We start from the raw sequence: 42,423 nt of genomic DNA, 5'->3' as shown, positions 1-42,423 counted from the left end.
GACTTGCATGTATTAGGCACGCCGCCAGCGTTCGTCCTGAGCCAGGATCAAACTCTCCAATAAAGTTTGTTTCTGGTTCAAAGCTGGCAAATCATTAATGATAGACTCATCAACGCTTTCGCTGTTCAGTTTTCAAAGAGCATTTTCACAACAACCTCTTAATAATATCACGCGACCACTGTGCTGTCAACACCTTTTTTTCAAAGCTATATATTCAGCATTCTCTCGATCACTCAACCATCTGACGCGAACAACCTCGTCATCGGCGAGCAAGAAATAATATATCACGTATACAAATTCAATGCAAGTAAAAAAATTAAAAGCCGCTTAAAAAAATTCAAGCGGCTTTCTATCAGCATCATTCATGATTCTTCTTTTCATTTAGTCACGAGCACGCATATGCGGGAAAAGCAGTACATCACGAATGGATGGCGAGTTCGTCAACAGCATAACCAGTCGGTCAATTCCGATCCCCAGACCCCCGGTAGGCGGCATGCCGTACTCCAGCGCTTCAATAAAATCCTCATCCATGTCATGCGCTTCGTCATTTCCAGCTTCTTTTTCGAGCAACTGCGCTTCAAAACGCTCGCGTTGATCGATCGGATCGTTCAGCTCTGTAAACGCATTGGCATGTTCGCGCGCCACAATAAACAACTCGAAACGATCCGTAAAACGCGGATCTTGCTCGTTTTTCTTAGCCAATGGCGAAATCGCCACCGGATGACCATACACGAAAGTTGGCTGAATCAGCGTATGCTCCAGTTTCTGCTCAAAGAATTCGTTTACGACATGGCCAAACGTATGGTGAGGTTCCACGGTAACTCCATGCTCCTTGGCCAATGCCCGCGCCTCATCATCACTCATCTCCTGCCAGAAATCCACACCCAGGTTTTCCTTGATGAGGTCAACCATGTGGACACGGCGCCATTGTGGCGTCAGGTCGATGGCATGTCCCTGATACTCGATTTTCATAGTACCCAGCACGTCCTGGGCGATATGGGCAATCATTTCTTCCGTCAGCTTCATGATGTCCTGGAAGTCAGCATACGCCTCGTACAGCTCAATCATGGTGAACTCGGGATTATGGCGCGTGGATATTCCCTCATTGCGATATACCCGCCCAATCTCATACACCTTCTCCAAGCCGCCTACGATCAGGCGTTTCAGATGCAGCTCGATTGCAATGCGCATATACAACTGCATGTCCAACGCATTGTGGTGCGTAATAAACGGACGAGCAGATGCACCGCCTGCGATGGCATGCAAAGTAGGTGTCTCTACTTCCAGATAACCAAGGTTGTCCAGATAACGACGCATCGAGGTAAGAATCCGACTACGCGTCATAAAAGTTTCGCGCACTTCCGGATTGACGATTAGATCGACGTACCGCTTTCGGTAACGGGTCTCGATATCTTTTAAACCGTGGTATTTCTCTGGCAGCGGACGCAGCGACTTGGTGAGATAAGTCAATTCCTTGGCCTTGACACTCAACTCGCCAGTCTTGGTCTTGAAGATCACCCCGGATACGCCTATCAAATCGCCAATATCACTGAGGTCAAAGACTTTTGCGGCCTCTTCCCCCACTGTATCCTGACGCACGTAGATCTGAATCTGTCCAGAGCGGTCCAGCACTTGAGCAAAACTAGCCTTTCCCATTTTGCGCTTGGCCATCAAGCGCCCTGCAATGGTGACGACTGGTTCTTCCGCTTCCAGCTCTTCTTTGGATTTATCGCCATAAGCCTTCACAATGTCCTCGGCATGATGGGTTTGTGCGAACTTTTTGCCAAACGGGTCAAATCCCCATTCGCGCAGTTGATTCATTTTGTCGTGACGCACTTGAAGCAGCTCATGAAGCCCTTCCTGTTGTTCCAGTTCACCTTGCTGCACGTCTTGCTCGTTTGCCATAACCTTTCACTCCTCTTAAAAGATGCCTGAATTAGTAAATTTGGGCAGACGGGTTAAATAGCGATACGGCGTACCTTTATAAAAAAGGTACGCCATGGAAGTCCTGCTTACAGGGAGATATCGAGAATTTCGTACTGAATCACGCCAGCCGGGACTTGCACATCCACTACAGCGCCCTTTGCCTTGCCCAAAAGTGCTTGCCCTACTGGAGACTCGTTGGAAATCTTGTTGTTCATCGGGTCAGATTCAGCAGATCCTACGATTGTATAATCCACAATATCGCCAAACTCCAGATCTTTCAATCTTACTTTGGAGCCTACGCTAACCACACCAGTGTCTACGTCCTCATTGGTGATGATTCGTGCGTTGCGAAGCATTTTCTCCAGTGTAAGAATACGTCCCTCGATAAAAGCCTGTTCGTTTTTCGCTTCCTCGTATTCAGAGTTCTCACTGATATCGCCAAAGCTGATCGCTTCTTTAATCCGTGCAGCCACTTCTTTGCGTTTAACCGTTTTCAAATCTTCAAGCTCTTGTTCTAGCTTTGCTAACCCTTCTGGTGTCAAGATCACTTCTTTTTCAGACATGACTCAATTCCCCCGTTTATAGATAATTCCATTCGTGCTGGGTTAAAGTACGAATGATTATATGTAGTTGTTTTATGCATTATACAGTCGAATGCTAACTCTCTTGAGGATTCATAGGTAAAGCTGCCAGGTTGAACTGGCAGCTCGGTTCCCGATATTACGGCATATTATAGGATATGAAGGAACCCTTGTCAATGTCTGGGTGTTAGTAGCGAATTGCCTCTTCTCGGGCTGATTCCAGGGGTTCCTCCGCATCATCCGCGTAGTTTTCCACCCATTCGACATAATCATTGATAATCCGACGGAGTTCCTCTTCCGTCTCCACTGCATTAATCAAATTCTTGGTATGCGTAGCGCCCCTCAAGCCTTTCAAATACCAGGCTGCGTGCTTGCGCATTTCCAACACGCCTACGCGCGGCCCCTTCAAGGCAATCAAACGTTCCGCATGCAACAGGCAAATGTCCATTTTTTCCCGTACAGAAGGCTCACCCGGCAATTCTCCCGTAGTCAGGTACTGAATCGTCCGGTACAGCATCCACGGATTGCCCAATGCTGCACGTCCGATCATGACCCCGTCGCAGCCGGTGGTATCAAGCATGCGACGCGCATCCTCGGGCGTGGCGACATCCCCGTTCCCGATCACCGGTATGGAGACAGCTTCCTTGACCTTGCCGATCCAGCTCCAGTCTGCATGTCCCTTGTACATTTGCACACGCGTGCGTCCGTGAATGGCAACCGCCTTGGCACCGGCTCTTTCTACAGCTCGCGCATTATCCAACACATACAGATGCTCTTCGTCCCAGCCCAGTCTCATCTTCACCGTGACAGGCTTTTCAACGGCATCGACGACAGCCGATACGACCTCATAAATCTTGTTCGGGTCCAGCAATAGACGCGCTCCCGCATCGCAGCTCGTAATTTTCGGCACAGGACACCCCATATTGATGTCGATAATGTCGGCATTGGTATGCTGATCGACATATTTCGCGGCCTGTACGAGGGTCTCCCTGTCGCCGCCAAAAATTTGCAAGCTGAGCGGTTTTTCCCGTTCATCCACGTATAACATGTCCATGGTCTTCTTGTTGCCGTGTACGATTCCTTTGTCACTCACCATTTCAGCGCAGACCAAGCCCGTGCCAAATTCTTTGGCAATCAAGCGAAAAGCCGGGTTGCAGACCCCTGCCATCGGCGCCAAAACCACGTTGTTTTTTAATTCGATGTTACCGATTTTCATCTATAAAACCTCCTATCTGCAAAATCACCCGCCGCATGCGAGCGGTTGCCTGGAGAGGGAATAGCCCATCCATTCCATCATGCATTATTTATATCACATAATTCTTCTACATCGATTTGTAAAGTACTGGCGATCTTCCGCAGAACTGGCTCCGTCGGGACTCGGGTTCCACGCTCCAACGACCCTACAAAGGAGAGCGACACTCCCAGCTTTTCCGCCAGTCCTTGCTGCGTATACCCTTTTAATTTTCGGAAGGACCGGATTCGGTTTCCCAGTCGATTGTTCCCCACTTTCGTACCCCCTTCTGATCCTCCGACAAATATGAAAGATAATGAGAAATCGTCTGATTGAAAATCGGCAGAGCCCCGCCCTTCCAGACGTCATTCAATGGTACGAGCACAAAAGCCCGTTTTGTCAGCTCTGGGTGGGGGATGCGCAAATGCTCCAGAGAAATGCTGCTCTCCCCGTAGAGCAACAGGTCAATATCAATCGTACGCGGGCCCCAGCGGATGGTGCGTACACGGCCCAGCTCCTGCTCCACGGAGAGTGCGGTGGTCAACAATTCCTCAGCAGACTGCTCTGTTTGCACGGCGATGACCATATTCAGGAAAGCGTCTTGATCCACATAACCGACCGGATCGGTCTCGTACACATCCGAAATCTGCAATACGCGAATCCCCGGGTGTGCATCCAACCGGGCAATCGCTTGTTGCAGATGGTCCGCACGATCTCCGAGATTGGACCCAAGCGCCAGGTAAGCGCGAACTGTCATCAGCGAAAATCCTCTCTTTTGCGCGTCATCTCGATGGCTACCGAATCATAATGCCCGTTAATCGGCGGGTTCGGCTTCGTAACCTTCACTTTTACTTCTGCCAGCGGAAACTGGCGCAGGAGCTTTTCCGCAATATTCGCAGTCAAAGCCTCTACCAGCTTGAATCGCTGCCCCTCCACAATCTGCTGAACGCTGGAAAAGATCTCCGCGTAATTGATCGTATCATTCAGGTCATCACTTGCCCCCGCCTTGGACAGATCTACCGAAAGCGCAAGATCGACATAAAAACGTTGTCCCAGCTCTGCCTCCGCTGCAAAAACACCGTGGTATCCGTAAAATGACATGCCGCTGAAGTAGATTTTATCCAACGTGTACGCCTCCCTTGACCATTGCATCCATCATCGTGGTCACACGCTTCATTTCTTTGACGTCATGAACCCGGACCATGTGGCATCCTTTTGCGACGCCCAGCGCCACCGTCGCTGCCGTTCCTTCCATTCGCTCGTCCACTGGAAGATCCAGGACATGTCCGATCATTGATTTTCGCGAGGTCGCCAACAAGACAGGAAAACCAAGTCCGACCAGATCGTCCAGCCTTCTCATCGTCTCCAGGTTTTGTTCCAGAGATTTGGCGAATCCGATGCCAGGGTCCAGGATGATCTGGTCATGGCGCACCCCTGCCTGGAGCGCAATCTGTACGGATTCACGCAAGTCTTTGACAAAATTGGCGAAGAAGTGCTGATAGTTCCGGTCTTCCCGATTGTGCATCAAAATAATCGGCACCTGGTGGCGTGCGGCTACCTCCGCCATGCGCTTGTCCCGTTTTGCTCCCCAGATGTCATTGATAATATGTGCGCCTGCTTGTACCGCCCGATCCGCCACTTCTGCTTTATAGGTGTCAATCGAGAGCGGCACCTGAAGCTCGGCTGACAGGGCGCGAATAATTGGCAGTACCCGATCCAACTCCTCTGCCGCATCTACTGGCTCCGATCCGGGACGCGTCGATTCGCCGCCTATGTCAATCAGATCGGCACCCGCCTCAACCATATGGCGGGCCTGCGCGACCGCCTGATCCAAATCTATATACCGTCCACCGTCCGAGAAGGAGTCCGGCGTGACATTCAAAATCCCCATCACCAGCGTACGCTCGCCCAAGGGCAGCACATGAGGACCGCATACCAGCCTGCGGCGTCGGTCCAGCTGTTCGCGCATAGCCAAGGCTTCCCGTATCTCCTCCGCTGCCGCATACATCCTGTGCTCCTCGTTGGACAAGCGTTGCAGCGCCAGCTCCAACTGAGAACGCGTAGCCAAAAGCAAGGCTTCCAGCTCATCTCCGGGATGACCCGAAAAAATGGCTTCTCCTCCGCATGCTTGCATGGTTTGACGCAAAAAATGAGCCTCTTCCCACGTGAGGCCCTCCAAATGGATCAGCATATTCTCACCATATTGAGCCAACTGCTCCGCTAGGGGAGAAACAATTCCGCGTTTGGACAGCTCTGATACACGTTCCCTGTGCTGGGCCTGGATCAGGAATGGATTGTACTTCATCTTTCTATTACTCCCTTTACCGTCTTGGCATGTTGATTAGTAGCATACCATAAGTCAGCCGTTGCCCGCTACAGACTCACGATAGGCGCGGTGCAGTTTGCTTGTGTGCTCCCCATAGCAAACCGGAACTTTATTTCCATCTATTTCACTGACAGGAACAATCTCCTGCACAGAATTGGTCAGAAATACTTCCTCGGCTCCCAACAATTCTTCCAAGCGGTATTTGCCTTGCTCCACAGGCATGCTGAGCTTATGCGCCAGCTCCAACACATGCTGCCTGGTGACACCGCCCAAAATTCCCGTATCAAGCGAAGGAGTGTAGAGAGAGCTGTTCTTTACCCAAAAGAGATTGCTGACGATTCCTTCTGCCACATACCCATCTGCAGTCAAAAACAACCCTTCCGCATCTGCGCGCGGTCCCAGCTCCTGCTTGGCCAAGGCGTTATTCAAATAGTTGTGGGATTTGAATCGCTGATGCCCTTCCGCGGTCTGTCGCGCGAGCGTTAGAGTCAGCAATTTTTTGGGTGCAGGGGGGATGGCCAAGGCCGCAACAGGCTTGACGAAGATAAACAAGGAAGGACGCTCGTAGCCCTCCGCTACCAATCCGACTCCCTCCTCCCCCGCCGTCACACTCAGGCGAACATAGGCATCAGAAAGTCCGTTGGCAGCTACGGTCTGCAAAACAGCCTGCGCGAGCTCGTCCGAGGTCCATGGCGCCGAAATCCGCAACGCCAAAAGCCCGGATTGCAGCCGGGCGTAGTGCTGGTCCCACAAAAACAGTTGGCGGTCGTACACGCGCATCGTCTCAAACAAGCCAATTCCGTATAAAAAACCGTGGTCCATTACGGAAACCACGGCTTCATGAGCAGGGCAGATAGATCCGTTTACATAGACATACATGTTCGTTCTCTCCCGATATGATCAATACATCCATCATATCATACATTCTACGGGGTGAGCGCTGTCTCCTCCGAGCGCTTGCGATGGATGAAGCGGGAGATGGCGATCGAACATTCGTACAAAAACAGCAGCGGCACGATAACGAGCACATCGGAAAGCAAATCCGGCGGCGTGATCGTAATGGATATCACACAGAGGATAAAATAGGCGGGCTTCCGCATTTTCGCCAGCCGATGCGGATTGACGATGCCCAGATGGCTGAGAAAAAGCACGATCACAGGCATTTCGAACAACAGGGCAAACGGCAGGCAGAGATGGAACATGAAAGTAAAGTAGTCATTGGCTGTAATCACCAGGTCAAAATTGCCGTTGGACAGACCCAGAACGAACTGATACGTCATCGGAAACAAAATGAAATACGCAAAGGAAAGGCCCAGCAAAAAAAGGATAAAGAGGGCGGGAATGTACATCAAGGCTACCTTTTTCTCCCGCTCCCGCAAGGCCGGTACGACGAATTTCCATATCTGGTAGGCAGCGACCGGGATCGTCACCGCAATCGCTCCTACCGCTGCCAATTTGACATAGATCGACAAAATATCGCCGGGCCCCAAAATCGCCAGTTTTTCACCAGAACGCCGCGCAAGCTCCTGATAGATGGCATCTACAAACAGGAAGCAAAGCACCAGGCTGCCGAGAAAAGTGGCCAGCACTATCATGATGCGGCGGCGCAAATCGGTCAGATGCTCCAAAAAAGGCATCTCCTGTCTAGTTGACACGTTTTGTTGTTTCCTCCCCGTTTTTCGCCAAATCCGCATCATCGTCTTTGGTCAAATCCCTGGCCGCTGTTTTAAACTCGGTCAAGGTACGGCCAAAGGCACGGCCAATCTCTGGAAGCTTGCTGGGTCCAAAAATGACCAGCGCAATGACCAGAATTAAGATGAGCCCAGGAATTCCGATACTCGACAACATCTTCTGCTACACTCCCTCCTAGAACCCGTTAATTGCGATCACGCTAGGCAAAGCTACTTGATTTCCGCCTTTGGGCCAGTGACTGGTCGGCTTGTCGTATGACTTGAGATTTTCTCCCGGATGCTGGACTGCAAGGAACAAGGTTTTCTCATCCGGCGTGAACCAAGGTCCCGTCATTTCCGAACCGACCGGGCCAGAAGCGAATTGAACGGCTACACCCTTATTCTCTCCCGCTGTCGGAATGAAAAATACACCATTGTTGCCAAAAGACTGATAGATTCCCGTATTGGTGGACGAAGAAGAGATGTCTGTCACGACCCACAGATTGCCGGCGCTGTCAAAGGCCATGTTGTCCGGTGCGGAGAAGCCGCTTTGCGGACCACCTGTTGCGAAGATTTCAAAGGTGAATTCTTCCCCGGCATGCTGATTGTCTTTTTCGAACAGACGCACGATTTGACCGTAAAAATTGCCGTGGCTGCTGTTGTTTGTCAGCGCGATAAACACGGAACCATCGATCGGGTGGACTTCCAGGTCCTCTGGACGATCCATCGGCGTAGCACCCACTGCCTTCGCTGCGTCGCGACAATTGATCAGAACATCTGCCTGGGAAGCAAACAAAGGCTTTCCGTCCTTGGCTGCCTTTTGCAATGCTTCATTGGTAGCCAGATCCAGCGAAATCCAGGTGCCTTTTCCAAAGTTGGCGACATACAGGGTGCCATCTTCCAGCAGTCTGGAGTTGGCCTTGCCAGCCTTGGGATCATACTTTCCTTTGGAGACGTATTTGTACACGTACTGGTCTCGCGCGTCATCCCCCATATAGACGACCAGCTGTCCTGTGGAGGCCAAGACCATTGCCGTATTTTCATGCGAGAAGCGACCGAGTGCCGTATGCTTTTTCGGAGTGGATTTGGGATCGAACGGATCGACTTCTACCACCCAGCCGTAATGTCTGGCATCCTCCAGCTTGCAATCTCCCACGACATCCATATAGTTTTCCTCGCAGGAGAGGATAGTGTTCCACAAGGTTACGCCGCCGGAGCAGTTGGCGAAGGTCCCGGTTACCTCCTTGGCGATGCCCGCTGCAGGTCCTGTCAGCACATGCTTGGTCAAGCCGCTGACACGTCTGCCGTATGTAGAATCAGAGACGAGCTTCCATTTGCCGTTCTGTTTTTTGATTTCAATGACCGAGCCACCCAAAGCGTACAGGTACTTCTGGATTTGCTCAGGCGTACGCTTGTTGTCTTCTGCATCAGCGCCGAGATAGTCGTAGCCGTTCACGTAGTATTCCAGCTCGCCCAAGTATTCATGGTTCACCCACAGCAAGCCATGCTCGGGGTTGCCGTCGATCGGCAGAAAACAAGTAAAGTCGTTGTTGAAGCCGAACGTATCGCCCGCAGGGTTGATTACATCGCCATAAGAAGCGACGACATCGTAGGTGTAGCCTTTTGGCAAGACAACATCATCCTTGGTCGTAGGTTGAATCGGCGAAAATTTCGGATTGAAATGGCTCGGTTTGGTCTCCAATCCAAACAAGTGATCCGCTGTTCTGCCGGAAAGTGGTCCCGCCGCCAAAGCTGGAATCCCTGTAGCCAGCGAAGCCAATGCTGCTGTTCCCGCTCCCAGGTAAGTCAAAAATTGCCGACGATTGACGTCCATTTTCATCGCTCCCTTTTTCTTGGTTCTGTATCTCATCCTAATTCGATGGTACAGAAGCGACATCAAAGGAGCGTTAATTCCCTATAAAGAAAGTGTAAATAATGGATTCAAGAAATGGGCGAATTTCATTGCCGTATGTTAGGCGGGAACCCACTCCGCGGAATGGGTATACACATAGAAATACATTGTGTTCAAGGATAGGGAGGTCGAAAGGAGGGTTTTATGTTGAAAAAAGAGCATAGCCACTCGTTGCGCTTTGTAAGAATTGTCGATACTCCAGGCCATCTTCACGATTATGATACAAACACGAGTGTCAGTGAGCGGCACCGTCACCGAATGCGGGGGAGAACGTCGCCTCCAGAAGGTGCGGAGAATCAGCATGTCCATTATTATGAAGGCACTACTTCGTATGATGATGGACATGTGCATTACTACAGCGGCTGGACGGGTCCGCCTATTCCCTTGCCGGACGGAAACCATTACCATGAGTTTTCGGGGCGAACCACGTATGATGACGGTCACACTCATTCCTACCGGGGTTATACCAGTGAGGCATTTCTGTAAAATCAGAGCTTCATGCAGCCAGGCTATTGATAGTTGTACTCAGTAGCCTGGCAAAACACTCGATGAACCTTTCACTCTCTCCGCAAATAAAAAACCGCCTGATCATCCAGACGGTCTGCTTCTTATATGATGCAATTCTTTATCCGATCATCCGATTGTGCTGGCTTTGCGCTCATAGGCGGTGAGGAAATTCTTCAATAGCTGCTTGCCATGCTGAGTGATGATCGATTCAGGGTGAAACTGGACCCCCTCGATCGGGTAATCGCGGTGGCGAACCGCCATAATTTCCCCTTCCGCCGTACGGGCGGTCACTTCCAGCTCATCTGGCAGCGATACCTCCTCCACGAGCAGCGAATGGTAGCGCGCTGCCGTAAACGGCGAAGGAATGCCTTGAAAAATGGTTTTGCCATCATGAAACACATCTGATGTTTTGCCATGCATAAGCCGCTTCGAGCGAACAACTTTTCCGCCGAATACCTGCCCAATGGATTGATGCCCCAGACAAACGCCCAAGATCGGGATTTTTCCGGCAAAATGGCGAATCGCTTCCATACTGATCCCCGCTTCGTTGGGAGTGCATGGTCCGGGAGAAATCATCAGGTAGTCAGGATTCAATCGCTCGATCTCTTCCAGCGTAATCTTGTCATTGCGATACACCTGAAGCTCCTCACCCAGCTCTCCTACGTACTGGACCAGGTTGTAGGTAAAAGAATCGTAATTATCAATCATCAAAATCATCGTACACTCGTCTCCTCTCGTCTCTTCTTGCTCTGCTCGCTCCACTCAAGTGCTTTCCACAATGCTTCTGCCTTTTTCAATGACTCCGCATACTCTGCCTCTGGCACAGAGTCGATCACAATTCCCGCTCCAGCCTGTACATGCGCCAAGCCGTCCTTGACTACCATGGTGCGGATCGCGATGTTCAGCTCGACATCTCCGTTGAACCCAAACCAACCGATCGAGCCTGTGTAGACGCCTCTTCGGACGGGCTCCAGCTCATCGATGATCTCCATCGTTCTGACCTTTGGCGCGCCTGTGATGGTTCCCCCGGGAAAAGCAGCCGCTACAGCATCGAACGCATCCCTACCGTCAGCCAACTCCCCCTGCACATGCGATACTATGTGCATGACATGAGAGTACTTTTCGACGACCATAAACTCGCTGACCTCCACGCTGCCATACCGGCATACACGTCCGATGTCGTTTCGCTCCAGATCGACCAGCATCACATGCTCGGCACGTTCCTTTTCGTTGTCGATCAGTTCACGCGCCAATTCCTGGTCTTCTGCGTCGTTTTGGCCGCGCGGTCGGGTCCCGGCGATCGGTCGGGTGTGTACCTCCCTGCCCTTTACCTTGATCAACAATTCAGGCGAGGCGCTCACCAACTGAAATTCCGGAAAGTTGAGGTACCCCATGTAAGGAGAGGGATTCAGCTTGCGCAACACGCTGTAGACTTCTGGGGCTGCCACCTGGATCGGTTTGCTTTGACGTACGGACAGATTGACCTGGAACACATCTCCCTGTGAGATGTAGGCTTGGACGCGTCTCACGGCTTCCTCGAACTCCGCCTGCTGCCAGGATACATCCGCAGGAGCAGATGCCTGTATCGGCAGCTTGCGCATGTTCTCCCAATCCGTACCGTCCTCTCCCACAGCCAGTTCAGTCAGCAGCTCGGCGCGCTGTCTTAGACGATGGACGGCTTCGTAATAGGACTCCTCGGTCATTTGATCGGATGCCAGATGGGTCAGACAGATGATTTCCCTGCGTTCATGATCAAAGGCTATCAAATCTTTCATAATCATAACATAGAGATCGGGGAGCTGTAAGTCATCTGCAGCAGACTGCAGCAAGGTTGGTTCAAAAAAACGGTTCATCTCGTAGCTCATATATCCGACCGCGCCTCCGGAAAAATCGGGCAACTCGGGGATGGCAGGGGTACGATATTGGCTCAATACTGCTCGCAAGGCCTCCAAGGGGTCAGTTGCCGCTACATCGGCCACCTGTCCATTCGGATCAATCAGAACGGTGCTTCCCTGCTTGCTTTTCAATGTCGCCACGGGCTGAAAAGCCAAGAAGCTGTACCTGCCTGCTCGTCCGCTTTCCAACAGAACGGCGTCTTGCAAAGACGGCTGCAGGGTTTGCAGCACATGCCACGGGTCCACCTGGCTGGGCCATGGAACACGTACCGCCAATGGGACGTATGGGTAGGATCGGGAATAGGTCAGACAATCAGCATAGATAGGAAAGATCATGGCTTTTCACGCTCCGCTTTAACGAGTCTTATGCCCGTAAATTATATCCTCTTCCCGTACAAAAAGAAATGACCACATCCAGGCTCGCAAAAAAGCCCGATGTGGCCGTATTCGAATTCGATTAATCTTCAAACTGGTAAAGCGGTGTGGAAAGATAGCGTTCCCCATTGCTAGGAATGACGACAATCACGTTTTTCCCTTTGCCAAGCTGTGCCGCTACTTTCAGTCCGGCGTAAATAGCTGCACCGGAAGAGATCCCTCCAAGAATCCCTTCCTGGCGAGCTACACGGCGAGCGGTCTCAAACGCATCTTCATTTTCAACGGCAATGATTTCGTTGTAGATGTCCGTATCCAGAATTTCTGGCACGAAGCCGGCACCGATTCCCTGGATCTTGTGCGGTCCTGGCTTTCCGCCCGACAAGACAGGGGATGCCGCTGGTTCTACAGCTACGATCTTGACGTCCGGATATTGCTCGCGCAGCACCTGACCGGCACCTGTAATCGTTCCGCCCGTCCCGATACCGGAAATGAATGCGTCTACGCCGCCGATCTGCGCAGCTTGTTCCAGCAGTTCCCGCCCTGTAGTCTCGCGGTGTATCGCAGGATTGGCAGGGTTGTTAAACTGTTGGGGAATGAAGTAATTGTCGTTCTCGCGCGCCAGCTCCTCCGCTTTGCGGATTGCGCCGCCCATGCCTTCACTGCCTGGTGTCAGCACCAGTTCCGCTCCGTAGGCACGCAGCAAATTGCGCCGCTCCATACTCATCGTCTCGGGCATGACCAAAATCGCGCGATAGCCTTTGGCGGCTGCGACCATCGCCAGGCCAATCCCGGTGTTTCCGCTCGTCGGTTCAATGATCGTCGCCCCTGGCTTTAGCTTTCCTTCTGCTTCTGCTGCTTCGATCATAGCGAGAGCGATACGATCTTTAACACTGCTTCCCGGGTTGAAAAATTCCAATTTCAGGTAGACGTTTGCCATATCTTCGGTGACGACTCGATTTAATTTTACCAATGGTGTATAACCGATCAGATCTGTGATGGAATTGGCCACACGCACGTGTCATTCCTCCCCTTTAATTGCCGAGTAAAATACTAGGTTTTATAGGTCTTATTATAGCAATCGCCGCCCAAATGGTCAATGCGGCATTTGCCCATTTGTCTCGACGCCTGCTGATTCCCGCAAGCGTTCCAATATCGCATCCAGCGATTCCACTTGGGCGAAGGCGATCTCTTCGCGCAATTCGCCTTTGACCTGATCGTACGTAAGCTGTTTTGCTTCCCTGCGCTCCACGACCTGGTAGATGACGTACTCCTCTTCTTGCTTGATGGGAGAGCTTACTGTTCCCTGCTTCAAATCAGCCAACAGCTTTTTCGCTTCGTCCGTCAGATCTGACTTTTCCAGAGTGACCCACCCCATGTTCCCGCCTGTTGCTGCGCTGGCGGCATCGATCGAGCGCTCCTTTGCCAAGGTCTGAAAGTTGGCGCCTTGTTTGAGCTCTGCCAGCACTCGATCTGCTTCCTCCCTGGACGCCACCGCGATCTGCCTGAGATGCACCTGCAAAGGCTGGACAAATCGCTCGGGATTATTATGATAGAAGGCCTGTATCTGTTCTTCCGAGACGGTTACCTCCTGGGTCGCCAGTTCACGCAGCAACAGTTGGTAGGTGATCTCCCTGGTAAGCGCCTCGACAGTGGTTCCGGCCTGCTTCTTCAATGCCTGCTCAAATTCCTCATCGGTCTGGCTTCCGTAGCTTTCGCGAATTTGTTCCAGTTCCTTTTTCAGCCTATCGGGATTGACCGATACGCCGAGGCGTTGTGCCTCCTGAAACACCACTTCCCGATTGATCATATCCTGCAGAACCTGCTGACCGTACTTTTCCTTCAAGGCAGCTACCCATTCGGCATCCGTGATCGTCTTCTCCCCGACGACAGCAGCCGTCTTCAGCTTTGAAGACTGGGCCCACGACCATGTCACCACCAATAAAAGCACCACTAGTGCACCGACGAATGTCCACAACCCTTTTCCATTGGTCATGTCATCCTCCCCTTCGGAGTGCCGCGCCTACATGTCCCTCTTGATGTCCTCCAACGCGGACTTGTCAAAATGATACCGTTCATTGCAAAAATGGCAGTGAACTTCTGCTTCTCCCTCTTCGGCAATTATGCTGTCCATCTCTTCTTTCCCCATGCTGATCAACGCTCTGACCACTTTTTGTTCGGAGCAGTCGCAGCGGAAGTGGATTTCAGTCCGGCTCAAGATTTTGGGCTCATCCAAAACTTTGCCCAGGATCTCTTCCGGTGACAGCCCTTCCCCGATCATGCGGGACACTTGCGGCAGTTGAGCCAGGCGCTCCTCAATTTGTGCCACAACATCGTCTGGTGTGGCTGGCAGCAATTGCAGAATAAAGCCTCCTGCCGCCAAAACGGAGCGGTCTTCAGGATTGACCAGCACTCCTACGCCCACAGCGGATGGCGTCTGCTCGGAGACCACGAAGTAGTAGGTAAAATCCTCGCCAATCTCGCCAGATACGATCGGAGAGCTTCCCTGGTACGGTTCCTTCAGTCCGAGGTCTTTCGTGACGTAGACGAAGCCGTCCGTTCCTACTGCCCGCTTCACATCCAGCTTGCCTTTCTCGTTTAAGTCAAAATGAACGTGTGGATTGGTCACATAGGCGACACCTTCTCCATGGGCGTTGGCTTCCGCGACGATTTGCCCGATCGGACCTCCCCCTTTTATTTTGACGGAGAGGCTTTCATTTCCTTTTAACATTGCCCCCATCATTAAAGTGGTTGTGAGTGTACGTCCCGCTGCTGCAGTCGCTGTATTCCACATGTCGTGGCGGCGGCGCATCTCTTCGACAATCCCTGTCGTACGTGCCGCAAACGCACGCACATGTCCTTTGAAACCGGTAGCTCGTATCATATAATCGCTCATTGCGATCCTCCTTGTCTCATATCAATATCCTTCTATCTGCTTTATGCATTAACCAGTTTACCACATCACTCCATTTGCTACGCCACCTTCGACACTTTCTTCACCTATGAACGATCTGTTTTTTCCATATAAAAAGTCCCCCGTGGTTAGCGAGGGACGTGCGTGTCCGGTTCTGCCTTAGCTTAAATAATCTTTTAAAACGAGCGCTGCTTTTTGCGTACGCAATCGGTCTATTGTCGTGGCTTCGATCTGGCGGATGCGCTCTCGGGTCAGGCCGAACATCTTGCCCACTTCTTCAAGCGTATACACCTGGTCGTCGTACAAGCCGTAACGCATGGCGATAATCTCCTGCGCCCGCGGATTGAGCCTCTCCAGTGCAGCCTGCATTTGTACACGCAGATCCACCTTTTCGATCCAATCGTCGAGGGAGGATTCACCGTCGTCGACAATTTCCGCGTAACTGAGCGTCTCTTCCTCCTGCTCAGCCAAATGCTGTGTCCCATCCAACTCATCATCGATGGACTCCAGCTTGAGCATCAGCGCATATTCGATCGCATCAACCTTCTCCAGCGGAATGTCCAGCATATGAGAAATTTCAAAACGATCCGGCATCCGATTGAGCAGATGAACCAAGCTAAGGACTTGCTTTTGATATTGTCGAATTTGTTCATGCATATGGACAGGGATGCGGATCAGATTTCCCTTGTCATTAATCGCGCGGGTAATTGCCTGGGAGATCCACCAGTGTGAGTAGTGGTAGAGGCGAACGCCCCGACTGACATCAAATTTCTCGATCGCTGTAAATAAGCCGATCGTGCCTTCCTGGATCAGATCGAGGAATGGCATGCCTCGGCGCAGATGACGCAGCGCTGTATTTACGACGTAGCGCAAATAGGCTCGCACCAGGGTCTCACGGGCTTCCAGGTCGCCTTTTTCTTGATAACGGATCAAACATGCTAACTCTTCTTCTTTGTCCAACATGGGTGTTGCAGCGACGCTTTCCAGAAACAACAAGGCAGATGTATCGGACCGAAGTGATTTTGGCACGACGATGCCCAACTGTGACTCAACCTCCCGCCAGCGCCGGGGGGTAGTATGGAAGGAAGACGTACTCACGTTCATATGCAACCCTCATTTCTCTGGATTGAGATACATGATGAAGGCAGGCTTGATTTTTTTCTCTTTATCTATAACGTAATTCGACAAAGGCAGGCTGATTCCTGCCTTTTAACAGAATATTAACAGAACTCGCGATATGAATAGTTGGTAGTGCTGCCATTTTCCACACAAAAAAGCTATCCTCTCCAATGCGGGATAGCTCGTGCAAATTGTCGGATATTGTCATGAATCTACTGATAAATATGGCAAGCGACAAAATGGTTTTTCTCTACTTCCTGCCATGTCGGTTTTTGCTGCGCGCACACTTCCTTGGCTACTGGACACCGCGTGCGGAAAACACAACCGCTGGGAGGATTGATCGGACTTGGTACGTCACCTTCGATAATCATCCGCTCGCGGCTTTTCTCCAGATCAGGGTCAGGTACCGGGATGGCCGACAGCAACGCCTGCGTGTATGGATGCAAAGGCTTGTCGTAAAGCTGCTCACTTTCCGTCATCTCTACCAGATTGCCCAGATACATGACGCCGATCCGATCACTGATGTGTTTGACCATCGCCAAGTCGTGCGCAATAAACAAGTAGGTGAGCTTTTGCTCCCGCTGCAGATTTTTCATCAGATTGACGACCTGCGCCTGGACCGATACGTCCAAGGCCGAAATCGGCTCATCCGCAATAATGAAGCGCGGATTGACTGCCAAGGCACGTGCAATCCCGATCCGCTGCCGTTGACCGCCACTGAACTCGTGGGGAAAACGGTGGGCATGCTCCTTTTGCAAACCGACCATTTCCAACAGCTCGATGACGCGCTCGGCTCTTTCCTTTCCTTTATATAGGCCGTTTAGCGCCATGCCCTCGGAGATGATTTCCGAGATATTCATTCGCGGGTTCAACGAGGCGTACGGGTCCTGAAAAATCATCTGCATATTGCGTGTGAGTTTGATTCGCTCCTGGCCGGACGCTTGATGGACGTTCAGCCCGTCGAAAATCACCTCGCCCGACGTCGGCTGATACAAGCCGATAATCGTCCGTCCCGTCGTAGACTTGCCGCAGCCGGACTCGCCCACCAGCCCCAGCGTCTCACCTTCATAGATCTCGAAAGAAACCTGGTCTGCCGCCTTGAGTGACATTCCTTTTCCCAAATGGAAGGTTTTCGTCAGGTTTTTTACTTGTACTAGTGGCTTTTTCTGCATGGGTCACTCCCCCAGTCGTCAATCCTGCCAGTAACGTCTCGAAATCGAATGCTCATGTTGCAATTTGTAGCCAGACAATTGAACAATCTCAATGGCACCGCGGGAATCAGGCGAATGGATCATCTCCCCATTGCCCATGTAGATCCCGACATGATGGACGCGTCCTTTTCCTTCTTCATAGGCAAAAAACAACAAGTCGCCCGGCAGCAGATCTTCCTTCTCTACCTTCTGGCCCGCTGTTGCCTGATCGGAGGCATCTCGCGGAATCTCAATTCCGACCGAGCGGTGCATGTTATAGGCAAAACCAGAGCAGTCATAGCCGTAGGAAGACATACCGCCCCATAAATAGGGAAGCCCGAGGAATTGTTTCCCATGAGCCACAATGGCCTCCCCGGCGTTTGCTGCCTGGATATCTTTGATCCGTTCCCCTGCGGTAACGATCTGGACATCCTCACGCCGCAAATAAGCATCTCCTAAAGGCGTCGCTACCTTCACCCAGTCCGTTTCCTCCTCCAGCAGCGGAAGTCGAGTCAGATACGCCAGCTCAATCCCCGCTTGCTGCTGTGAATCGTACAAGCGTGCATGCGGCGCCGCAACGAGTACGGCAGATTGCCCTGGTTGGATCGCATACGCGTCAGACCAAGCAGCCAGCTGCGCGGTCGGAACCCAGCCCGGATAACCTCTTTCGTCTTTCTTGCTGGATTGATCGGGTATCAGAATAGATGCCCAATCTCCTCGCTCTTCCAGAACTTCCACACGCGTCCCGAACAACGCCTGAGTCTGTATCGCATTGCGGTTGTAAAAGTCCAGTTTGTCTTCCACGGTCAGCGAGCCAAGCCAGCCGCGCAAATCGACAGGCGCTGTGAGGGCCGCTCGATCTGTATCGACTGGAGACTCCGGCTTCGTCCAAACCGTCGCTACACTGACAGCCACGATTGTTGATTTCATCCCTGCTCTCCTTCCTCCCACAGGCTCACGGAGCGAATTCCCAAGCCTGGCGCTTGCGGCATGGTCATTTTGCGTCCCTCATAGGTCACGCCGCCCTCGACGCCATCCCGCAACAGCATCAGCGGCGCATCAAAATCATAGCGCGTAATATTTCTTTTGCTGGCTGCAAAATGGGCAGCTGCCGAGACGGACAGGCGCGATTCCACCATGCTGCCAACCATGCAAGGAATCCCGTGCTCCTCTGCCATTTGGTTGATCAGCTGCGCTTTGAAAATGCCTCCGGCCTTCATCAGCTTGATGTTGATCATATCGGCTGCCCGGTTGCGCAATACCTCCAATGCTTGAGCCGGGGAAAAGACACTCTCATCCGCCATGATTGGAGTATCGACAGCATCTGTTACCCGTTTCAAGCCCTCAAGATCATGAGCCTTTACGGGTTGCTCGACCAGTTCGATACCCAGCCCCATGTCCTCCATCTTGCGGATCGAAACAATCGCTTCTTTGACATTCCAGCCCTGGTTAGCGTCGAGGCGAATCTTCACTTGATTGCCGACCGTTTTTCGAATCTGTTGAATGCGGACAATATCTTCCTCGATGTCGTCCTTCCCGACCTTGATTTTCAGGACATGAAAACCATCCTTCAGATAGGCAGCGGCATCTTCTCCCATTTCTTCCGGGCTGTTGACACTGACGGTATAATTCGTCTCCAACTCATCCCGGTACCCTCCGAGAAGCTGGTAGAGAGGCAGATTGGCCCGCTGGGCAAGCAGATCGTACAAGGCGATGTCTACTGCGGCTTTCGCGCTGCTGTTGCCTACCATCGATTGGTGCAGGGTATGAAAAACATGCTCATGCGCCAGCAGATTCAGACCGACCAGTTGTGGTTTGATCGTTTGCAGAATCGCAGCTTCAATGCTTTGTATGCTGTCTCCCGTAATGACGACGGTAGCGGATGCTTCTCCCCACCCTACCATGCCGTTGTCGCAGGTGATTTTCACCAAAACGGAATAGAGATGATCAACGGTACGCAACGCTGTCTTAAAGGGCTTTTTCAAGGGAACCGCGATGCGTCTTGCTTCGATATTTTGGATAATCATGATTTCCTCCATGTGTCTAAGTTGGCTGTCCCGTAAATGATAGCATTATTGAAAAAGTTCGTAAAAAGGGAGAGCCATTCGCCAAATGGGAATGACGTCTCCCAGCCAACTTGCGTTACTTCACTACTGCTTTTCTCAAATCCGTGTAGCTGAGGGAGGAGCTTTGAATACCGCTGACCTTTTCGCTTTGCAGCAAGGACGTATTGTAGAAGAAGAGTGGAGCGATCGGAGCCTCATCCATCAGCATCTTCTCCGCGTCATGCAGCATTTGGAAACGCTTGGCATCATCGGCTTCTTGATACGTCGCAGCAATCAGCTTGTCGTACTCTGCGTTTTTCCAGCCAGTGCGGTTATTTGGACTCTCCGAGCGGAAGTTATCCAGGAAGTTGATCGGATCACCGAAGTCAGGCAACCAGGAAGAACGCGCGATCTGGTACTGCAGCTGCTTGGTCATGTCGGTCAGCACTTGGCCTTCTACCTTTTGCAGCTTGATGTCGACGCCGAGGTTTTGCTTGAACATCTCTTGTACAGCCAATGCTGTTTTTTCCGGGTTTGTACCGCTGCGATACGTAAGCGTGATTTCTGGCAATGTGGTGTAGCCTTTTTCCTTCATGCCTTGCTCCAGCAGTTTTTTCGCTTCGGCTGGATCAAATTTGACCAGATCGCCGCCTACTTCACGGAATTCTCCAGTGGAGTTGGCATCAGGCATGCCATACGATACGAAGGCGGTTCCCGGTCTTTGCTTGCGCATCAGCACCATATCCACCAAGGTTTGACGGTCAATCGCCATGCTGAACGCCTTGCGGATATTGGCGTTGTCGAACGGCTCTTTGGTTACGTTGAAACGGTAAAACTCCGTTCCTGCACCATCGCGAACATATACTTTCCCTTCACTGAAAAGCTGATCTGCCAGGTCAGCAGGTACTGATGTAGTTCTGTGCAGCTCTTCGTTTTGGTACATCTGGTATTCCGTATTCGTATCATCGATCATCTTCCAGACAGCGCCTGCCAATGTCACATTTGCTGCATCCCAGTAGTTCTCGTTCTTCATGATTTTTACTTCGCTGTCATGTGCCCACTCTGTCAGCTTGAAAGGTCCGTTGCCCACGAAGGTAGCGGCTTCGTTTGCCCAGTTCGGGTCTTTTTCTACAGTCGCTTTATGAACCGGGAAGAATGCCGGGTTGGAGAGCATCAGCAAAGTCCAGGAAGCAGGCTGAGCCAGTTTGAATTCCAGTGTTTTGTCGTCGACCGCCTTTATTTGCACGTCATCGGCAGTACCTTTCCCGGTGTTGTACGCTTCTGCGCCCTCAATGATGTAGGCAAGCGGCGCAGCCTGGGAAGCGGTTTGTGGATCAAGCATGCGTTTCCAGGCGAATACAAAATCTTCGGCTTTGACAGGTTCGCCATTTGTCCATTTATTGTCGCGAAGGGTAAACGTGTACGTTTTTCCATCGTCCGATATCTTCCATTCAGTCGCTGCAGCAGGCTGCGGCTTTTGGTTCTCATCCAGTCGGGTCAACCCTTCCATCAGGTTGTTCAGGATGTTGTAGGATGGCTCATCGAAGCCCACCGGCGGATCCAGGGAAGTCGGTTCCTTGATGTTGTTGAGCAGCAGCAGCTTGGCAGCTTGCTCGGTCGGTGTTGGCGCCGGCTCATTGGAATTTGCCGCTGGCGGCTGGGCATTGTTTGCAGGCGGTTCGCCCGATGAACAGCCCGCGACGAGCATGGACACAGAAAGCGTGGCCGAAAACAAAAGTTTTGACCATTTTTTCACGAAAATTCCCCCTTGGATTTTTTATGTGGTAATCGGATGACGTCAAAGTCGACGTCCCCTGATCCCATCGAATGGAATGGACAAAGCTGCTTACGTGCCAGTAGGCGATTGCTGTGCGGTGATCAGCTTCTTGGCCCGCGGGTCCTGCAGCCAACAGGAGACGACATGCTTGCTGCCCAGCTGTGTTTCCTCGGGCTGGTGCGCGCGGCATACCTCCAGGGCATACTCACAGCGCGCTGCGAAGGCACATCCTGCGGGTGGTGCAAAAAGGTCCGGCGGCGTGCCCGGAATCGGGCTGAGCGGAATGTTGCGATCCGCATCCAGACGCGGCATGGAAGAGAGCAGTCCTTTTGTATACGGATGCTGCGGATTGTAGAAAATCTCGCGCACAGGTCCTGACTCGACTACCTTGCCGGCATACATTACGTTCACCCGATCCGCAATCTTGGCGACCACTCCCAGATCGTGTGTGATCATGATGATCGAGACCCCCGTCTTGCGCTGGATGGTCTGAAACAGCTCGATAATCTGCGCTTGAATGGTGACGTCCAATGCAGTTGTCGGCTCATCCGCGATCAGGATGGCCGGCTTGCAGACCAGCGCGATCGCAATCATGATCCGCTGCCTCATCCCTCCGCTGAACTGATGCAGGTACTGCTTCAGACGGCTTTCCGGATTGGCGATGCCGACCAATTGCAGGATTTCAGTCGCCTGCCTTTTGGCTTCGCTTCTGGGGACCTTCTGATGGCGAATGATCCCTTCCATGATCTGCTCCCCGATCGATATGGTGGGATTGAGCGAGGTCATGGCATCCTGGAAGATCATCGAGATCTGCGAACCGCGCATCTCCCGCATTTCTTTTTCCGGCAGCTGCGCCAGGTCTTTTCCCTGGAACAGCATCTTGCCTCCGACAATTTTGCCGATATGTTCGGGGATCAGGCGCATGATGCTTTTGGCAGTCACGCTCTTGCCGCAGCCCGATTCGCCCACTATCGCGATCGTCTCCCCCTTGTGCAGGGTAAAGCTGACGCCTCGAACGGCTTGAATGGTTCCCCCGTGCGTTTTGAACGCGACTTGAAGTCCGTCTACTTCCAGCAATTTTTCCACAGTCGCTACCTCCTTGTCTTCGGATCAAATGCGTCACGCAATCCGTCGCCAAGCACGTTGAACGCAAGCATTGTCAAAGAGATGAAGAATGCAGGGAAGAAGAGACGCCACCAGTGACCCGACAAGATCGTCGGAAGACCGTCATTGGCCATCGTGCCCCAGCTCGCCATCGGCGCCTGAATGCCCAGTCCGAGAAAGCTGAGAAAAGCCTCCGCAAAAATAGCAGAAGGGACAGACAGCGTGACGTAGACGATAATGATCCCGATGGTATTGGGCAAAAGATGTTTGCGGACGATGTAGAACGGCTTGGCTCCCATGGTTTTGGCCGCCAGCACATACTCCGAGTTCTTCATCTGCAGCACCTGTCCGCGCACCGTACGCGCCATCCCGATCCACCCTGTCGCACTCAAGGCGACGATAATCGTCACTAATCCGGACCCCATCACAACCATGAGCAGGATGACGACCAAAAGATAGGGCAGACCGTACAAAATATCGACGAAGCGCATCATGATATTGTCGACACGCCCGCCCAGATAACCGGCGATTCCGCCGTAAAGGACACCAATGAAAAAGTCGATCAGCGCCGCCATCAGCCCGACGAACAGGGAGATGCGCGCACCATGCCATACCCGTGTGAATACGTCCCGGCCAAAATCATCGGTGCCAAACCAATTTTCCGCAGAAGGCGGCTGGTTCTTCGTAATCATGGACTGCTTCGCGTAGTCATGCGGCGAAATGATGGGACCGGCAATCGCCATGACGCCAAGAATGATAATAATGACCAATCCTGCCAGTGCCAGCTTGTTGCCGCGCAGCCGCAGCCAAGCCTCCTGCCAGTAGGTGAGCTGGGGTCGCACAATCGCTTCCGCACTCAGGTTGTCTTTGCGCATGGGGGTAAACAATTCGTCAGAAACGATCATCCTTCCCTCTCCTTTCCATGGAACTTAATACGCGGATCGATAATGCTGTACAGAACATCTACTATGAACATCATGAAGATCAGCAGGGTGCTGTAAAAGACAGTTGTCCCCATGATGACGGAATAGTCGCGGTTGTTGATGCCCGCCACAAAGTATTTGCCCATTCCCGGAATCGCAAAAATTTTCTCGATGACAAAGCTTCCGGTCAAAATATTGGCAATCAATGCCCCCAAGAGAGTAACGACTGGCAATATGGCATTGCGCAGCGCGTGCTTGAACACGATCGTGGCGGGCGACAGGCCTTTGGCGCGAGCCGTCTCGATGTATTCCGCCGTCAGCACCTCAAGCATGTTGGTGCGGGTCAAGCGCGCGATAATCGCGATCGGGCTGAAAGCCAATGCCAGCGCAGGCAAGACCACATGCTGCCATGTTCCCCAGGTGGCCGTGGGAAACAGCCTCCATTCTACAGCCAGGTATTTGATCAACAGGGAGGCCAACACGAAGCTGGGGACCGAGATCCCGATCACCGCAATCACCATCGCGACGTAGTCAATCAGGCGATTATGCCGCAGCGCCGCTACCACGCCGAGCGCGATCCCGGTCACTATCGCAAAGAGGATCGCGACAAGTCCCAATTGAAAGGAGACGGGAAACCCGCGAGCGATGATTTTGTTGACCGTATCCGAGCTGTTGGCGATGGAAGGGCCCAAATCGAATTTGACCAGATTTTGCAGGTATAGCCCGTACTGCACAATCAGCGGCTTATCCAGATTGTAGAAGGCATTCAGGTTGGCAGCTACAGCGTCCGGCAGGCCCTTGCCTTCCTTCTCAAAAGGATTGCCGGGCGCTGCATGCATGAGGAAAAAGGTAAGCGTGATGATCAGCCACAGCGTTACGATCATGGAGACAAATCGGCGCAAGATAAAAGATAACAAGGACGCTCCTCCTTCTGAGATGTAGATTGTAAGCAGGTGAATATAACAAAAAACCCAGCAAATGCGATGAATCAGGGCATTTGCTGGGTTTTACTTACGTGTATGCCGTGCATACGGATAAATAAAGCAGCGGTCAGGATTATTCGGTTGGGTTGAGCTGCTTTTCACGAAAGGCAATCGCCTGTTTGTATTTCTTATGGGCGTCTTTAAAAGCAGCAATCAAGGTTTTTTGTGACGAGCCAAAGTAGCGATAGCGAATCTCGTCTCCTACTTTGTCCAAATCCAGGATCGAATGACCTACAAAAAGAGAGCGGGTAAAATCAGAAGTGAGCTGGATCGTAGAGGAACAGGAAGCTTCTACGATCTTGTGATTGCTGGTGTCTACAACCAAGCCGATAAAGAACGCGCTAAACTGCTGCGTAATCGGATTGTTGGACGAAGATTGGGCATCCCCTACGATGTAAACGGTATCTTTATCAAACACCAAAAGGTCAACCTCGCTTTAACCGGGCCTCGGGCTCATCCATGCGAGACGTTCGGAACGCTACTTCCTCACAATCGCGGATGACAAGGCGCTTTCCTTTATATTAGCAGAAATATCTCAATTTTGTAAACAAAGATACTAACGTTTTACTTCTTCCACACTCACGACAGGAAAGGCATGCCCAGGCAGCATGGAGAGGAAGGGACGTTCATCGACGTAAGCGACCACGATATGCGAGGGTCCAACCATCGTTTTGGGTGCCAGTTGCAAAACCTCTCCCTGCTTGGTGGTCACAAGGATGCGCAGACGTCCTCCGTCTTGATTCCGCGCACCGGGTGTGATTCGTTCCAAAACAAGTGCCGAGCCGTTATAGCGCAGATGCAACTCCCAATCCTGCCTCCAAGAACGAAAATCGATGTAGTGCCTGACAAAGGGAATCGGATCTGTCGTGACACTGTTGGTGGCAGGAATGAAAGAAGCAGCCTCCATTAAATATCCGCCGTTCTCCCGCACGCGTTCCGCAAAGCGAATCAACGCTTCTTCCTCGATCAAATCGATGACCCCTTCCGTTTTGAGCACAGGGTCTACCGCAAAGCTGGCATGGTGATTGGCAAGCTCCAACAGGGTCTTAACCTCTTGTTTCTTTTGCATAGCCAAGTCCGTATCCACCACAAATAAACCGATCAAGAGAAAGAAGAGCAATGTAGAAATCGACAAGAGATTGATGCCCATAACCTTCTCCCCTCCTCAAAAACAGTCATAGATCGTAATCCATGACGTTGATCGTCCCCTGCCTGCTCACGGCCAGGGTTCGCGATGAGGTCGGCAGAAGGGTGGTAAAACGCGGATACGGAATTTCCAGGCGCAGCAAAAATTCATCCTCGTGACTCCACATGACAGGGTCAGCCGACTGGGTACGGAAAATGCTGACTGCTACATCCTGCTCTGGCAGGGAGAACTGTTTTTCTCTAAGCTCTCTGGAGATGACGCTCTTCACCTGCTGCTGGACCACGGCATCATTGACACCGCCGTGGTTGCTTACGTATTTGGCTGCAGCGGCGCTAATCTCCAATAGTTCATTATGAGCCTGAATCACCGTGTGCACCTGCAACAAACCCAATGGGACCAACAGCAGCACCATAACATTGAGGATGACCGCAATCAGCTGTCCCATCAGCCTGTACCAAACCGGGTGACTTGCGTAAGCAGCTTGCCAAAAAACTGTGTGCCAGAAGACATCAGATTATCAGGTCCGGTCAATAACAGGTGAACCGTCAAAGGCAGGACCAAAACCATTAGCGCCAGGATGGCGATCATTTTACTCATCACTTACCACTCCGGATCAAAGTATTCGGAAGGGCGGCTTCCCGCAAACGAAAACAAAACTTCTCCCTGTACGAAGCGATGCATCCACTGTGAAAGGCGGGATGGGTGAATACGCAGGACAAGTGTCACCTCTTCCTGCCTTTCCTTGCGGGCCCGCTCACCGGGAGTGCGGGGACGGCTTCCGTCAAATACGTCACCCGACACATCCCAGCCAAGCTCCTCCATTTTCTGTACATAATACGCGGCCAAATCAGGCTCCAAATAACCGATATCCTGCATGTCATCCAGGACATCTGCATAAATGGCTCGGGCGATGGAGCGTTCCATAGCATACATGTGATACGCTCCAATCCCGGAGAAAATGAGCAGGAGAACAGCGAAGGAGATCAGGAATACTTTTGCTTTAACCATCGCTTCAGGAATTCGTTCCTTTCCTTAACATTAATGAAAGATGATTGTCGCCGCACGATACACCCTCTCCTCTTGAGTCTGACGAAATTGAGCTTCCGGTTCAGCCATCCATAGAGAGGAACACAAACTGCCGACCATGATTACAATGACGAGAAAAACATGGACGTGCAGCATCAGTTGGAGGTATACGGCGAGCCGTTTTGCATCCGGAATTGTATGTTTTCATTGCTGGTGTCGTAATTGAGAGAAGTAACGGAACGATTGATGCGATCAGCGGAGTCATTTGCCGCCGGGCTTAATTCATTGCCGTAGCTGCTGACACCAATTCCCAATACCATGACGCAGGCCAGAAAGATAAAAAACATTTTAGACATGTAGATACTCTCCTTTTGCTTTTTGGTAATGAAATGCTTGTTCCTTAGGGGATTGCTTGGTCAATCCAGGAAACGGCGCGATCACGCAATCCTCCGTCTCCGACAACAGAACTGTTTACCTCCGACATGCTGGATACGATAATGCCCAGCGTAATCACGAGACACATCAAAATCGAAAAAAGCTTTGTCATGAATCGCCCCCTCCTTACGTCAGATATTTGTCCAAAATTTCGGTCAACAGCTTGTACCAAGGAAACATAGCCACAAGCAGCCCGATGTAGAATGCGGGATACACGATCACACTATACCCGATGCCCAATGATTTGATTTTCTTGCGGTGGCGGAACATCCGGCGATGATCAACCGCCCATTCCAAGCGCTGCATCGTTAAACCGAGCTGCGCGTCGCTGAGTTGTTCGATCGTGCGCATGCCGGAGACCAGGATGACCGCATCATCCACACCCAGCTTTCTTTTGAAATTTTCCAATGCCTCTACCGGATCTTTGTTCCACTCCGAGATCGTTGGAATGTATTCCTTAAGAAGCCTCGTCGGGCGAGCAGCCTTGACCATTGCACTGTAGACCGGAACCTGATTTTCAAGCAGCGTCACATAGCGATTGATAAATCGGGCAATGTCCGTGCTTAATATTTCCTCTCTGCGCCCTGCCCACATTTTCAAGCCAAAATACGGCAAAAGAAAACTACCGGCCGCTGCCAAACACATGGAAAGGACGGGAAAAGAATCTACTCGGCCTACCCATACCCACATCACTGTCAGTACACAGACAGCACTGCCTGAGATTACTTGTGCAAACACCCACTCCGGTTTTCCCCATCCAAATGGTCTTCCAGCACGCGACAGCAATTTCTCCCAATGCTCCTCATCCTGGGAATGAACAGCTTTCTCCCATTTGCCCCACCATGCGGAAGAGATGAACAGCTTTGGCTTCTGTGCATGAACCAGGTACTTCCCGATCGAAAATGCCATGATAAAAATAAAGAGGGAACCGAGTGCAACAAAGATGTATAACGTTACCAAAGGCATTAACGAAACCTCCTTCCCCAGATAAAGGCTAGCAGAATGGAAAGCAGCCAGACTGTCACTGCGATTGCAAGTATCGCCTGACCATCAGGTGTAAAGAAATAGAGACGGTAGGAGTCCTGCAGCAAACTCTGGTTGTACGGAATCAGCAGGATGCAGATAACGATGACGATCAACAAACTAATCCAGATTGAATGAATCTCGCTGTCCCGCTCCTCTTTTTCGTCCTGTTGGATGAACATTTCGTTGGTCAATCGATTTAATGGGGACTGAATTTCCTCGGTCTCGCCTTCCAAGCCGCTGGCGATATACATCGCAAAGTCATATGCCCATGGATGGTGAAGCCGATCCGCAAATGCCTCCACTGCTTTCACAGGGTCTCCACCATCAGCCAAAGCGTTGTTTAGCAGAAGTAAATCGGGCAATAATTCCTTGGGACACTCTTCAATCATTTCCCGAAAGGTCAGGATTATATTTTTTCGACTGTTATAGTAGCGGGCAAAAAGATCGACAAATTGGCAAAAAGAATTGATTTTCTTGTTCATCAGTACGGTATAACGGGCATAGAGCAGCAGCGTGGGAAGAAGTAAAAACAACAAAAACAGCGATAGGGAAACGATCAGATTGCCCAATACAATTCCTGCGGCAAAGCCTCCCACTCCACCGGTTAAAGAATAAAGCAGGCAAGCCTCCGGGGTCCCCCCTACTACCTTGCACCAGCGATCGTATCCTTCGTAAAGCATACGTCCGGCCTCGTAATTCAACAACTTTTCACGCCAGACTGCCACCGTTCGAGGAAACAGCATTTTCGGAGTGGACCAGCTTATGTGCAGATACAAGCCCAGAAAGTAGAAACCGCAGAGCAGGCTCAGAAACATCGGCAAGAGCAGGAGGTACTTCATAGCTGCCTTCCCAGATCAGTCAGACGTAGCTCCCTTAGTACATCCAGATCCGCTTTGCCTACGTAGCACATGTACTCCGTCAAATGGGAATCAAGCTTTTTCCCTGTCCATTCATACTCGCCAGTCGCCGTATGACGAACGACCAAAGGGACGGAATCGACACGATGAAACATATCATTCCATTGTGTCACGTGGATCGCGTCTATGAATCGATGGCCGTTGTTTCGGTAGGTAAGCGAGTTGACAAAATTCACCGCTCTGCTAATTCTCTCCTGTGTCAGTTCTATGCTGCGCCCGCCATACTGATAGACCAGATCCGTCAAATCTTGCAGCGCCTTGTGAGGAAACCGCTCATGCATTGCCCCGATCGTAGCGTCGGTACCTCTGACGCCGGCATTGATAAAGTGATAGGCTTCAATTGGCTCCCTAATCTCACCAATCAGAATCGTGTTTGCTGTCGAGCGGTACATATCTTTGAAGCAGTGGGCCAAATCAATGCCAATCTCCTCGACATTTTGCAATTCAATTACTTCGCCCGGCCACACATCTCCAAAACGCATCTCATGTTCACTCTCAAATATCGTGATGTATTCCGTTAAAGGATCTTTTAGCTTCAACATGCACAACATCAGCGTGGTTTTACCTGCAGCCATAGGCCCGATTACCAATACGTTGGCTCTTCCGTATACCTGCTGCTCGATCAGCATTTGCACCTTTTGATCAAACGTGGGAAACGCTTGTGTTCTCAGATTGTCCAAGGAAAAGGACGGTGTTGTAAAACGCCGGACAAGAATAGTCGGCACTCTCGAATAGGGGAAGGTAAACATCGTCAGCCTGGCTTTTAATGAATCCAGATATCCGCTCAACCGCGGCTTTTTTTCATTAAAGGATAGCCCAGCCGTATTTGTCAGCTTTTGCTGAAGAGTCTCTACTTCCCTCCATCCTGGCTTGTAGGAAAGGAATTTCTTGACACCTTGTTCCATATACGCCACATTACGGTTTGCTGATATGCGCACCTCCTCCACCCAAGGAGACAAATGCAGGACCGCGTCCAGGATTCCCCAGCCATAGGTAGCAAAGGTAAGCCCTTCATAACCATTGACGTGGGGCAAAATTTCCTCCGTCACCGGCCGCTTGACGATCTCCTCAAAATAGTGCTGCAAGCGAAGGATGATATGATTATGACTATCTCTGTCCCCTTGTTCAGCCAGGGCAAGAATGCGCTGCATCTCCAGTTTTTCTTCTTTGGTGTTTCCAAAATGGTTTAAATAATCTCGCGCTGCCTGCTTAATCTCCTCTACATTCTCAAAAGAGACGGCAATTGGGGGGTGATTCAATATCTTCATCGCGTCAACACCACGCTGTTCGCCAAATGTTCTGATTTAATGATTTCCTCCAAGCTGTTTTTATAGATCTTGGGCGGAAACATCTCCTCGACCAGTACGCTGCAGCTGCGCTGCGATTGCATTAATCTGCTCTCCGAAATGCGCGGGACGACGCCGTAAACGGCTACGTCTTCCCCGATTCGATAAGGGTGGCCTTTATCCAAATGACTAAGCAGCACCTCGCAGGTGATCCCCCGGCTCTTCCACGTATGTATCCACTCTTTCGCACTCTCGATGCTAAATGGATCTGCCCTGACAAACAAAAGGATGCGGTTAGCCAAATGCATCATTCGGTGCAACGTCTCGGACTCCGGAAAACAATAGCCCCAGTCCACATATACGTAGTCGAATTGTCTGCGCAAAACTTCTATCATGTTGGACAGTTCCGCACTTTTCCATTTGTTGGCCGCATGGGCGTAATACAGATTCCCCGTATGCTCGCTTTGTTTGCAAATCCGTGCCCAGTTGCGTTTGCCAGCCGTTTTTACATCCAAAAAATCAGGGCGAAAGAGCGCTAATTGATGTTGCTGCAGCTTGAAAAAGCGGGTCAAATCCGGTTTGGCGTCATTCATATCAAGGACTAGAATCTTTTTGTCCGGATTTTGCTTTGCCAGGAGGACCGGAAAATTAATACAAAAGGTAGTAATGCCGGATGCGCCGTAACTCATCATGGCAGTAACCTGACCATCGCCGTTTATGCTGGGTGTTTCTGTATCCGCTTCTGAAAATCCAAGAAGAAGGCTAATCTGTTCGCGGATTTCCCATTGGGAAAGTTTCGCCGACAACAAATACACACCTTGCAGCGGCATTTCTTCCACAACCTGTTGGATCTTTTTCTCATCCCGATAGAGCGGGATGACAATGAGCTGTGTCTGCACAGGCAATTTCTCTCGGACAGCGGGAAGCCACTCCCAAACAGGATCGGTGAACATTTCTGAGAACAGGATGACGGAATCTGGCTGATAGAGATGGACGAGGCGAAAATACTCTTCTGCAGACTCAGCTACCAATGCCTCTATGTTTTCCGGCAGATACGTTTTTGCCAACGACTTCATCACATAACAGACGAGTATTTTCATGAGGTTGACTCCTCCGAAACCATGATGTGACCCACTTGCAGCACCCCGTATGCCATCGCCTCTGTTATTTTCATGTACTGCTGATCGGTCAAATTAAAACCGACATAGGCCGGTAAAGCAGTAGGCTGTACACGATAGTCCCGATATCTTTTCTCCGCATTCAGCATGGGCTGTTCCCGAGTACCACCATGAAAAATTGAATCCATTTGGTCAGGTGACGGCAACAGATTGGGCTTCAACGTATAAATTTCAATCCCATTGCTGTCTCGAACACTAACCAGTTGACTCTCAAACAATAAATCTGCCGTATCATTGCTTTTATGAAAATGGCGAGGGGGAGGATAGTCTTCCAACTCATGGATGGACTTGTACTTTACCCAGATTTTCACGAAATCTCCCTTTCGCAGTTCCGTCAACGGCTGGATATTCATCAGCGGAAATTCATACCTGCCCTCTCCGATCTCCGGCAGCAGCTGCTGTTCTGTCAATTTTGTGCGCAAGAGCTGTTCTCCTGGATACATGGTCTGAACGCTTCTTTTTCCCACCGCCTGCTCGATCTCACGAATGGAATCAGGAAGGATTTCATCCACTGATTCCTGAACCAGCACGACATCATCTCTCGTAATGGGTTCAAATGGAGAGATTTCTTTGCCCTGTGCCACCTTGACCACTGGCGCGAAAAGCTTTTTGGCTGCCAGGGCATCAATGTATTGGGTAGCGGCGTAGAATGAAGCTCCTGCGAGCAAAAATGAGACCACACAAATGAGTACAACAGTTTGTTTTTTCATAGCATCCTTCCTTTACATGCGTTCACCAGTGGATGAAAATACGTTTCTTCCTCCGGATAGCGTTCCAGCAGAAGGCTGCCTTTCGCTTGAGCCAATGAGATTTTCTCTCCGTCGAATTGTGGCAAGACCGCATGTATAGTCGCAGAATTAGCTTCTGTATTCCACAAAGAGAGAGTGCCTTCTACTTTTTTCTTCATGCCTGATCGTGAAAGACAATCATTCCATTTATTCGCGACCCACTTCATTTTGGGACCTGTAAGATTCCACCAAATCGGAGCGGATTCCATGAGAAACAAGCGAGTGAGCCGTGCAAAGTCGGTGTCAAAGATGACCCAAATTTCGTCTGCAAAGTCCAGTATTCGAGTTGCTTCTGCTTCCCGCCAGCTAGATGACAGGTCTATCACAACCACTGAGCTTTCTTTGTTTATTCGTAACAACCAATCAGCGATGTCTATTTGAGGTGTTGGATGGTGAAGATATGGAGGCTTGATCTGGATGCGAAGATAGTTATCTTGCATGAGGAGCACAGATGTGGATGAATGATTTGTACTTGTTTTTGCTCGTCGTTCAAAGTCGAGTGAAAAATAATAATAGGAAGCGGAACCAGGCATCTCGCAAAGCGTAACCGGTATACCCTGGCTTGCCAGCGAATAGGCGACATTGCCAGCCACAAAGCTGGCTCCTGCCTGCTCATACAGACTTGTCACCGCAATGCACTTACGGCTGATTGATTGATGCTGTTCTTCGGCCTGCGGTGCGGCCAGTTTGATTTTCAACTGATTCCATTGTCGTTCTTCCTCACGGGTTTGGGTGTATTCTTGCTGTTCCAATTCGCGAAACCGAGAGACGAAACGACTCATTTGATCAAACATATCAGCCTACCTGCGTATCTTTAGATTTGCTTTTGCTCGAGATGTACTTTTTAAACTTCTCCACCATTTCGCGAAGTGTCAGCGTTTTGCGGTGATAATAGTAAATCTTTCTTAGACGCTCACGTTCTTGCGATGTCAGCTCGGGCTTCAATTGACTTGCCTTTTCTACCAGCAATGCCAATTCCACGTTGTTGGGTCTTCCTCTTCGCGGTGGGTTGGCGAATAATTGCTGCTGCTTTTTTTGAAAAGCATTGGGGTATTCCACGAGCCACATATCAACCAATGTTTCAATGTCTTCCAAAGAACGTATTCCCAGCTTCATCAGGTATTTAAAATAGTTGGGCAATGCCCGCTCATTCCGATATCCACTCTGCCAGCGAGCGATAAAGCCAGTAGGAAGCGTCAGCAGCTTGGTTACATCACGAATCAGATCCGCACGATTTTGGGACTGATACTCCACAATCGCCTCTTTTACTAAATTGAACAGAATCTCATGAAAATTGGCATCCTTCGAGTCGCAGCCATACTGGATCATGTACCACTCGTCTACCGCTTTATCAAAATCTCTGCGGCAATTCGTCAGATTCAACTGATCAAGGTGTTCGTAAAACTTTTCCAGATTAAAACGACGTACAAAGGCTTCCTGGTAGTTGCCAAAGACGAAAGCAATAAACGATTCCTTTAAACGATCCAACGATACTAAACAATTTGTCTCTTCATAGCAGAGGTTAACCAAATCGACAGCATTCTTTGCCAACACGGCAAATCACCTCCATTTTTTTACAATTAAAACATTAATAGACATTTTGCAACATCTTTCGGCACTCGTCAAATAAATTCTTAGTGAAATTTGAGAGGGTCGTCTCACACGCATCCGTGCAAGACGACTCCCGAGAGTTACTCTACTCTGAAATAGAGTTCCTCTCCTGTAGCGAGCAAAAGGGCTATTCTCCCCGCTCGCTCAATGACGGTCGGAGCATTCTCCATCACTACAGCCCCGTCATTCAGTACTACTCTGCTTCCAAATCTGTTGACCGTGTCGATCTGGAAGGCTACCAGCGGGATTCTTTCCACCGAAAGATACCTGCCTGGCTTGTGCTTCTGGTAGCGAACCCGCCTGCCCAAAAGCTGCTCCACATCTGTGGAGCAAACATCGTGGTGAGCCTCTACTGTTGCCATGCGCAACGCCTCCTTCTCTCACCTGTAGAGTACGGCCGTTTCATCTGCTTATAAGCCAATGAAACTACCATCAAGGTAAAAAAAGACAGAAGGTGTACGCAAGTTTTTTTAGTAATCTTTCCAAAGAACTGGATCGTTAAGGATCGGATACATTTCGGTAACCATGTCAAACGGGGAAAAATAGAGCGTATCAACAAGAATTTTGAGCCTGTGCTTCTTTAAAATGGAGTAGGCTCTTTCTGTTTTCCCAAATATTTTGGGCAATGCATAGATGTCGCTTTCCCCCATGAGTTCATAAAACATGTAATCGAAGCAAACTTTTGCCCGCTCCTCGCCTTTCACACTCTGAAAGTAAAGCGGTGGAAAATGGCGGCGTATGCCAGCGAGCACTTCTTTGTATACCCAGAGAACCCTCTCCTCCTCGGAAAGCTTAGGGAGATACGGGTAGGCGTAATCCACCAGGTAGTACACATCATTTGGCTTCGCTTCGATCGGCGGTTCAATGTATTCCCGTACCAAATGCAGTTTGAGATCCTTTACGTCTTTGAGGCTCAATTCACGACGAGCTTGCTCCGGTGTCCAGTTTTTCACCTTTTCGATGGCATACCGTAGGACCAGCTGGACTTTTTGCTTGCGATACTGCGCATCTTCAAACTCGTACGGGGAAAAACGCTTCTGCTCACCCGAGAGGATGCGTTTGTACCGTTCCACGATTTTAGATGGCACTGTTCCCTCACTCCTATACCCGCTTTTGATAGATGAGTCTAAATTATCATGTCAGGTTAGGACAAAAATAATAGGCAAACAGCCGTCCAAAAAAGTTAGATTTCTGATTGAGATACCCTTTCTAGCAGTAATTGAAACCTATTCCAGAAAATAGGTATATTTTTCTTCATCCCTACACTCACATGATAGATACCCTGACTGTAAAGGTGGGCACGTTCTCCCCTCTGATGGACAATACTGGTCCGATCATCACTCCAATTGTCCCATTTTGGCGTGTTCAGACCCCACAAGAGCTCCGCCTCTTCCCTGGCACCGCGTATGATGTCCGCCTCATAACGCCTCGCCTCTTGGGTTGTCGCAAAAAGACGCTTTTGTACCTCTCCCTGTTCATCGACGTACTCCCATTTCCCCGCAGCACGAGCTCCTTTTGAGATCGCATCAGCTGTTTGCTGCATATGCATTTCCCAGTAATCAACCTGTTCTTGCAGCAGCAGAATCGACAGTAGACATCCCAAACAGAGGAAGAAGAAGAGCGCTGTCACCATCGTAGCCCCGCGCTCATCCGCAAAATGCTTCCTCCAGTTTCTAGCGGGCCTGCTCATTTCCTTTCCTCCGCATTCTCAATCATCATGAAATAGCTTTCCGTAACCTGATAGCGGGTTCCGGTAGCCAGAAGTGTAAAAGTAAGTGTTGCTTCAGTCTGCACGTGATTTCCCTTGCTCCAGCTCCCCTCCCGCAAGAGAAGACGAATTTTGCTGTCTGTGGAGCCTATTGCCTGGCGGAGCTCTGCCTTTCCACGTTCTTCTGCATAATAAGCAGCCAAACCGTAGTTGGGCTGGACCGCCGCAATTCTGCCTGCCTCATATGCAGCAGCCAGCGCCTTTTGTTTGTTGTACATGATGCTGAATTGATCAAAAGCAAAGACAATCAGCAGCCATACCAAGGGGAAGACAAGAATGAACTCGATCAATTGGCTTCCCCGCTCATCTTTCCAGAGGGATCTGATCCCCTCCCTGAAGCCCTTCTTCATATCCGCATCTCCATACTGGGCCAAATGGATTGCAGCGCGTACGCAGCAAATAGCCAAACAGCATAGGAAAAAGAGGCGGCAGATTTTTGCACAGCAGGCATCCATAGCTGACGGTGCGCAGCCCATCCGACGAGCATGAGATTCAGATTGGCATGCAATCTCATCCAACTTCGCGGGACCAGGACAATACTAGCCAAACACAAAAGTATCGACAGGAGAAACAAGGAATAAACCTCTGACCAGCTGCTCCATGCCCCAACTGCCATCAAAAGCTTCTGGTCCCCCATCCCCATTCCTTTGAGCCCCACAGGGACAAGCGTCAGCAAAAATCCGCCCGCAATGCCTGTAAAAGCAAGCCATCCTGTCCCACCTGCGAATTGGAAAAGAAGCCCCGTCACCATCATGGGCATTGTGAGCAGATTGGGAATCTTCCGGTTGCGCCAGTCTAACCAGGCCGCCACTGCGAGTAAAGCAAAGACTATCCATTCCCTCATTTGCTGAGCTTGTCCGCGATTTCTTCCAGCCTCGCCTCTTCTGCCTGGCCCAGGGTCACCAGAGCCGGAATCACGACCATCAGGATCACGGCCACGATGACCACCATTTCCACGATCGTGACCCCATCCTCCTCATGCCAAAAACGCGTCAAATACTGTGAAACCATAGACATTGCAATCACTCCTTTTTTCGATCTACCTTCACTCTGCCAAAAGACAGTGATTGCCTGCAAAAATATTTACATCTGCTGGCTGATTCCCATCATTATCGGCCCCATTACCAGAAAAAGCAGAGGAAGCCCCATCAACACAATGACAAACGGAAGAAGACGGATATTGAGCCGATTCATATGTGCGGAGGCTTCATCCTCCTGAAGTCTAAGCTGTTCCTCCACCTGAACAGCCAGCATGTTGGAGATGCTGACTCCTTTTCGGATGGCTTCATTCATTTCCATCGCTATCGTAGTCAATGCATCTACCTCCCAGCGATAAGCCATTGCCTCGAGCGCCTTTCTCCAGTTGCCAAAACGTTTTTCCTCCATCTCCAAGCGAGCCATTTCATGGCCCAAAAGCGCGTCAAAGCGTTTGGCTGTCTGTTTTACTGCAGCTTGCAACGGCATTCCAGCCTCAACCAAGGATTGAACAATGCTGAAAAAAACCGGCACTTGAGCCTGTATTTTCGCCTTGGCCCGTTTGTCCCCTGATTCCAGCAACAGCGTAGGGAATATATAAAGCAGCATGCTGATCAGAAGCGGCATTCCCACGTCCATCCCGAGAGATTGGCCCGTATATACCGCGACGAGCAGACGAAGAAGGGAAGAGGCGATCAGAACCATTGCCACTCCCCTGAACAAAACAATATCCACCAGACTTATAGGCCAGCGCAAACGCAGCAATATCTGCTCGGTCTTTTTTCGATCTACTCCTGTCCATTCGCATGCGCGTTGCATCCATTGCTCGTTTTTTTCCAATATCCTTGCAAGACGGAATCTGCTTTTTTCTCGTTCGAAAGTCTGGTCTAAAAAAGACTGTTGCTCCTGATCAATCCTGTCCACCAAGGAATCGGCTTGGCTGCCGACTCTGACTCGTTCCAGACAAGCGGGCAAACCAAAACAAAATACCGCCGCTGCCGCCAAAATGCAAAGGATCAGCATACTATCCCCCTCCGTGGACGCTTTTTTGGGCAACAAATCGAATCGCTTCTCCCCCGATCAAGATGCTGGACAAGCAGGCAAGCATCAGGAAACGTCCCTCAACCGTAGCGGTCAACGGATCAAAGTGATGGGGGTTGTTCATATATAACGCAGTTATGAAAACGAAAGGCATCAGACTGAGCAGATTGACTTGAGCGACGATCTGCGCGAGTGCTGCCTTTTGCCTGCGCAATGATTGCCGGCGGCGCAAGATAGTAGCTGCCGCCAAGTCTAGCGTTTTTGCCATGTCTCCGCCCATCTCGCGTTGAATGTGTATGATCGTAGCCAAGTATTTTGCATCTACAGATCCTGTTCGCTCGTAGAAGGCTTGCATCACTTGCTCCAATGGCACCTTTGCCCGCAGATGCTCCACGATTCTGCTGTACTCCTCGATTACAACCTCATCCATATAGGGGCTTTCAGCCACTTGTTCAAACGCATGCAGGGAAGACGGAGTAGTGCGAAGAGAGCTTGCCATCAGCCTGATAGCCTTTACATTCCCGGCTTCAAATCGATCTTTTCGCTTGGCTCCCCACAGCATAACCAGTCGTTCGGTGAACAGGATTCCTGCCAAAAGCATGGGCAAGCCCAGCAACCAGGATTGCAAAAGCTGGCTGCTGAGCAGATAGCAAAGCAGTCCCAGGAAAAATGAAACCGTGATGTAGCGTGCAACACTCCAGTCCGATTGAGATCGTCGCAGCCGGTCCTCCAATCTGTGCCAGATAGTTCTACGCTCGCGTTGCAAATAATTGACCATTTCATGCTTGTCCGATCTTCCCCGGATAAAAGCATTTCGTGGAGCCAGAAGGAAAAACAGACCCAGTCCCGTCCCTAGCGATATAGGCAATCCCATGTCCATCCTACTCTTTCCTCCCTCTTACACTTGAATGGGGGTCGAAAAAAACACCTTGTCGATCTCTTCTCGGGACAGCCCTTTTTCCTGCCAGCGCTTGACCAAACGCTCCGGTCGATAGCCCGTCCATTTGTAATGGCCCGTCACCTTGCCATTGCGCACACCCGTAGGCTCAAACACGTAAATATCCTGCAGGTAGACACGGTCAGGCTGAACCTGCTTGACATGGCAAGCTCGCCGAATCCGCTCCTCGTGGGATTGCCCTGTCCCCACCACTTCTGTAATGGCGACTACCTTTCTGCTGCCATCCTCCTCAAAGCGTTTTACTTGCACAATCAAATCAAGTGCCGAGCCAATCATCAGGTTGCGTTCGGTTGTACTGTAGGCCTCGTCCGCTTTTCCAAACAAGATCGGCAACGTCGAATCCACGAGGGATCGCGGGGAATTGGCATGTGCCGTACTCCAACTGCCGGGGTGATCAGTATTCATCGCCCATAGCATATCTACGATTTCCCCTCCCCTTGTCTCGCCGACGATGATCACATCAGGTCGTTTTCGCAAAGACAAACGGACGCAGTCTTTGATGGAGAAGCCGCCCTTTCCCTCATAGTTGGCTGGTTTGGCTAAAAATCGGCGCACGAAAGGATGCTGCAGCTTCATCTCCAGCACGTCTTCAATCGTAATAATACTCAGATAAGGAAGGACGTATTGTGAGATCAGATTGAGCATATGCGTCTTGCCCGACCCTGTGCCGCCGCTTACGATACCCGAAGCACGGGAAAGACCCACGGCCCATTTTAAAAATTGCAGCATGGGTTCACAGATGGAGCCATAACGAAGATAATCCGTTTCTGACAGCAAATCGCGGTGTTTGCGGATTGTCAGCATATGCCCGTCCGGAGAGATGGATTTATGGGTAGCAGCTACGCGTGAGCCATCAGGCAATTGAGCATGCAGTTCTGCTTTGGTCTCGTTAAATTCTCTTCCTACTGTCGCCGCAATTTGTTCCAGAAGGCGCAGCATCTCCTCCTCATCCCGAAACACAGGGATATTGGGGGTTTCCAAACGGCCGGTGCTCTTTCTTTCCACGACCAGATAATCGTGCCGATGAAACAAGATCTCCGTTATATCCGGATCCTCCAACATCGCATCCAAAGGACCCCAGCCGGTCAGAGAGTGGAGCAAGCGTTTCACCTCGATCTCCAACTGTGCTGAAGAAAGCGGCGCATGCGCCTCCAGCAGGACTTTGATGTCTCGAGACAGCTCCGTTAGGTAGCCAGGATTTTGCTTCTCCTCCCAAAGACGTTTTCCGTGCTTCTCCACAATTTGCGTGCGCACCGCAGCCTCAATCTCGTTACTTACCCCTTTTTCGTTCAATCCAGGAGTCGTGGAGCTTTGTATTTTTTCATGCAGGGTCTGTGGTACCCGGATGGCTTCGCGCCCATTTTGCAACAAATCCTGTACATTGCGTTCCGGTGTTGGCATGGACAGCATTTTTTTTCGATCAAACACGGTGAGAATTCCCCCTTATCCCCATAGCCAACGGAGCAAAGCTGGCCGTTCTTTGGCTTTATTTTTTGACGGACCTTCGGCATTCTCGCTTTCCTCAGGCAGCAAAGCTTTGCCCAATGTCTCTATAGCGTCTTTGGCGGCGGTCCTTCCCTGCTGCAACATCATCGGGGCACCCGTATTAATGGACTTTTTCACTTCTACATCGTCCGGAATGGGGTAGATTTTTTTGCTGGGATGCAGTTGGAAATATGCACGTATTTCGTCCAAAGTGAACATCTCTTTGCGCTGAAGCCGATTCATACAAACTTGAATCCGTTCTTCCGGATACTCTGCTTCCCTCAGCAATTTTAATAAGCGTTGAATATTTTCAATGGAATCAACAACAGGATTGCCCACCATGACTACTTGTTCAGCAAAAAAAAGTGCCTGTATCGTAGCATCTGTCGTATCGGGAGCCGTATCGATGATGATCACGTCATACGTGCTTTGCTTAAGGGCCTCCAGAATCAGGTACAAGTGGTAATTACGAATTTCAAAGCTGTGCCGGATATCACGCGGCGAAGTAAGGACCTGCAAGCCAGATTCCACGTGAGTGACCGTAAATTTTTCAATATTTGCAGGAGAGAGGCTGACACCTGCCGCGTATTCCTGCCATTCCTCTACCCCGATCTCCAACGGGTCTCTGCCCTGACGCTTGACCCTTTCATGCAATTGGGCATCAATTTCTTGGACCCAGGTAAACAGATTCGGGGTTCGGGGAAGGTTTAAGGTAGTAGCAAAGGTTCCAAGATCAAGATTTAAATCTACCGCAAGTACCCGAAGTTTTTTCTCCCCTTTTTTTTGCTGGGAAAAATAGATCGCCAGCTCACGCGACAAAAAGGTTTTCCCGACACCACCTTTGGGACCGTATACCGTAATCAAGTGTTTGGGCCGTGTTTCCCCTGCAGAATAGGCTTGTTCTGGACGAGTTTCTGCTACCAGCTGCTGTTCTAGCGGAATTGGAGTGGCCGGGGAAAAGTTCGATTGTGAGGATAGAGGCTGGTGAGCCTCTCCTGGCTTCGTCATTCCCATGCTCTGGGGAATCATGGCCAACGCTTCTATTTGCCCGGGCTGCACCGGTCTGGTAACGACCCAGATTCCAAGATTGCGGAAAAAAGGCTCCCACATCAAATCTTGCGGTGAGCATACCGCAATGAAAGCGAGATGTGGAAATGCCAAACGAAATTGCTGACTAATAACGCCACGTTCTGCTTCTCGAATCTCCCCCAATAAAACCAAATCCGGACGAATGGTTTGCAACATCTGCCAGGCCTGGTCAATGCGCGACGCTTGGCCGCACACCTCCACCCATTGGCTGTCGACCAGTTGCTGCATGAGCATACTGCTTGATGCTGTGTCCTCATCCACCAAGAGCAGGCGCCTTTTCATTCACGTTCCTCCTTTTGTGACTCCCATCGTTTCTTGGTTTTCATCAAATTATTCGCAAAGGCTGTGTCCCCGATCCCCGACTGTTGTCCATCGCCCCCTGCCGCCAGGCCCAAGCGGATTTTTCCATAGTGGAGAGCGTGTGTAAGAAGCACCGCTTCTTGACGCGTCAACGCCAAGGTTACCGCAACCAGACTGGGGCGGGTCCCCTCCATCTCCCGCTGGACAGCAAGAATCGGCATATTCTGCAACAGCAATCCGGAATGGGCTCCTGCCTCATTTTCAAATGAAGCATATACGTGTACTCGCTCTCCCTTTGCGAGATGCGGGGTGACTCCCGCTATGTTGTTCACGGGTATGCTCATTCCTGTCATGGAAGAATCTAACGTTCTTTCCTGTTGGGGGAGATGGTTTTTTTCAACGTCACTATCGAGCAATGGGCGTCCTCCTGCTACCTGACGTGAAAAAGGCAAGCCCAGATACTCGGGCAATTGCTCCCAAGGAATCAGACCTGGGATAGCAAGCCTTGATTCCTGAAAAGGGGAACCCAGGGTCAAGGTAACTGCCTCTACGTCCTCCATATCGAGCTGCTGCCCACTTTCCTTCATTACTTGGTCCCGCAACTGGACATACGTAAATGTTTGTGGCTTCAAAAAGTGATAGGCCCCAAACCCTAAAGATACGCTTAGCAATAAAAGCGCCAATAATCGCAAGGGATGTATGGACAAGGCATCGTTTCCTCCTCTCTAACACATTTCTGTTAGCGTACAGGGAGCAGAAGGGACAAAAAAAGAGCAGTCGAGTAAGGTTCTCGACTGCTCTTCTGTGTTTTCGATGTTGCATTTCCTAGTTTAGTCTACAGGGAAAGTTTTAAAAAAAGAACCGCGCATTATTCGTTGCACGGTTCTTCGTATTCCGTTATTCCTTCAAAACTGAATC

At 50.7% G+C, this 42,423-nt stretch carries 50 protein-coding genes and 1 rRNA gene; 1 reads left to right on the top strand and 50 read right to left on the bottom strand.

All coding sequences use genetic code 11. The features are described from left to right. From EDM58_RS09685 to EDM58_RS09630, 12 genes are all read right to left on the bottom strand, one after another. Nucleotides 1-63, bottom strand: a 16S ribosomal RNA gene (locus EDM58_RS09685); the annotation flags it as partial. 318 nt (nt 64-381) lie between these two features. Next, nucleotides 382-1,905 (bottom strand): lysine--tRNA ligase, encoded by a 1,524-nt coding sequence (lysS, locus tag EDM58_RS09680; protein ID WP_122913167.1) that lies wholly within the window; start codon nt 1,903-1,905, stop codon nt 382-384. A 107-nt stretch (nt 1,906-2,012) separates the two neighbouring features. Then, on the bottom strand, nt 2,013-2,489 hold the full coding sequence (gene greA, locus EDM58_RS09675; RefSeq protein WP_023558794.1) for a transcription elongation factor GreA: 477 nt from the start codon (nt 2,487-2,489) through the stop codon (nt 2,013-2,015). A 205-nt stretch (nt 2,490-2,694) separates the two neighbouring features. Then, on the bottom strand, nt 2,695-3,723 hold the full coding sequence (gene dusB / locus EDM58_RS09670) for a tRNA dihydrouridine synthase DusB (RefSeq protein ID WP_122913166.1): 1,029 nt from the start codon (nt 3,721-3,723) through the stop codon (nt 2,695-2,697). A 77-nt stretch (nt 3,724-3,800) separates the two neighbouring features. Continuing rightward, nucleotides 3,801-4,013 carry a helix-turn-helix domain-containing protein gene (locus EDM58_RS09665; protein ID WP_031306174.1) on the bottom strand — a complete coding sequence of 71 codons (213 nt, stop codon included), beginning with the start codon at nt 4,011-4,013 and terminating at the stop codon, nt 3,801-3,803. Next, nucleotides 3,965-4,495 carry a 2-amino-4-hydroxy-6-hydroxymethyldihydropteridine diphosphokinase gene (folK, locus tag EDM58_RS09660; RefSeq protein WP_122913165.1) on the bottom strand — a complete coding sequence of 177 codons (531 nt, stop codon included), beginning with the start codon at nt 4,493-4,495 and terminating at the stop codon, nt 3,965-3,967. The genes EDM58_RS09665 and folK overlap by 49 nt, the downstream gene beginning before the upstream one ends. After that, nucleotides 4,495-4,863: a dihydroneopterin aldolase gene (gene folB / locus EDM58_RS09655; RefSeq protein WP_122913164.1), complete on the bottom strand. Its 369-nt coding sequence runs from the start codon at nt 4,861-4,863 to the stop codon at nt 4,495-4,497. The genes folK and folB overlap by 1 nt, the downstream gene beginning before the upstream one ends. Then, nucleotides 4,856-6,043: a dihydropteroate synthase gene (gene folP / locus EDM58_RS09650; RefSeq protein WP_122913163.1), complete on the bottom strand. Its 1,188-nt coding sequence runs from the start codon at nt 6,041-6,043 to the stop codon at nt 4,856-4,858. The genes folB and folP overlap by 8 nt, the downstream gene beginning before the upstream one ends. 54 nt (nt 6,044-6,097) lie before the next feature. Continuing rightward, the gene (gene pabC, locus EDM58_RS09645) at nt 6,098-6,943 is read right to left on the bottom strand and encodes an aminodeoxychorismate lyase (RefSeq protein ID WP_122913162.1); all 846 of its coding nucleotides are present in this window, start codon (nt 6,941-6,943) and stop codon (nt 6,098-6,100) included. A gap of 47 nt (nt 6,944-6,990) precedes the next feature. Next, the gene (tatC, locus tag EDM58_RS09640) at nt 6,991-7,701 is read right to left on the bottom strand and encodes a twin-arginine translocase subunit TatC (protein WP_246000643.1); all 711 of its coding nucleotides are present in this window, start codon (nt 7,699-7,701) and stop codon (nt 6,991-6,993) included. A 7-nt stretch (nt 7,702-7,708) separates the two neighbouring features. Next, nucleotides 7,709-7,912 (bottom strand): twin-arginine translocase TatA/TatE family subunit, encoded by a 204-nt coding sequence (locus tag EDM58_RS09635; protein WP_023558807.1) that lies wholly within the window; start codon nt 7,910-7,912, stop codon nt 7,709-7,711. Nucleotides 7,913-7,930: 18 nt separating this feature from the next. After that, nucleotides 7,931-9,568 carry a PhoX family protein gene (locus EDM58_RS09630; protein ID WP_122913161.1) on the bottom strand — a complete coding sequence of 546 codons (1,638 nt, stop codon included), beginning with the start codon at nt 9,566-9,568 and terminating at the stop codon, nt 7,931-7,933. Between the two features lie 222 nt (nt 9,569-9,790). Between EDM58_RS09630 and EDM58_RS09625 the strand changes: the two genes are divergently transcribed. Next, nucleotides 9,791-10,132 (top strand): YmaF family protein, encoded by a 342-nt coding sequence (locus EDM58_RS09625; protein WP_122913160.1) that lies wholly within the window; start codon nt 9,791-9,793, stop codon nt 10,130-10,132. A 147-nt stretch (nt 10,133-10,279) separates the two neighbouring features. On the opposite strand, the gene pabA is transcribed toward EDM58_RS09625, so the two are convergent. The 38 genes from pabA to EDM58_RS09445 form a co-directional block, all read right to left on the bottom strand. Further along, nucleotides 10,280-10,870, bottom strand: a complete 591-nt coding sequence (pabA, locus tag EDM58_RS09620) for an aminodeoxychorismate/anthranilate synthase component II (RefSeq protein WP_122913159.1) — start codon at nt 10,868-10,870, stop codon at nt 10,280-10,282. After that, nucleotides 10,867-12,381, bottom strand: coding sequence for an anthranilate synthase component I family protein (locus EDM58_RS09615; RefSeq protein ID WP_122913170.1), 1,515 nt, complete (start codon nt 12,379-12,381; stop codon nt 10,867-10,869). Before EDM58_RS09615 ends, pabA begins: the two co-directional genes overlap by 4 nt. A 124-nt stretch (nt 12,382-12,505) precedes the next feature. Continuing rightward, entirely contained in the window at nt 12,506-13,438 is a 933-nt protein-coding gene (cysK, locus tag EDM58_RS09610) for a cysteine synthase A (protein WP_122913158.1), read from the bottom strand. 78 nt (nt 13,439-13,516) lie between these two features. Next, a complete protein-coding gene (locus EDM58_RS09605; protein ID WP_122913157.1) occupies nt 13,517-14,416 on the bottom strand; it encodes a peptidyl-prolyl cis-trans isomerase in 900 nt (299 codons plus the stop codon). A 27-nt stretch (nt 14,417-14,443) separates the two neighbouring features. Continuing rightward, nucleotides 14,444-15,316: an Hsp33 family molecular chaperone HslO gene (hslO, locus tag EDM58_RS09600; RefSeq protein ID WP_122913156.1), complete on the bottom strand. Its 873-nt coding sequence runs from the start codon at nt 15,314-15,316 to the stop codon at nt 14,444-14,446. A 177-nt stretch (nt 15,317-15,493) separates the two neighbouring features. Continuing rightward, nucleotides 15,494-16,438 carry a sigma-70 family RNA polymerase sigma factor gene (locus tag EDM58_RS09595; RefSeq protein ID WP_122913155.1) on the bottom strand — a complete coding sequence of 315 codons (945 nt, stop codon included), beginning with the start codon at nt 16,436-16,438 and terminating at the stop codon, nt 15,494-15,496. 227 nt (nt 16,439-16,665) lie between these two features. Further along, a complete protein-coding gene (locus tag EDM58_RS09590; RefSeq protein ID WP_122913154.1) occupies nt 16,666-17,625 on the bottom strand; it encodes an ABC transporter ATP-binding protein in 960 nt (319 codons plus the stop codon). 18 nt (nt 17,626-17,643) lie between these two features. Then, nucleotides 17,644-18,573 (bottom strand): C40 family peptidase, encoded by a 930-nt coding sequence (locus EDM58_RS09585; RefSeq protein WP_122913153.1) that lies wholly within the window; start codon nt 18,571-18,573, stop codon nt 17,644-17,646. After that, nucleotides 18,570-19,670 (bottom strand): mandelate racemase/muconate lactonizing enzyme family protein, encoded by a 1,101-nt coding sequence (locus EDM58_RS09580; protein ID WP_122913152.1) that lies wholly within the window; start codon nt 19,668-19,670, stop codon nt 18,570-18,572. Before EDM58_RS09580 ends, EDM58_RS09585 begins: the two co-directional genes overlap by 4 nt. A 115-nt stretch (nt 19,671-19,785) precedes the next feature. Then, nucleotides 19,786-21,444, bottom strand: coding sequence for a peptide ABC transporter substrate-binding protein (locus EDM58_RS09575; protein ID WP_122913151.1), 1,659 nt, complete (start codon nt 21,442-21,444; stop codon nt 19,786-19,788). 90 nt (nt 21,445-21,534) lie between these two features. Then, entirely contained in the window at nt 21,535-22,551 is a 1,017-nt protein-coding gene (locus EDM58_RS09570) for an ABC transporter ATP-binding protein (RefSeq protein ID WP_122913150.1), read from the bottom strand. 5 nt (nt 22,552-22,556) lie between these two features. Continuing rightward, nucleotides 22,557-23,444: an ABC transporter permease gene (locus EDM58_RS09565; RefSeq protein ID WP_425455611.1), complete on the bottom strand. Its 888-nt coding sequence runs from the start codon at nt 23,442-23,444 to the stop codon at nt 22,557-22,559. A 26-nt stretch (nt 23,445-23,470) separates the two neighbouring features. Next, nucleotides 23,471-24,409 (bottom strand): ABC transporter permease, encoded by a 939-nt coding sequence (locus EDM58_RS09560; RefSeq protein ID WP_122913148.1) that lies wholly within the window; start codon nt 24,407-24,409, stop codon nt 23,471-23,473. A 139-nt stretch (nt 24,410-24,548) separates the two neighbouring features. After that, nucleotides 24,549-24,893, bottom strand: a complete 345-nt coding sequence (locus EDM58_RS09555) for a DUF3870 domain-containing protein (RefSeq protein ID WP_023558834.1) — start codon at nt 24,891-24,893, stop codon at nt 24,549-24,551. Nucleotides 24,894-25,031: 138 nt separating this feature from the next. Continuing rightward, nucleotides 25,032-25,625: a hypothetical protein gene (locus EDM58_RS09550; RefSeq protein WP_246000636.1), complete on the bottom strand. Its 594-nt coding sequence runs from the start codon at nt 25,623-25,625 to the stop codon at nt 25,032-25,034. A 25-nt stretch (nt 25,626-25,650) separates the two neighbouring features. Then, complete coding sequence (locus tag EDM58_RS09545) at nt 25,651-26,067, bottom strand: hypothetical protein (protein ID WP_122913147.1); 417 nt, start codon at nt 26,065-26,067, stop codon at nt 25,651-25,653. Then, nucleotides 26,067-26,219 (bottom strand): hypothetical protein, encoded by a 153-nt coding sequence (locus EDM58_RS25660; RefSeq protein ID WP_023558839.1) that lies wholly within the window; start codon nt 26,217-26,219, stop codon nt 26,067-26,069. Before EDM58_RS25660 ends, EDM58_RS09545 begins: the two co-directional genes overlap by 1 nt. 3 nt (nt 26,220-26,222) lie before the next feature. Beyond that, nucleotides 26,223-26,630 (bottom strand): hypothetical protein, encoded by a 408-nt coding sequence (locus tag EDM58_RS09540; protein WP_122913146.1) that lies wholly within the window; start codon nt 26,628-26,630, stop codon nt 26,223-26,225. A 173-nt stretch (nt 26,631-26,803) separates the two neighbouring features. Next, nucleotides 26,804-27,004 (bottom strand): hypothetical protein, encoded by a 201-nt coding sequence (locus tag EDM58_RS09535; RefSeq protein ID WP_023558845.1) that lies wholly within the window; start codon nt 27,002-27,004, stop codon nt 26,804-26,806. Nucleotides 27,005-27,048: 44 nt separating this feature from the next. Beyond that, nucleotides 27,049-27,195 (bottom strand): hypothetical protein, encoded by a 147-nt coding sequence (locus tag EDM58_RS25655; RefSeq protein ID WP_183187467.1) that lies wholly within the window; start codon nt 27,193-27,195, stop codon nt 27,049-27,051. A gap of 14 nt (nt 27,196-27,209) precedes the next feature. Beyond that, a complete protein-coding gene (locus EDM58_RS09530; protein ID WP_122913145.1) occupies nt 27,210-28,049 on the bottom strand; it encodes a hypothetical protein in 840 nt (279 codons plus the stop codon). Continuing rightward, complete coding sequence (locus tag EDM58_RS09525) at nt 28,049-28,948, bottom strand: hypothetical protein (RefSeq protein ID WP_122913144.1); 900 nt, start codon at nt 28,946-28,948, stop codon at nt 28,049-28,051. Before EDM58_RS09525 ends, EDM58_RS09530 begins: the two co-directional genes overlap by 1 nt. Beyond that, complete coding sequence (locus tag EDM58_RS09520) at nt 28,945-30,294, bottom strand: ATPase, T2SS/T4P/T4SS family (protein WP_122913143.1); 1,350 nt, start codon at nt 30,292-30,294, stop codon at nt 28,945-28,947. Before EDM58_RS09520 ends, EDM58_RS09525 begins: the two co-directional genes overlap by 4 nt. Next, nucleotides 30,291-31,412 carry a CpaE/TadZ family protein gene (locus EDM58_RS09515; RefSeq protein WP_122913142.1) on the bottom strand — a complete coding sequence of 374 codons (1,122 nt, stop codon included), beginning with the start codon at nt 31,410-31,412 and terminating at the stop codon, nt 30,291-30,293. Before EDM58_RS09515 ends, EDM58_RS09520 begins: the two co-directional genes overlap by 4 nt. After that, nucleotides 31,409-32,200 (bottom strand): CpaB family protein, encoded by a 792-nt coding sequence (locus EDM58_RS09510; RefSeq protein WP_122913141.1) that lies wholly within the window; start codon nt 32,198-32,200, stop codon nt 31,409-31,411. Before EDM58_RS09510 ends, EDM58_RS09515 begins: the two co-directional genes overlap by 4 nt. Next, nucleotides 32,197-33,072, bottom strand: coding sequence for a P-loop NTPase family protein (locus EDM58_RS09505; RefSeq protein ID WP_122913140.1), 876 nt, complete (start codon nt 33,070-33,072; stop codon nt 32,197-32,199). Before EDM58_RS09505 ends, EDM58_RS09510 begins: the two co-directional genes overlap by 4 nt. 1 nt (nt 33,073) lies before the next feature. Next, entirely contained in the window at nt 33,074-33,832 is a 759-nt protein-coding gene (locus tag EDM58_RS09500; protein ID WP_122913139.1) for a hypothetical protein, read from the bottom strand. 137 nt (nt 33,833-33,969) lie between these two features. Continuing rightward, on the bottom strand, nt 33,970-34,251 hold the full coding sequence (locus EDM58_RS09495; protein WP_122913138.1) for a hypothetical protein: 282 nt from the start codon (nt 34,249-34,251) through the stop codon (nt 33,970-33,972). A 108-nt stretch (nt 34,252-34,359) separates the two neighbouring features. Beyond that, entirely contained in the window at nt 34,360-34,977 is a 618-nt protein-coding gene (locus EDM58_RS09490; RefSeq protein ID WP_122913137.1) for a DUF4046 domain-containing protein, read from the bottom strand. A 95-nt stretch (nt 34,978-35,072) separates the two neighbouring features. Further along, nucleotides 35,073-35,579: a hypothetical protein gene (locus EDM58_RS09485; RefSeq protein WP_122913136.1), complete on the bottom strand. Its 507-nt coding sequence runs from the start codon at nt 35,577-35,579 to the stop codon at nt 35,073-35,075. Then, on the bottom strand, nt 35,576-36,007 hold the full coding sequence (locus tag EDM58_RS09480) for a TadE/TadG family type IV pilus assembly protein (RefSeq protein ID WP_122913135.1): 432 nt from the start codon (nt 36,005-36,007) through the stop codon (nt 35,576-35,578). The genes EDM58_RS09485 and EDM58_RS09480 overlap by 4 nt, the downstream gene beginning before the upstream one ends. Next, on the bottom strand, nt 36,004-36,501 hold the full coding sequence (locus tag EDM58_RS09475) for an A24 family peptidase (RefSeq protein ID WP_122913134.1): 498 nt from the start codon (nt 36,499-36,501) through the stop codon (nt 36,004-36,006). The genes EDM58_RS09480 and EDM58_RS09475 overlap by 4 nt, the downstream gene beginning before the upstream one ends. Then, entirely contained in the window at nt 36,498-36,674 is a 177-nt protein-coding gene (locus EDM58_RS09470; protein ID WP_122913133.1) for a Flp family type IVb pilin, read from the bottom strand. Before EDM58_RS09470 ends, EDM58_RS09475 begins: the two co-directional genes overlap by 4 nt. A 66-nt stretch (nt 36,675-36,740) precedes the next feature. Next, complete coding sequence (locus EDM58_RS09465; protein ID WP_122913132.1) at nt 36,741-37,655, bottom strand: type II secretion system F family protein; 915 nt, start codon at nt 37,653-37,655, stop codon at nt 36,741-36,743. Nucleotide 37,656: 1 nt separating this feature from the next. Continuing rightward, on the bottom strand, nt 37,657-38,553 hold the full coding sequence (locus EDM58_RS09460; RefSeq protein WP_122913131.1) for a type II secretion system F family protein: 897 nt from the start codon (nt 38,551-38,553) through the stop codon (nt 37,657-37,659). Nucleotides 38,554-38,571: 18 nt separating this feature from the next. After that, complete coding sequence (locus EDM58_RS09455) at nt 38,572-40,059, bottom strand: TadA family conjugal transfer-associated ATPase (protein ID WP_183187466.1); 1,488 nt, start codon at nt 40,057-40,059, stop codon at nt 38,572-38,574. Between the two features lie 15 nt (nt 40,060-40,074). Next, nucleotides 40,075-41,487, bottom strand: a complete 1,413-nt coding sequence (locus EDM58_RS09450; RefSeq protein ID WP_122913130.1) for a CpaE/TadZ family protein — start codon at nt 41,485-41,487, stop codon at nt 40,075-40,077. Further along, a complete protein-coding gene (locus EDM58_RS09445; RefSeq protein ID WP_122913129.1) occupies nt 41,484-42,212 on the bottom strand; it encodes an RcpC/CpaB family pilus assembly protein in 729 nt (242 codons plus the stop codon). The genes EDM58_RS09450 and EDM58_RS09445 overlap by 4 nt, the downstream gene beginning before the upstream one ends. Nucleotides 42,213-42,423: the final 211 nt, after the last annotated feature.

Source organism: Brevibacillus panacihumi (genome assembly GCF_003710985.1).
Lineage (GTDB): Bacteria > Bacillota > Bacilli > Brevibacillales > Brevibacillaceae > Brevibacillus > Brevibacillus panacihumi.
The sequence above is the reverse complement of the archived record's forward strand: the minus strand, read 5'-3'. Positions and strand labels throughout refer to the sequence as shown.

Bases quoted from the DNA above. Each gene is read 5' to 3' on its own strand.
- lysS (WP_122913167.1), bottom strand. From the start codon at position 1,905: ATGGCAAACGAGCAAGACGTGCAGCAAGGTGAACTGGAACAACAGGAA.
- greA (WP_023558794.1), bottom strand. From the start codon at position 2,489: ATGTCTGAAAAAGAAGTGATCTTGACACCAGAAGGGTTAGCAAAGCTA.
- dusB (WP_122913166.1), bottom strand. From the start codon at position 3,723: ATGAAAATCGGTAACATCGAATTAAAAAACAACGTGGTTTTGGCGCCG.
- folK (WP_122913165.1), bottom strand. From the start codon at position 4,495: ATGACAGTTCGCGCTTACCTGGCGCTTGGGTCCAATCTCGGAGATCGT.
- folP (WP_122913163.1), bottom strand. From the start codon at position 6,043: ATGAAGTACAATCCATTCCTGATCCAGGCCCAGCACAGGGAACGTGTA.
- pabC (WP_122913162.1), bottom strand. From the start codon at position 6,943: ATGTATGTCTATGTAAACGGATCTATCTGCCCTGCTCATGAAGCCGTG.
- tatC (WP_246000643.1), bottom strand. From the start codon at position 7,701: ATGCCTTTTTTGGAGCATCTGACCGATTTGCGCCGCCGCATCATGATA.
- EDM58_RS09635 (WP_023558807.1), bottom strand. From the start codon at position 7,912: ATGTTGTCGAGTATCGGAATTCCTGGGCTCATCTTAATTCTGGTCATT.
- EDM58_RS09630 (WP_122913161.1), bottom strand. From the start codon at position 9,568: ATGGACGTCAATCGTCGGCAATTTTTGACTTACCTGGGAGCGGGAACA.
- EDM58_RS09625 (WP_122913160.1), top strand. From the start codon at position 9,791: ATGTTGAAAAAAGAGCATAGCCACTCGTTGCGCTTTGTAAGAATTGTC.
- pabA (WP_122913159.1), bottom strand. From the start codon at position 10,870: ATGATTTTGATGATTGATAATTACGATTCTTTTACCTACAACCTGGTC.
- EDM58_RS09605 (WP_122913157.1), bottom strand. From the start codon at position 14,416: ATGACCAATGGAAAAGGGTTGTGGACATTCGTCGGTGCACTAGTGGTG.
- hslO (WP_122913156.1), bottom strand. From the start codon at position 15,316: ATGAGCGATTATATGATACGAGCTACCGGTTTCAAAGGACATGTGCGT.
- EDM58_RS09595 (WP_122913155.1), bottom strand. From the start codon at position 16,438: ATGAACGTGAGTACGTCTTCCTTCCATACTACCCCCCGGCGCTGGCGG.
- EDM58_RS09590 (WP_122913154.1), bottom strand. From the start codon at position 17,625: ATGCAGAAAAAGCCACTAGTACAAGTAAAAAACCTGACGAAAACCTTC.
- EDM58_RS09585 (WP_122913153.1), bottom strand. From the start codon at position 18,573: ATGAAATCAACAATCGTGGCTGTCAGTGTAGCGACGGTTTGGACGAAG.
- EDM58_RS09580 (WP_122913152.1), bottom strand. From the start codon at position 19,670: ATGATTATCCAAAATATCGAAGCAAGACGCATCGCGGTTCCCTTGAAA.
- EDM58_RS09565 (WP_425455611.1), bottom strand. From the start codon at position 23,444: ATGCGCAAAGACAACCTGAGTGCGGAAGCGATTGTGCGACCCCAGCTC.
- EDM58_RS09550 (WP_246000636.1), bottom strand. From the start codon at position 25,625: ATGGGCATCAATCTCTTGTCGATTTCTACATTGCTCTTCTTTCTCTTG.
- EDM58_RS09545 (WP_122913147.1), bottom strand. From the start codon at position 26,067: ATGGGACAGCTGATTGCGGTCATCCTCAATGTTATGGTGCTGCTGTTG.
- EDM58_RS25660 (WP_023558839.1), bottom strand. From the start codon at position 26,219: ATGAGTAAAATGATCGCCATCCTGGCGCTAATGGTTTTGGTCCTGCCT.
- EDM58_RS09540 (WP_122913146.1), bottom strand. From the start codon at position 26,630: ATGGTTAAAGCAAAAGTATTCCTGATCTCCTTCGCTGTTCTCCTGCTC.
- EDM58_RS09535 (WP_023558845.1), bottom strand. From the start codon at position 27,004: ATGTCTAAAATGTTTTTTATCTTTCTGGCCTGCGTCATGGTATTGGGA.
- EDM58_RS25655 (WP_183187467.1), bottom strand. From the start codon at position 27,195: ATGACAAAGCTTTTTTCGATTTTGATGTGTCTCGTGATTACGCTGGGC.
- EDM58_RS09530 (WP_122913145.1), bottom strand. From the start codon at position 28,049: ATGCCTTTGGTAACGTTATACATCTTTGTTGCACTCGGTTCCCTCTTT.
- EDM58_RS09525 (WP_122913144.1), bottom strand. From the start codon at position 28,948: ATGAAGTACCTCCTGCTCTTGCCGATGTTTCTGAGCCTGCTCTGCGGT.
- EDM58_RS09520 (WP_122913143.1), bottom strand. From the start codon at position 30,294: ATGAAGATATTGAATCACCCCCCAATTGCCGTCTCTTTTGAGAATGTA.
- EDM58_RS09515 (WP_122913142.1), bottom strand. From the start codon at position 31,412: ATGAAAATACTCGTCTGTTATGTGATGAAGTCGTTGGCAAAAACGTAT.
- EDM58_RS09510 (WP_122913141.1), bottom strand. From the start codon at position 32,200: ATGAAAAAACAAACTGTTGTACTCATTTGTGTGGTCTCATTTTTGCTC.
- EDM58_RS09505 (WP_122913140.1), bottom strand. From the start codon at position 33,072: ATGTTTGATCAAATGAGTCGTTTCGTCTCTCGGTTTCGCGAATTGGAA.
- EDM58_RS09495 (WP_122913138.1), bottom strand. From the start codon at position 34,251: ATGGCAACAGTAGAGGCTCACCACGATGTTTGCTCCACAGATGTGGAG.
- EDM58_RS09485 (WP_122913136.1), bottom strand. From the start codon at position 35,579: ATGAGCAGGCCCGCTAGAAACTGGAGGAAGCATTTTGCGGATGAGCGC.
- EDM58_RS09480 (WP_122913135.1), bottom strand. From the start codon at position 36,007: ATGAAGAAGGGCTTCAGGGAGGGGATCAGATCCCTCTGGAAAGATGAG.
- EDM58_RS09475 (WP_122913134.1), bottom strand. From the start codon at position 36,501: ATGAGGGAATGGATAGTCTTTGCTTTACTCGCAGTGGCGGCCTGGTTA.
- EDM58_RS09470 (WP_122913133.1), bottom strand. From the start codon at position 36,674: ATGTCTATGGTTTCACAGTATTTGACGCGTTTTTGGCATGAGGAGGAT.
- EDM58_RS09465 (WP_122913132.1), bottom strand. From the start codon at position 37,655: ATGCTGATCCTTTGCATTTTGGCGGCAGCGGCGGTATTTTGTTTTGGT.
- EDM58_RS09460 (WP_122913131.1), bottom strand. From the start codon at position 38,553: ATGGACATGGGATTGCCTATATCGCTAGGGACGGGACTGGGTCTGTTT.
- EDM58_RS09450 (WP_122913130.1), bottom strand. From the start codon at position 41,487: ATGAAAAGGCGCCTGCTCTTGGTGGATGAGGACACAGCATCAAGCAGT.